Here is a 57,671-nt window from a genome sequence, read left to right as displayed (position 1 = left end):
GTCGCCGACCTCGTCACCGAGCCGGCGCCGCTGCCCGTGGAGGGTTTCGGGACGCTCGAGGCGAAGTGGAAGTCCCTCGGCGAGGAGCTCGGGTACGGCAGCCTCACGCCCGAGCAGTTCGCCACCAAATGGTTCGCCGAGGCGGAGCTGACGCTGCCGTGAGCCGTCGCCGGCCCGTCGACCCCACGGCACCCGAGCGGCGGCCGCTCCTCGGTGGCGGTGCGTTCGGGCTGTTCGGCGAGGTGCTGGTGGTGGGGCTCGGCGTGTCGGTGCTGAGCCTGCCGGTGGTGACGCTGCTGCCGGCGATGGCGGCGGGGGTGGCGCACGTGCGCCGGCATCTCGGCGACGAGCCCGATGCCGTGGCGGACCTGGGCCGGCTCTTCCTGCGGGCAGTGCGCGGCGTCTGGGCCGTCGCCCTCGGCGTGACGGTGCTGCTCGGGCTGCTGTGGGTGGACCTGCGGCTGGCCGCGTCCGGCGCGGTGCCCGGCGGCGCGGCGGTGCTCGCCGTGAGCGCGCTCGTCGCGGTCGCCCTGCTCGTCGTCCTGCTGCGCGCCGCCGGGGCGTGGCGGGACGGGGAGCGCTGGGCCGACGTGCTGCGCGCCGGGGCGCGTCGAGCCGGGGACGACCTGACGGGGTCCGCGCTCCTCGTCCTCGCGCTCGCGATGTGCGCCCTGTTCACCTGGATGCTGGCGCCGCTCGCGGTGCTGGTGCCGGGCCTGCTGGCGCTGGCCGTCGTCGCGGTCGAGCACCGACGCGCCGCCCGCAGCTGACCCGACCCGACCGATCCCGACCTGACCGATCCCGACCCGACACCACGCGCAGGACGAGGACACGTTGAGCGACCGCAGCCCCCTGGACCAGAACCCCACCGCGCCGGCGCCCGCGTCGAGCACCAGCCGCACGGCCGACGAGGGCGTGGTCCCGCAGTTCGCGCCGGTCCCGGCCGGCCGGCCGCGGCGGCGCTACGCCGTCGCCGGCACCGGCCACCGCGCCGGCATGTACGTCGGCGCGCTGACAGGCGAGCACGCCGACGTCGGCGAGATCGTCGCGTGGCTCGACCCGAACCCCGGGCGGATCGCGTTCTACGACGCCGAGGTCGGTCGCGCGCTCGGCCTGGGCGGGCCCGCCGGGCTGCCGCGGTACACCCCCGAGGGCCTCGAGGCGATGGTGGCCGAGCAGGCGGTGGACGTCGTCGTGGTCACGAGCCTGGACCGCACGCACGCCGAGCTCGTCGACCGGGCGCTGCGCGCGGGCGCCGACGTCGTCGTCGAGAAGCCGCTGACCACCGACGCCGACGGGTGCCGCCGCATCACGCGGGCCGTCGCGGACACGGGCCGGGACGTCGTCATGACGTTCAACTACCGGTACGCGCCCCGGAACTCGACGCTGCGGCAGGTCATCGGCTCGGGTGCGATCGGGCAGGTCACGGGCGTGCACTTCGAGTGGGCGCTGGACACCGTGCACGGTGCGGACTACTTCCGCCGCTGGCACCGGGACAAGGCCAACTCCGGCGGCCTGCTCGTGCACAAGTCCAGCCACCACTTCGACCTCGTCAACTGGTGGATCGACGACGTGCCCGAGCGGGTCTTCGCCTCCGGGGCCCTGCGGTTCTACGGCGACAAGAACGCCGCCGCCCGCGGCCTCGTCGACCGGCCCGAGCGCGGGACGGGCGCGGAGGGCGACCCGTTCTCGCTCGACCTGCGCACCGACCCGCGGCTGCAGGCGCTCTACCTCGACGCCGAGGCGCACGACGGGTACCGCCGCGACCAGGACCCGTTCGGTCCGGGCATCACCATCGAGGACAACCTCTCCCTCGTCGTGGACTACCGGTCCGGGGCGACGCTGACGTACTCGCTCAACGCCCACTCCCCGTGGGAGGGCTACCGCGTCACCGTCAACGGCACCGCCGGGCGCGCGGAGCTCGAGGTCGTCGAGCGCGGGTTCGTCGAGCTCGACGAGGACGGCAACGCGGTCCTCGACCCCTCGGCCACGCCGGGGGCGGCCACCACCGACCCGCTGCGGCCCGAGGGCGAGCGGCTGACGGTGCAGACGCACTGGCACCGCACCCAGGACGTGCCGATCCCGGCCGGCATCGGCGGGCACGGCGGTGGTGACGCGATCCTGCTCAAGGACGTCTTCCGCCGGGACCTGCGGCTGGGCGACGACCCCCTCGGCCGCGCGGCCGGGTACCGCGACGGGCTCAAGGCCGTGGCGGTGGGGATCGCGGGCAACCGCTCGCTCGTCACCGGCCAGGCCGTGCTCGTGGAGGACCTCGAGCTCGGGGAGGAGCTGGCGTGACGACGACGGGCACGACGAGGGCGCTGCCCCGGCTGGAGCCGCGCGGTCCGGTCCGGGTGCTGCACGAGGTGGGCGAGGCGGTGTCCTTCGTCGCCGGGGACGTGACGCTGGCCCGGTACGTGTACGTGCCCGACGACGTGCAGCTCGAGAGCCCGCGGCCCTACCTGCACCCCGTGCGCACGCGGGGCGGCGACCTCGTCACGGCCTTCCGCCCGCACGACCACGTCTGGCACAAGGGCGTCGCGTGGTCGCTGCCCGTGGTGGGGGAGCACAACTTCTGGGGCGGCCCGACGTACGTGCACGGCGAGGGCTACCGGCAGCTCGACAACGACGGGTCGATGGACCACCAGGCGCTCGTCGCGCTGGAGGCGACGGGGGACGGCGCCGCGCTGGCGCACCGGCTGGCCTGGCACACGCAGGACGGGCAGCACGTGGTCGACGAGGAGCGGGCGCTGCGCGTCGTCGTCCCCGCCGACCGTGCCGACGCCTGGGTGCTCACCTTCACCACCGCGATGACCAACGTGTCGGACGAGGACCTGACGATCGGCTCGCCGACCACCCGCGGCCGGGAGAACGCCGGGTACGGCGGGCTGTTCTGGCGCGGGCCGCGGTCGTTCACCGGCGGGACCGTGCTCGCCCCGGGTTTCGCGGGCGGCGAGGAGGTCCGCGGGACCCGCGCGCCGTGGATGGGCTTCACCGGCCGGCACGACGACGTCGGCCGCTCGTCGAGCGTCGTGATGGTGGACGGGGCGGACAACCCGTCGCACCCGCCGCAGTGGTTCGCGCGCACGGAGTGGTTCGGCTGCCTCAACCCGGCGCCGTTCTTCTCGTCGGAGGTGCCCTTCCGGCCCAGGGGCACGCTGCGGTTCTCGTACGCCGTCGTCGTCGCGGACGGGGAGGTCGACGCCGCGGGCGCGCAGGCCCTCGCCGACCTCGGCCGGTCGGTGCTGTGACGACGGGCCCGACAGGGGTCGGGCCCGCGCTGCCCGGCGGTGTCTCGCTGAGCCGGCTCGCCGTCTACGACTGGCCGGCGCCCGACGGCGTCGGGCTCGTCGGCAGTGGGTCGCCGCACCTGCACCTGGCGTCCACGGAGGCCTACGTCGTGCTGGGCGGGGCGGGGGCGGTGCACACCGTCGGCGCGGACGGGTTCCGGGAGCACGCGCTGGCCCCCGGGGCGGTCGTGTCCTTCACGCCGGGGACCGTGCACCGGGCCGTCAACGACGGGGACCTCGACGTGCTCGTGCTCATGTCGAACGCCGGTCTCCCGGAGGCCGGCGACGCCGTGCTGACGTTCCCGGCGGCAGTGCTGGCGGACCCGGCGGCGTACGCGGCGGCCGTCGCGCTGCCCGGGCCGGAGGCGCCCGACGAGGGGCGGGCCGCGGCGGCCCGTCGGCGGCGGGACCTCGCCCTTGAGGGGTACGGCGAGCTGCTCGACGCGGTGGGCCGGCACGGGGCGGCCGAGGCGCTGGCACCCTTGCACGCGGCCGCCGTCGCGCTGGTCCGCGCGCGGGTGCCGCGCTGGCGCGAGGTGTGGGAGGCCTCCGTCGGCGCCGGGGCCCGGGCGACGGACGTCGCGCTGACGGACCTCGTCGCCGGGGCGGCGCCGCACCTGGCCGCCGCCGGTGCGCGCGCCCTGGCCCCCGTACCCGGCCCGCGCCGCTACGGCATGTGCGGCCGGCTGCAGACCTGGCGCGTCGGCGGCTGAGCGTCGGCCAGCGGGCGTGCCCCCGCACCGGTCAGGCGACCAGCTGCTCCGTGCGGTCCCACACCCACGATGCCAGCGAGCGGTCCGTGACGGGTGCCCGGAACGGGTCGGAGCGCACGGCGGTGCCGTCCGCGGTGGTGCCCGGGCCGGCGAAGCGTGAGGGGTCGACGTCCGGCGACGTGGCGGCCCACAGCAGCGGCACGACGCCCTCCTCGGGCTCGCGCGCCTGCCACAGCCGGGCGAGCACCGCCCCGAGGGCCCGGTCACGGCGGCGCTCGAGACGGGTGTTCATCGGCGTCCGCACCATCCCGGGATGCGCGACGACCGACCGCACCGGAGAGCCGACGGCCTCGAGCCGCCGCCCGTGCTCGACCGCCCACACCATGTGCAGGGTCTTCGTCCGGGCGTAGGTGCCACCGCGCGAGTAGCGCCGACGCCCGTCCAGGTCCTCCGGGCCCAGCCGGACCGGCACGTGCCGGTACATGTTCGACCCCGTGGTGACGACCCGGGGGTCCGGCGAGGCGGCGAGCCCGTCGTGCAGCAGCCGCGCCAGCAGCGCCGGGCCGAGGTGGTTCGTGGCCAGCTGGGTCTCGTACCCCTGGGGCGTCGTGCTGCGGTCGATGTTCCCTACCCCGGCGTTGTTGACGAGGACGTCGATGCGGCGGCCGGCGAGCGCGGCGGCGAGACGGCGGACGCTGTCGAGGTCGGCGACGTCCAGCGGGGCCAGCTCGAGGGCGTCGCGCGGGGCCCTGCGGGCCAGACGGTCGCGCACGGCCGCCCCCTCCTCCGGGGACCGGACGGCCATGACGACGCGGGCACCGGCGGCGGCGAGGGCGCCGGCGAGCAGCTCCCGAGCCCGCTGGACGCACCGGTCACCAGGGCGCGGCCGGCGAGGGCGTGGCGCCTGGCGGCGCCACGCGTCGGTCCGACGCCGCCCGCAACCGGGCGCACCTGCTCGAGGTCGCCCGCCGGCAGGTGTGCGACGGGTCGCCGCTGCCGGCGCTGAAGGACCTGGCCCGGCTGGCCGGCGTCGGCACCGGCACCGCCTACCGCCACTTCCCGACGCAGCACGCGCTCCTGGCGGCGCTCGGGGAGGAGGGCACCCGGCGTCTGGTGGCCGACGTCCGGGCGGGTGGGGCCGACCCCGACCCGGCGGCGGGGTTCGCGCGCGTGGTGGGCGTCGTCGTGCGCGGGGTGCTGCACGACGACGCCGTCCGGGCCGCCCTGACCGGGGCCGGTCCCGGCGCCGCCCGCGACCCGGGGCCGGCCGCCGAGCTGGACGAGGCCGTCGGGCTGCTGCTGCGCCGGGCCCGTGCGGCGGGAGCCGTCCGGCCGGACGTGGACGCCGACGACATCCCGCTGCTCGTGCTCGGCCTGGCGGCCGGGCTGGCGCCGGTCGCGGACGACGACGGGAGGGTCGAGCGGCACGTGCAGGTCCTCCTCGACGGGCTCCGGCCGCCCCGCCGGGCGGAGCGCCGGCCGGTCTGAGGCCGGGCTCCCGTCCTAGCTGTACTGCCCAGGCAGGTTGGTTGAGCGGGTGTGACGACACGCGGTAGCGGTCGTGGACGACGAAGACCTCCGGTCGTGGAGTGGAGCTGCTGACGTTCCGCACCACGACCAGGAGGTCTTCGTGTCCCACGCTAACGCTGCTCTGACTCCGCGTGCGCGTCTGCGGTTGGCGCGTCTGATCGTCGAGGAGGATTGGCCGGTCGCGGTGGCCGCCCGCCGGTACGACGTGTCCTGGCCGACCGCCAAGAGGTGGGCTGACCGGTACCGGCAGGCCGGGGCCGAGGGCATGAGCGACCGCTCGAGCCGCCCGTACCGGGTCGCGAATCGGACCCCGCCGCACCAAGTCCGCCGGGTGGTGCACCTGCGGTGGAAGAAGCGACTGTCACCGATCGAGATCGGCGCCCGGGTGGGCATGGCGGCCTCGACCGTGCACGCGGTGCTGGTGCGGTGCCGGCTGAACCGGCTCTCGCACGTCGACATCCGCACCGGCGAGCCGATCCGCCGCTACGAGCACGAACGCCCCGGGGCGATGCTGCACGTGGACGTCAAGAAGCTCGGCAACATCCCCGACGGCGGCGGGTGGCGCTTCGTCGGGCGCCAGCAGGGCAAGCGGCACCGCGCTGCCACTGCGGGGAAGCCGAAGAATGCGCACCGTGACCCCAAGATGGGCACCGCGTTCGTTCACACGGTCATCGACGACCACTCCCGGGTGGCCTACGCCGAGATCCACGACGACGAGACCGCGGCCACCGCCGTGGGTGTGCTGCGCCGGGCGGTGGTCTGGTTCGCCGCCCGCGGCGTGCGCGTCGAGCGGGTGCTCTCCGACAACGGGTCGGCCTACAAGTCCCACGCATGGCGCGACGCCTGCGCCGAGCTCGCGATCACCGTGAAGAAGACGCGTCCGTACCGGCCGCAGACCAACGGCAAGATCGAACGGTTCCACCGCACCATGGCCGCCGGCTGGGCCTTCGCCCGGCACTACAAGTCCGAGACCGCCCGCCGCGCCGCCCTGCCAGGATGGCTCCACCAGTACAACCACCACCGGCCCCACTCAGCGATCGGCAAGGTCCCACCGATCACCAGGTTGACCAACCTGCCTGGGCAGTACACCTAGCGCCGCCGGCGCGCCTGCGGCCCGCGCGGCGCCCGCTCGGGATCCGGCGCCGGTGCGACCGCCGCCGTGCGGAGGTGCTCGTAGACGACGGACGTGCGCACGTCGGCGATCTCCGGGCGCTCGGTGAGGCGGTCGATGACGAACGCGTAGAGGTGCTGGTTGTCCGGGACCGCGACGTGGACGAGGAAGTCCTCGGTGCCGCTGGTGACGAAGACGCCGACGACCTCGGGCAGGGCGGCGACCCAGGTCCGGAAGCCCTCGATCCGCGCGCGGGAGGGCGGCCGGATGCGCACGGCCACGAGGGCCTGCACGGGGCGGCCGATGCTCGCGAGGTCGACGTCGAGCGTGGCGCCGCGGATCACGCCGCGGTCCCGCAGCGACCGCGTGCGCTCGAGCGCGGTGGTGGGTGCGATGCCGACCGCGGCGGCGACGTCCCGGTTGGTCCGGCGAGCATCCGCCTGCAGCTCCCGCAGGATCGCCGCATCAATCTCGTCGAGGTGGGCCATCCGGGCACTCTAGGCGTCGTTCGTTCGCCCCGACGGCGAGCGGGGCGAGGACATCGCTAGCGTCCGGACCATGGAACGCACGAACGTCACCGCAGAAGATCAGCAGGCGATCACCGGGACCCCGGTCGGCTTCGCCCCGGACGAGATCCGGACGGCGGAGCCGACCCGGTCCGCCCGCCTGAAGTGGGTCGTCGTGGTCGCCGAGGAGCTGCCGCCCGGGCGCGCCGTCAACGCGGCCGTCTGCGTCGCGGCGGCCACCTCCCGGGCCGTGACCGGGCTGCTGGGGCCGGACGCCCGCGACGCCGACGGGTCGGTGCACCCGGGGCTGCCATGGGCGGGGTGCACGGTGCTGGTGGCCCCGGCGGCGGCGCTCGTCGCCCTGCGCGCGAAGGCCGCGGCCGCGGCGGACGTCTTCGTCGCGGACATGCCCGAGGCGGCGCAGACGACCCGCGTCTACGACGAGTACCTCGCGGCGGTGGCCGGCGCGACGGGCGAGGATCTGGGTCTTCTCGCGGTCGGCGTCGTGGGGCCGCGCAACCGCGTCGACAGGATCGTCGGGCGGCTGCCGCTGCTGCCCTGAGCCGGGCGGCGGGGGTCGGGTGTTCGACTCTGTTCGGATCGGTGGGAACCGCTCGCCGGCGGTGCTTGTGTGAGCCCCGTACCGTCGACGACGACAGGGAGCACCACCGCACATGCACGTCCTACCCCCGCACGCCGCGCCCGCCGGGGCGCAGCCCGGACGACGAGGACGGGGCCGCGCCGGCCTCGTCGCCGCCGGGCTCGGGGCCGCCCTGGCCCTCACCACCGCCGCCGCGCCGCCCGCCGTGGCCGCGAGCACCTTCCCCGCGCTGACGCCGGAGGCGCTCGTCGCCGCCGACTTCACGCTCTACTTCGCCAACGCCGGCGCGACAGACACCGGGGGCGTGGCCGCCGGGGACCACCTGGGCCTGTACCAGTCGCGGACCGACCAGCGGCTCGGCGAGGATCCGGGCACCCGGACCCGCTGGGGCTACGTCGTCGACGCGACGTCCAACCCCGTGCCGCGCACCGCGGCCGGCCTCGAGAAGACCGCCACGCTGCTCTACGACGACGAGCCCGCCGGCTCCTCGCTGCCGTCGCGGCGGGTGGCCTACGCCTTCGACGTGCCCGCCGGGTCCTACGACGTGACCTTCGGGTTCGCCGTGCCCAGCGCCTGGGGCAGCCGCACGGTCACCGCCGTGACCGAGGGCGCGGTGCGCGAGCAGTTCGCCACCGGCACCACGCCGCTGGCCAAGACGTACGCCGTGGACGTCAGCGACGGCACGCTCGACGTGGCCGTCGGCAGCCCCGCGAACCGCACCGGCCGCGACGCCGACCCGCTGGTGAGCTGGGTCGTGGTGAAGGCGAAGCCGACGTGGACGCCGGAGCTGCTGGCCGCCCGGATCGCCGACGCGACGCTCACCGCCACCGAGCGCGCGGGGTACGCGGACGACTCCGTGGCGGACCTCGACGCCGCGCTGGCCGCCGCGCAGCGCCTGCTCGACGCCGGGTCGACCGACGCCGTCGCCCTGGCCGCCGCCTCCGACGCCGTCGTGCGTGCGACCGCCGCCCTGCGGCCCGTGGTCACCTACGACTCCTTCCGCCCCGGCCAGCCCTGGCTCGACGACCAGGGCCGCGTCATCAACGCCCACGGGGGCCAGGTGGTCCCCGCGACCGACGCCGCCGGCGAGCGCATCTGGTACTGGTACGGCGAGGACCGCAGCAAGGGCTACTACGACAGCCCCGGCGTGCACGTCTACTCCTCGCGCGACCTCTACAACTGGACCGACGAGGGCCTGGCGCTGCGCGCGATGAGCTCGCAGGACCAGTTCGCGTCCGACCCCTACTTCTCGGCGCTCTACGGCGGCTACACCGACGCGCAGCGCGAGGTCGTCTGGCGGGACCTGTCGACGAACCGCGTGCGCACCGACGGCTGGGCCGCGCCCGCGATCCTCGAGCGCCCGAAGGTCATCTACAACGAGGTCACCGAGAAGTGGGTCATGTGGGTCCACTCCGACGGCCCGGCGACGAAGGACCAGACGTCCACCTACGCGCGCGCCGAGGCGGGCGTGGCGGTCGCCGACTCGCCCACGGGCCCGTTCCGGTGGATCGACTCCTACCGGCTCAACCGCGTGCCCAGCGGCTCCGTGCCGTGGTGCGGTACCGGCTCGGCCTTCGACCCGGCCGGCGGCATGGCCCGCGACATGAACCTCTTCGTCGACACCGACGGCACCGGCTACATCATCTACTCGTCCGAGGAGAACCGGACGATGTACATCTCGAAGCTGAACAGCGACTACACGTACCTGTCGGCCACCCCGGAGACCGCGGTCCAGGGCGTCGACTTCGTCCGCACGCTGCCCTGCGCCCAGCGCGAGGCGCCGGCGATGATGAAGCAGGACGGCACGTACTACCTCGTGACCTCGGGCGCGACGGGCTGGGACCCGAACCCGGCGCGGTACGCGACGGCGACGAGCATCCTCGGCACGTGGACCGACCGCGGGAACCCCATCACCGGGGCCGGCGCGGAGAACACGTTCCGCTCGCAGAGCACGTCGATCATCCCGATCGACCCCGCCCGCGGGAAGTTCGTCTACATGGGCGACCGCTGGACGCCCGACGACCTGTCGAACGCGCCCTACGTGTGGCTGCCGGTGACCTTGTCGGGCGAGGCCGGTGACCTGTCGCTGACGAACCCCGCGGAGTGGGACCTCGGCGACCTGCCGACGTACGAGCCGTGGGACGTCGCGGTGACGATGCCGGACCACGTGACGCTCGGCGACACGGCCGGGCTGCCGGCGCAGGTGCAGGTGACGAGCGGCGGCACGACGACGACGCAGGCCGTCCGCTGGGACGCCGCGAGCATCGGCGCCCCCGGCGTCCGCACCGCGCGGGCCACGCTGCCCGACGGCCGGACCTTCTCCCGGTCGGTGCTCGTCGTGCCGGCGGGGCTGCGCTACGCGGTGAACGCGGGCGGGACGGCGACGGCGGACTGGACGGCGCTCGTCGGCGTCGCGCAGGCGGACCGGCCGCTGCTCAACAGCGCGCCCGAGCAGCCGCTCGGCACCGACCCCGTGACCGGCGCCCGCTGGGGCTTCACCGGCGCGAGCGGCACCGAGGGCACCGCCCTGGGCACGATCGACACGACGCTGCGGTGGGCGAGGGACAAGCAGCCGCTCGTCTACACGTTCACGGGCCTGGACGCCGGCACCTACACCGTGCGCGCCGGCTGGTACGACCCGTGGCCGCAGGCCAACCGCGCCGCCCGCGTGAGCATCAACGGCAAGGTCGTCGACGAGCAGCAGCTCTTCACCGCCACGCCCGTCGCGGACGCCTACCCGGGCGTCGTCGTGGGCGCGGACGGCACGATCACCGTGACGGTCGCCCCCACCCGCTCGCCCGACATCCAGGTGAGCTGGCTGACCGTCGAGCAGGTGCCGCAGGCGCAGACGGTGTCGCTCGAGCCGCTGGGCGACGTGCTCTTCGGCGAGACGGCGTCGGTCGAGGCGGTGGCCTCGTCGTCGTCCGGCCTGCCGGTGACGCTGACGGCGGAGGGCGCGTGCACGGTCGAGGGGACCACCGTCACCCCGACGCGGGCCGGGACGTGCACCGTCACCGCGACGCAGGCCGGCGACCACGGGTGGCTGGCCGCCGCCCCGGTCTCGCGGTCGTTCGAGGTCCGGCCGTGGACGATCGTCGGGTTCGCGGCCCCCGTCGACATGGGCGGCGTGGTGAACACCGCCCGTGCCGGCAGCACGGTGCCGGTGAGGTTCGAGGTCCTCCAGGGCGACCTCGAGCTCGTGGACCCGGCGGTCGTCGCCTCGGTGACGGTGGCCCGGGCCGCCGTGCCGGGCGGGACGCCGACGGACGAGGTCGAGGCGGTCGGCACCGGGGCCACGGGCCTGCGGTACGACGCGGCGGCCGGGCACTTCGTCCACACGTGGCGGACGCCGAGCACCCCGGGCACCTACCGGCTCACGGTGACGACGCAGGACGGCTCGACGCTGGGCGCGCTGTTCCGCCTGCGCTGACCGCCTGCGCCGACCGCCCGCGCCGACCGACTGCGCCGACCCCCGCACCGGTCCTGCGACCGGCCGCGACGCCCCTCCCCGGCACCTGGTCGAGGAGGGGCGTCGTGGCGCGTCACGGGGCCTCGTCGTAGGAGCCCACCACCGCGACGTCGAGGGCGAACTCGACGCCGACGGCGCCGAAGAGCAGCCGCCCGGCCTCGTCGGCGGCGGCCCGCACCGCGTCGGCCACGGCGTCCGCGAGCGGTGCCGGCGTGTGCACCAGCACCTCGTCGTGCAGGAAGAAGACCAGGTGCGGTGCGCGCCCGGGCCCGTCGACCGGCAGCGCGCGCAGGCGGCGGCGCAGGGACGCCAGCCAGCACAGCGCCCACTCCGCGGCGGTGCCCTGGACCACGAAGTTGCGCGTGAAGCGGCCCTGGTCGCGCGCCCGGCGGCGCGCCGCGCGCACCTCGTCGGCCGACGAGCCCTCGTCGGTCGCGGCGGCCACCTCGTCGCGCCACCGGGGCCCCGGGGGCGGGGAGGACCGGCCGAGCCAGGTGGTGACGACCTCGCCGCGCTCACCCGCGCGGGCGGCGTCCTCGACGAGCGCGACCGCCTGCGGGTAGGCGCGGGTCAGCCGCGGCATGAGTGCGCCGCCGGCCCCCGAGGTCGCCCCGTAGATCGCGCCGAGCATCGCGTACTTGGCCTCGTCGCGGGTGGCGACGGTGCCGGCGTCGACGACGCCCTGGTACAGGTCGCGGTGGCGCCCCGCGGCCGCCATCGCCCGGTCGCCGCTCATCGCGGCGAGCACGCGCGGCTCGAGCTGCGCGGCGTCGGCGACGACGAGACGCCAGCCCGGGTCGGCGCGCACGGCCCCGCGGACCTCCTTCGGCAGCTGCAGGGCGCCGCCGCCGCTCGTGGCCCACCGGCCGCTGACCACGCCCGCGACGACGTACCCGGCGCGGAACCGCCCCTCGCGGACCCAGCGGTCCATCCACGCCCAGCCGTTGGCCCCGAGCAGGCGGGACAGCTTCTTGTACGCCAGCAGCGGCTCGCGGACGGGGTGCTCGAGCCGCCGGACCTCCCACCGGCTCGTCGAGGCCACCGGGCAGCCCGCCCGCCGCAGGGCCGCGAGGAGCTCCGGCTGCGAGTCGGGGTTCAGCGCGGGCTGGGACAGTGCCTCGCGCACCTCGTCGGCCAGGGCCTCCAGCCCTGCCGGGCGCCGGCCGGTCGGTGGTCGGGGCCCCAGCAGCCCGGTGAGGAGCCGGTCGTGCTCGGCCACGTCCCACGGCAGGCCGTCGTGCTCCATCTCGGCGGCGACGAGGGCGCCGGACGACTCCGCCGCCAGGAGCAGGCGCAGCCGGCCGGGCTCCGCGTCGGTGGCGAGCGCCGCGAGCTGGTGGCGCAGGGCGGCGACGAGCGCGTCGGCGCCGGGCCCGTCGCCCGGGGCGGGGGCGACGCCGGGGCCGGGGTCCTCCGTGGCGACCGCGTCGAACAGCGTGGGGGCGGCGTCGGCCGGCGCCATCGTCGCCGGCGGCGTGGCCGCGGGCAGGATCGCCCCGTCGTGCGGCGGGGGCGTGCACCGGGTGCTGGCGCGCAGCACGGCGTCCGCGAGGGCCAGGTCGTGGCAGCGCTCGACGCGGACGCCGGCGGCGAGCAGGGGCGGGTAGCGCAGCGCCGTGCGGTCCCACACCCAGCGGGGACGGTCGCGATCCTCTCGCGCCTCCCGCGCCGCCACGGCGGCGGCCAGGCCCGACGCCGCGACGCGAGCCCTCGCGCCGGTGGTCCCCTCGTCGTCCACGTCGACCAGGTCCCAGCCGCCTCCCGGGCCGCCGGGCGCGGGGGCGAGGACGACGTAGGGCACGTGGCCCATCCTCGCGGAGGTCCGCCGGCGTCAGGTCGTCGCCGGGGCCGCCACCGAGCGGGCGTAGGCCGCAGGCGTCGTGCCGAGGTGCGCCCGGAAGTCGCGCACGAGGTGCGCCTGGTCCGCGTAGCCGAGCTCGGCGGCCAGGTCCGCCCACGCCACGACCTCTCCCCGGCCGGCCCGGTCCGCCGCCTCGACGATCCGCCAGCGCCGCACCACCCAGGCCGGGCTGACGCCCAGGTGCTCGGCGAAGAGGCGCAGCAGGGTCCGCACGCCCGTGCCGGCCGCGGCCGCGAGCGTCTCGACCCGCAGCACCTCCCGGTCGCGCTCGGCCAGGGCGGCGACGGCGGTGACGGCCCGGGCCTGCGCCAGGACCGCCGCGGGGCGGGCCGCGACGACCCGCTCGAGCAGGGTCCGCAGGGCGTCCACGCGGGCGGCCTCGTCGCCGGCGTCCGCGACGAGGCGACCGACCGCCGAGCCGTCGGGTGCGTCGGGTGCGGCGCCTGCCGTGACCGCGCGCGGGACCGGCCCCAGGACCGGCCCCAGCACCTCGTCGAGCGGCACCTCCGCGTCGCGGAGGGTGTGCGCGGGCCGGCCGGTGAGGGCCGCCAGCCCGCCGGAGGTCTTCGCGGCGACGGTCCAGCCCGTCCCGACGAGCCGCCGCTCGTCGAGCCGGCTGCGCACCCCGTACACGCGGGCGCCGGCCGGGTCGAGGACGCGTCCGGCCCGGTCGACGGTCCCGACGCTGAGGTGCGAGGCGGGGTGCGTGAGGACGCGCTGCACGTGCACCGCTTCGGGCGGCAGCTCCCAGCGGACCGCCCAGAACCAGTCGACGAGCCCCTCCAGCACCGGGCCCGGCGGGTAGCGCTCGAGGGTCGCCACGGCGCGCATGGCCGGTGGGTCGACGATGCCGCGCGTGTCGTCGCGGGACGGCACGGGTGGCAGGGGCGGGTCGGCCGGCACGGGGCCACCGTAGGGCGGGCCCGTGCGCGCCTGTCGCGTTCCTTCAATCGCCGTGTCCGCGGGCGGGCCTAGCGTCGCGGGCATGACGACCGACACGCCCCCCGCAACCCCTCCCGCCGCCTCTTCAGCCGCCCCTCCCGCCGTCGACGACGAGCTGCCGCCGCTGTTCCCCGCCGAGGCGCCCCCCGCGCTGCACGACCCGGCGACCGCCCGCGCGCTGCTGGCACCCGTGCTCGCCGCCCTGGCCGACGTCGTCGCGGCCGTCCGGCCGGAGGACCTGGCCCGGCCGACGCCGTGCCGCGACTACGACGTCGCCGCGCTGCAGGACCACGTGCTCGGGTGGCTCGACTTCTTCGGGGTGGCCTTCGCCGACCCGGCGCGGCGCGGACCGCGCCCCGACCCGGCGGCCTTCCGCGCCGCCGCCGACGGGCGGGAGCCGGTGGAGGTGGTGCGGACGGCGGCCTCCCGGCTCGACGACGCCCTGGCCGGCGGGGTCCTGGCCGGCGAGGTCGTCGTGTCGCAGTCCCGGATGGCCGGTCCCGGCGCCACCGGCATGGTGCTCGGGGAGTACGTGGTGCACGGGTGGGACCTCGCGACGGCCCTGGGGCGCCCGTGGTCACCGCCCGCGGACGCCGCGAGCACCGCGCACGCCTTCTTCGGCGGGATGATCGCGCCGGAGTACCGCGGGGGGCCCGACGGGTTCTTCGGCCCGGAGGTGCCGGTGCCCGACGGGGCATCCCCGCTGGACCGCCTGCTCGGCTTCGCCGGTCGTGACCCGGGCTGGGCGCCGGCGTCCTGATGTCTGGGCGCCGGCGTCCTGATGCCGACGCCGGCTCGGCGTCAGGACCGGTGCGTGGACAGCGCGCGCAGGTCCTCGACGCCGTCGTGCGCGAACCCGTCGCGCAGCGGGGAACCGGGCGCCAGGTCCGCGGGCGTCACCGGCCGGCCCAGCGCGGCGGAGGCGTAGATCGCCGTCACCAGCTCCAGCGACCGGTACGGCTCGGCCGCGACGGGCGGCAGCGGCCCGCCGCTGCGCAGCGCGTCGTACACCGCGCGCAGGAGCGGGACGTGGCCGCTCGGCTCGTCGTCGGCGGGCAGCGCCCAGGACGCGGGCGCCTCGGGGTGCTCGCCACCGGTCCGCCCCGGTGCGGGGGTGAGCCGCCAGGAGGAGGCGTCGTGCCCGTACAGGTGCTCGACCTCGACCGTCGCCGTCGTGGTGTCGACGCGCACGTAGCTCGTCTGCCGCGGGGCGAGGGCGGTCGTCACGACGGAGACCACGGCACCGTTCGCGAACCGGACGGTCGCCACCGAGGTGTCCTCCGTCTCCACGTCGCGGTCGAGCCGGAACGCGCGCGCGTCGACCTCCGCCCAGTCGCCGAGCAGGAAGGCCAGCAGGTCGAGCTGGTGGATCCCGAGCCCCAGCAGGGGGCCACCGCCCTCGGTGGCCCACCGCCCGCGCCACGGCACGGCGTAGTAGTCCTCCTGCTTGCGGTACCAGAGCGTGTGGCAGATCCCGACGAGCGGACGGCCGAGCTCGCCGGACGCCAGCAGCCGCTGCACGTGCCCGACGGCGGTGCCGGTGCGCTGCTGGAAGACGACGGCGTACTGCCGGTCCGCCGCCCGCGCGGCGGCGAGCACGTCGTCGAGCTCGGTGAGGGACAGGACGGGGGGCTTCTCGCAGACGACGTGCGCGCCCGCGCTCAGCGCCTGCACGGCCTGGTCGCGGTGCAGGCCGGGCGGGGTGCACAGGTGCACGACGTCGACGCCGGCCTCGCCGGCGAGCAGCGCAGCCAGGTCGGGGTAGGTCCGCGGGACGCCGAACCGCTCGGTGAAGGTCGCGCGCACCTCCGCGGCCGGGTCGGCGACGGCGACGACCTCCGCCCCCGGGTCGGCCGCGACGGCGGCCGCGTGCGCGTGCGCGATGGCGCCGGTGCCGACGAGCGCGACGCGCAGCGGGCGGGTGGGGGGCTCCTGGGTCACGGCCGCTCCTTCGCGGAGGTCCCGGCCGGTCGGTCCGGGCGGGACGGGGTGCGATCGCAAGCCTATCGGTAAGCGCTTGCCTGTCCAGGGCTGCCGGGGTGGCGCGGCGGCTTGACGGGGTGGGACGGCGTTCCTAGCGTGCGCCGGGACCGGCGGCCCGAGGGCGGGTCGCCCCAGCGACGAGGAGCACCGATGGCGCGCGTCTGCTTCATCTCCCGGGTCCGGCCGGACCGGCTCGAGGAGTACCGGGCCCGGCACGCGGCGGTGTGGCCGGAGATGCTCGAGGCGCTGCGGGACACGGGGTGGCGGGACTACTTCCTGCACCTGTCGTCCGACGGGCTGCTCGTCGGGCACCTCGAGACGGACGACTACGCGGCGGCCCAGGAGGCCATGACGCGCACGGCCGTCAACCCGCGCTGGCAGGCGGAGATGAGCGCGTTCTTCGTCGACCCCGGCAACCCGGACGAGGGGTTCCAGGTCCTCGAGGAGGTCTTCCACCTCGAGGACCAGCTCCGGGCGGCCGGGCTGCCGACGACGCCGCAGCCGCGGTGAGCGCGTCCGTCGTCCCGTTCCCCGATCCCCGCGTCGAGGTCCGGGGCGCCGCCTGGCTGGAGGACGTGCCGGGCAGCGGCGTGCTGCCGCACCGGCTGCCCGCCGCGGCACGCGCGCAGTTCCCGGACGGGTTCGTCGCGCTGTGCGACGAGCAGCCGTCGGGGGTGCGGCTGCGCTTCCGCACCGCCGCCGACCGCGTCACCCTCGACGTGTCCGTGCTGCGGACCGTGACGCACCCCCTGCCGCCGGCGGCGCCCGGGCCGTGGGACGTGCTCGTCGGCGGGGCGCTCGTCGCGCAGCCGGAGGGGTGCGGCGCGGCCGGCCCGTCCGGGACGGTGGCGCTGGACCCGCTCACGGGGGCGACGACCGCCCGGCCGGGACCGCGCACGACCGTGACGCTCGCGCTGCGGACGGGCGTGGGGCCGACCGACGGGCGGGGCGACGAGCCGGCCGACGTCGAGGTGTGGCTGCCGACGGGGGAGACCGTCGTGCTGCACGCGTTGCGGGCCGACGCGCCGGTGGAGCCGCCGGCGACCGTGGTCCCGGCCGCGCCCCGGTGGGTGCACCACGGCTCGTCGATCAGCCACGGGGCGGCCGCGGCGAGCCCGGCGACGACGTGGCCGGCCGTCGCGGCGCGCCGCGCGGGGCTGGACCTGGTCAGCCTCGGCTTCTCGGGCAACGCGGTGCTCGACCCCTTCACCGCCCGGGCGATGCGGGACGCGCCCGCCGACCTGCTGAGCGTCAAGGTCGGCATCAACGTGGTGAACAAGGACTGCTTCCGGCTGCGGGCGTTCGTCCCGGCGGTGCACGGGTTCCTCGACACCGTGCGCGAGGGGCACCTGACGACGCCGCTGGTCGTCATGTCGCCGCTGCTGTGCCCGCTCGTCGAGGACACCCCCGGCCCGACCTTCATCGACCCGGCGTCGCCGCCCGACGCGCCCGTGTTCGCCACCCGGTGCACCCCCGCGGACGCCGTCGACGGGCGGCTGACGCTGTCGGCCATCCGCGACGTGCTCGCGGACGTGGTCGCCGCGCGGCGGGCGGCCGGCGACGCGGCGCTCACCTACGTCGACGGGCGCGACCTGTACGGCCCGGAGAACGCCGAGCGCCTGCCGATGCGCGACCGGCTGCACCCCGACGGCCCGGCGCACGTGCTCATCGGGGAGCGGGCCGCGCCGCTGCTGCGGGCCGCGCTGGGCGGGGCCGTCCCGTCCCCCTGAGCACGGGACGGCCCTGCTGCTCGGTCGCTCAGCGGCGGTCCGGCAGCGCCGCCAGCGCCGCGCGCAGGGCGTCGCGCAGCCGGTCGTCGCCCGCGAGCGCCGGCGGCACCACCTGCCGCAGGCCCAGCACCCGGTCGGCCAGCCCCTCCTCGGGTCCGGTCAGCGCCTCGGCCAGGACGGGGGCCAGCGGGTCGTCGAGCGGGACGGCACGACCGGCGACGACGGCCGTGCCCGCGCTGGTCGCGCGGACCCAGCGCACCCACGCGGCCAGCACCGCCGCGCTCGCGGCCGGGACCGCGCCGGCCGCGAGCCGGTCCGCCACCGTGCCGAGCAGCCGCTGCGGCAGCTTCTGCGACCCGTCCATGCCGACCTGCACCGTGGTGTGCCCGGTCGCGGGGTTGGCGAAGCGGGCCAGGACCTCGTCGCGGTAGGCGGGCAGGTCCATGCCGTCCGGCGCGACGAGCGTCGGCAGCACGTCCTCGTCGACGAGCGCGCGGACCAGCGCGTGCAGGTCCGGGTCCGCGACGGCCTCCGCGATCGTCGCGTGGCCGCGCAGCGCGCCGGCGTAGGCGAGCGCGGAGTGCGACGCGTTGAGGACGCGCAGCTTCGCGCGCTCGTAGGGCGCGACGTCGTGCGTCAGCGTCGCACCGGCCTGCTCCCAGGCCGGCCGCGGCCCGGCGAAGTCGTCCTCGACGACCCACTGCAGGAAGGGCTCGGCGACGACGAGGCCCTCGTCCCGCAGGCCGAGCAGGGCCGCCGCCCGGTTCCGGTGGGCCGGCGTCGTGGCGGGCACGATGCGGTCGACCATCGTCGAGGGGAACCGCACGTGCGTCGCGACCCAGGCGGCGAGGGCGTCCGCCCCGGCGCGCCCGGCGACCGGCGGCGACGTCAGCGCGGCGTGCACGAGTCCGCCCAGCACGTGGCCGTTGTCGCTGAGGTTGTCGCAGGACACCACGGTGAGCGGGCCGGCGTCCGCCCGCCGGCTCCGGGCCAGCCCGCGCAGGAGCATCCCCAGCGGCGAGCGCGCCGCGGGTGCGTCGTCGAGGGGGCGGGACGCGGGTGCGTCGAGCTCGTCGACCAGCGCGGCGAGGTCCGCCGCCAGGTCGGGGTCGGTGACGTCGGGGGTCCCGTCGGGGCGGCGGCGGTAGCCCTTCTCCGTGACGGTGAGCGTGACGACGTGCGTCGTCGGGGCCGCCAGCGCCGCGAGCACGCGTGCGGTGTCGCGGCCGGGGAACGACACCTCGCGCAGCGATCCGACGACGCGCAGCGACGCCGTCTCGGCGCCCGCCCCGTCCTGGCCGAGCATGAGGACGCCGTAGAGGCCGTCCTGCGGGGCGAGCTGCTCGGCGACGCGGGCGCTGCGCTGCGTGACGCCGTGGACGCCCCAGCGGTCGTCGCCCGTCGCGGCGGCCGCGTCCTCCGTGCAGACGGCCTGGTGGGCGCGGGTGAAGGCACCGAGGCCGAGGTGCACGACGCCCGTCCGCAGGCCGCGCGGGTCGACCGCCGGGCCCCTGACGCCCGCCGGCAGCCCGGCCGCGGCGCGGTCCGCCCACGTCCGCAGGGAGAGCCGGGGGGGCGTGGCGAGCGACGGATCGGTCGACGCGTCGGCCGTCGAGCCGGCGGTGGAGCCGGTCGTCGAGCGGGTCGTGCCGTCGGTCGGCGGCGCAGCCGGCTCGGTGGTGGTGCTCACGCGGGGGCTCCTGCTCGTCGGGCCGTGCGGCCGGGCTTGACCGCCGTCTCGTCGGGCGGGCTAGGCTAGAAAGCGATTTCACCACGACGAGCACCGGGCCCACAAGGGCCGGAGGGACGGCCATGACCGCCACGACGACGTCGGGTCCGGGCGCCCGCACCGGTGCCGGTACCGGCACCGGCTGGACGCTGCACCCCGACCGGGGCCTGCCCGCCGACCCCGTGCTGCGGTCGCTGGCCCGTCAGGTGCTCGAGGCGATCCAGCACCTCCCGATCGTCTCCATGCACGGGCACGTCGACGTCGGCCTGCTCGAGCGCGACGAGGCGTTCGGGGACCCGGCCTCGCTGCTCGTCGTGCCCGACCACTACCTCGTCCGGATGCTCGTCTCCCAGGGGGTGCCGCACGACGCGCTGGGCGTGCCGCGGCGCGACGGGGGTGCGGTCGAGACCGACCCGCGGGAGATCTGGCGGACGTTCGCCTCGCACTGGCACCTCTTCCGCGGGACGCCGACCCGGTTCTGGCTCGAGCACGTGCTCGTCGAGGTGCTCGGCGTGCAGGACCGTCCGTCGGCGGCCAGCGCGGACGCGACGTACGACCAGGTCGCGACGCGGCTGGCCGAGCCCGGCTTCCGCCCCCTGGCGCTGCTGGACAGGCTCGGCATCGAGATCCTGGCGACGACGGACGCCGCCGACGCCGACCTCGGCAGCCACGCGGCGCTGGCCGCCCGCGGGTGGTCGCGGGTGGTGCCCACGTTCCGGCCGGACGCCGTGCTGCACGTCGACCGGCCGACCTGGCGGACCGACGTCGCGCGGCTCGGGGAGCGTGCCGGGATCGAGGTCACGGGGCTGCCCACCCTCCTGGCCGCGCTGGAGGAGCGCCGCCGCGCCTTCGTCGCCGCCGGCGCGCGCGCCACCGACCACGGGCACCTGTCCGCGGACACCACGCCGCTCGACCCGGCCGAGGCGGACCGCGTCGTCGTCGCGGCGCTGCGCGGCGAGGTCGAGCCGGCCGCCGCGCAGGCCCTGTCCGGGCACCTGCTGCTCGAGATGGCGCGGATGTCCACGGAGGACGGCCTCGTCATGCAGCTGCACCCGGGTGTGCTGCGCGACCACGACCCGCGGGTGCACGTGCAGCGCGGACCCGACGTCGGCTACGACATCCCCGTCGTCACGGAGTACACGCGCGCGCTGCGGCCGCTGCTCGAGCGGTACGGGCACCACCCGCGGCTGCGGCTCGTGCTGTTCACCGTCGACGAGGACGCGTTCAGCCGCGAGCTGGCGCCGCTGGCCGGCGTCTACCCGGCGGTGCGGCTGGGTGCGCCGTGGTGGTTCCTCGACACGCTCGACGGCATGCGGCGGTTCCGGGAGGCGGTCACCGACACCGCCGGCTTCTTCAACACGACCGGGTTCGTCGACGACACGCGGGCATTCCTGTCGATCCCCGCGCGGCACGACATGGCCCGGCGCGTCGACGCCGGGTACCTCGCGCGGCTCGTCGCCGAGCACCGGCTGGACCTCGACGAGGCGGTCGAGACGGCGGTCGACCTCGCGTACCGCCTGCCGCAGGCGGCCTACCCGCCGTTGCTGGGCTGATCGCCCGGCCCGGCCGGGCGTGCCGACCGAGCACGCCGGCCGGGCAGGCGGGCTGGGCACGCCGGCGGGGCACCGTCAGGTGACGGCGCCCAGCTGCCAGGGCACGAACTCGTCGGACCCGAGGTCCAGCTCCTCGGACACCGTCTGCTCACCGGAGGCCACGGCGAGGACGCGCTCGAAGAGCTCCTCGCCGATCTCCTCGACGGTGGCGGTGCCCGTGACGATGCGCCCCGCGTCGAGGTCCATGTCCTCGCGCATGCGCTCGTAGGTCTCGGTGTTGGTCGCGACCTTGATGGACGGCGACGGCTTGCACCCGAGCACGGAGCCCCGGCCGGTGGTGAAGACGACGACCGTCGCGCCGCCGGCCACGATGCCCGTGACAGACACCGGGTCGTAGCCGGGCGTGTCCATGAAGACGAGCCCGCGCTCCGTGACGGGTTCGGCGTACTCCTTGACGGCGACGAGCTCGGCCGTGCCCGCCTTGGCCACCGCGCCGAGCGACTTCTCGAGGATGGTCGTGAGGCCGCCGGCCTTGTTGCCGGGGGAGGGATTGTTGTCCATGGTGCCGCCGCCGGCCGCGGTGTAGCCCTTCCACCAGTCCAGCCGGTCGAGCAGCCGCTGGCCGACCTCCCGGCTGACGGCCCGCCGCAGCAGCAGGTGCTCGGCGCCGAAGACCTCCGGCGTCTCGGCCAGGACCGACGTGCCGCCCTGCGCGACGAGCAGGTCGCTCGCCCGGCCCAGCGCCGGGTTGGCGGTGATGCCGGAGTACCCGTCGGAGCCGCCGCAGTTGAGGCCGAGCACCAGCGCCGAGGCCGGTGCCTCCTCGCGGCGCAGGGCGTCGATCGCGGGGAGCATCTCCTCGATGGCGGCCACGCCCGCGCGCACCGTGGCGCGGATGCCGCCGGTCTCCTGGATGACCAGCCGCCGGACCGGCGTGCCCGGGGCGAGCGCGAGCCCGTCGAGCAGGCCGTCGACGGGCAGCATCTCGCACCCCAGTCCCACGACGAGCAGGCCCGCCATGTTGGGGTGGGACGCGTACCCGCGCAGCGTGCGGCGCGTGACCTGCGCACCGTCGCTCGTGGGGACCAGGCCGCAGCCGGTGTCGTGCGTGAGGGCGACGACGCCGTCGACGTGCGGGTAGGCGTCGAGCACGCGCCCGCGGAACTGGTCCGCGATGAGCCGGGCGGTGGAGGCCGAGCAGTTCACGCTCGTGACGATGCCGATGTAGTTGCGCGTGCCCCAGCGGCCGTCGGCGCGACGGTAGCCCCGGAAGGTCCGCTCGACGGCCGCCGGGGGCAGCGCGACGCGGGCCGTGCCGAACTCGTAGGCCCGGTCCGCGTCGTCCATGCCGAGGTTGTGGCTGTGCACGTGGTCGCCGGGGGCGATGTCCCGGGTGGCGCGGCCGATCGACTGGCCGTACTTGAGGACCGGCTCTCCGGCGCCGGCTGCCCGGACCGCGAGCTTGTGCCCGCGCGGGACGGTGAGCGGCAGGGTGACGACGAGGCCGCCGTCCGCGGCCGGCAGCGCCACCTGCGTGCCCCGGCGCAGCTCGCGGGTGGCGACGGCGACGTGGTCGCCGGGGCGCAGGCGGAGCGCGACGTCGGCGAGCGCGAGCGGGGTGGCGGTCGTGGTCATGCGGGCAGGTCCTCGCTCCGGTCCGTGCGCGCCCCAGCGGTGCGCCTCGCCAAGATAACGCTTTCTCAGCGCGTCACGACAGGGGTGTCCCACCGGTCGGGCGGCAGCGCCTCGACGACGGACCAGCGCTCGTCGTCCGTGCCCGCCAGGCGCACGGGGGTGCCGGCGCGCCAGCGGGACGTCCCCGCGGGCAGGACCACCGCGGGCGACCAGGGGGAGCAGCCCGTGGCGGTGACGGGTGTCAGCAGCGGGCGGCCGTACCGGTCCTGCCCGACGAGCCAGCGCGCGGCGTGGGCGTCCTCGGCGCGGCCGTCGGGCCGGCCGCTGGGCGGGCCGTCCGGCAGGCCGGCGGGCCGGCTGTCGGGCCCGCCGTCGGTGGCGAGCGTCCGGCCCGTGCGCAGCGAGGCGAGGACGACGCGGTCCCCGGGGCGGACGGTCCGACCGGGTTCGGCGGGCTGCCGCGTGAGCACCAGCGGCAGCGGCCGCGGCGCGTACCGCAGCGCGAACAGGCCGCGCCAGGTCCGGCCCGTGCTCGAGCTCCACCCGGTCCCGCCCGCGCGGGCGGTGAGCCGCGTCGTACGTCCGGGGTGGTTGGGGTCGTAGACGTCCAGCTCGGTGGTCACGCCGTCGGTCCGGTACGCGTGGGCGACGACCTGGTGGTTGTCCCCGGCGGCGGGCAGCCGGCGCGCCACGACGAGCCCGACGAGCACCGGCCGCCCGGCGTCGAGCTCCGCCAGGACCGCCGGCAGCCCGTCCCGGCGGGTCAGCGTCCCGACGCCGATGACGGGCGGACGGTCCTCGTCGGGCCGCAGCGACCAGGTGAGGAACCGCAGCACGCGCGGCTGCGCGAAGGTGCGCAGCTGCCGGCGCAGCAGGGCGTCGGCGAGCCAGTGCCCGTCGGACGGGACGCGACGCGGCGCCCAGAGGCCGGCGTCGAGCCGGGGTGCGGGGACGCCGGCGTGGTGGTGGTCCAGCGCCAGCGCCGCCATGCCGCCGCACCGGCCCGCCGTGGCCACCCGCCGGCCGCCGGGCAGCGGCAGCACGACGTTGATGAAGGCGTTGGGGAACCGGAACCCGTGCACGCGCGGGTCGAAGCCCGTCCGGGCCTCGCGCCCCGGCACCTAGACCCCGCCCGGGTGGCCGAGCACGCGCCACGCCTCGTAGGTCGCCACCGCGGCCGCGTTCGACAGGTTCATCGAGCGCCGCCCCGGCAGCATCGGGATGCGGACGCGGTCCGTCACACGCGGGTGCGCCACGACCTCGGCGGGAAGCCCCGTCGGCTCGGCCCCGAAGAGCAGGACGTCGCCGTCGCGCCAGTCCACCTCCGTGTGCCACCGCGTCGCCTGCGTCGTGAACGCCAGCACCCGCGCGTCGGGCAGCGTCGCGAGCAGTGCGTCCAGGTCGCCGTGCACCACGACGTGCGCCAGGTCGTGGTAGTCCAGGCCGGCCCGTCGCAGGCGGGCCTCCGACAGGTCGAACCCCAGCGGCTCGACGAGGTGCAGCGTGGCCCCCGTCCCGGCCGCCATGCGGATGGCGTTGCCCGTGTTGCCGGGGATGCGCGGCTCGTGGAAGACGACGTGCAGCACGGGTCAGACCCCCAGGGCCAGGCCCTCGTCGTCGGCCACGCGGGACCTGGGGTCGGTGGCACCCGCGTCGCCACCCGCGTCGTCGCCCCTGCCGTCGCCCGTGCCGTCGCCCGTGCCCGGCCCTGCGCCCAGCGCCGCGAGGACGCCCGCGCCGTACCGCTCGAGCTTCGCCGCGCCGACGCCGCTCACCCCGGCCAGCTCGGCCGTCGTCGCCGGCCGGCGCGCCGCGATGTCGCGCAGGGTCGCGTCGTGGAAGACGACGTAGGCCGGCACGCCCTGCTCCCGCGCGGTCGTCGCCCGCCAGGCGCGCAGCGCCTCGAACCGCGCCGCCGCGTCCCCGTCGAGGTCGGCCGCGGCCTTCCCGGCGGAGCCACTCCCGCCGCCGCGCCGGTCCCCGCGCGACGAGGGCCGGCGCGGTTCCTCCCTCCGCAGCGGGACGGGCGTCGCCCCCCGCAGCACCCCGGCGCTGCCCTCGGTGAGGCGCAGCGTGCCGTAGCCGTCGGTGTCCACCGCGAGCAGCTCACGGGCCAGGAGCTGGCGGACGACCCCGCGCCACTCCGCCTCGCTGGTGTCGGCGCCGATCCCGAACGTGCTCAGCGCGGTGTGCCCGAGCTGCGTCACGCGGGGGGTCGTCTTCCCCCGCAGCACGTCGACGACGTGTCCGACGCCGTAGCGCTGCCCCCGCTGGTCCAGCCGCACGACCGTGAACAGCAGCTTCTGCGCCGCGACGGTCCCGTCCCACGTCTGCGGCGGGGTGAGGCAGGTGTCGCAGTTGCCGCACGGCTCGGACGGCTGCCCGAAGTACGCGAGGAGCCCCTGGCGCCGGCACGTCACCGTCTCGCAGAGCGCGAGCATCGCGTCGAGGTGCGCGGTGAGCCGCCGCCGGTGCGCGGCGTCGCCGTCCGAGGTGTCGATGAGCCGCCGCTGCTGCACGACGTCGGCCAGTCCGTAGGCCAGCCAGGCCGTCGACGGCAACCCGTCCCGGCCCGCCCGGCCCGTCTCCTGGTAGTAGCCCTCGACGGACTTGGGCAGGTCGAGGTGCGCGACGAACCGCACGTCCGGCTTGTCGATGCCCATGCCGAACGCGATGGTCGCGACCATGACGAGGCCGTCCTCGCGCAGGAACCGGGCCTGGTTCTCCTGCCGCACCCGCCGGTCGAGACCCGCGTGGTACGGCAGCGCGGGGATGTCCTCCCCGACGAGGAACGCCGCCGTCTGCTCCACCGAGTTCCGGGACAGGCAGTAGACGATCCCGCAGTCCCCGTCGTGCTCCGTGCGGATCAGGCGGAGCAGCTGCGCGCGCGGGTTGTCCTTGGGCTCGATCCGGTAGCGGATGTTGGGCCGGTCGAAGCTGGCGACGACCTGCAACGCGTCCTCGAGCTGCAGGCGCGTAGCGATCTCGGCGCGGGTGTGCTCGGTCGCCGTGGCGGTGAGGGCGATGCGCGGCACGTCGGGCCACCGCTCCTCCAGCAGCGCGAGCTGCAGGTACTCCGGTCGGAAGTCGTGCCCCCACTGGGACACGCAGTGCGCCTCGTCGATGGCGAAGAGCGCCACCGTCCCGCGGTCGAGCAGCGCGACCGTCTCCCGCACGACCAGCCGCTCGGGGGCCAGGTAGAGCAGGTCCAGCTCCCCGGCGAGGAACGCCTCCTCCGTCGCGCGTCGGGCCCCGGCGTCCTGGCTCGAGTTGAGGAACCCGGCACGTACGCCCAGCGCCGACAGCGCGTCCACCTGGTCCTGCATGAGCGCGATGAGCGGCGACACCACGACGCCGGTCCCGGGCCGCACGAGGGCCGGCACCTGGTAGCACAGCGACTTCCCGGCGCCGGTCGGCATGAGCACCAGGGCGTCCCCGCCGTCGACGACGTGCTGCACCACCGCGGCCTGGTCGCCGCGGAACCCCTCGTACCCCCAGACCTCCCGCAGCACCTCCACGGGATCCCGCCCGGCGAACCGCGCCGCCGCCCGCACCTCCTCCGCCCGCATCTCCGTGCCCGCGGGGGACGGGGTCGACGGCCGGCCACCGCCCTCGCGGTCCCCCCGCCGTGCCGACGCCCGCTCGGACGTCGTCCGCTCCGACATCGTCCGCTCGGACGTCGTCCGCTCCGACATCGTCCGCTCGGAGCCAGTCCGCTCGGACGTCGTCCGCAACCGCGACAACTCTCCAGCGGATGCCCGGCCGGCGTGGACGGGTGAGGGAGCCCATGCGTCGGGCTCGTCGTCCCATGCCGGGGGTTCGGTCACCGGCGGGTACCAGTCCTCGTCGCCCGGCACCTGCACGCCCCGCTCCACCGTCACCCGCCCAGCCTACGAGCCCCCTCCTCGCCCCCCGCCGCCGTCCACAGCAGCGCCGCACCGGAGTACCGCACCGGAGTGCAGCACCGGAGTGCCGCACCGGAGTGCCGCACCGGAGTGCCGCACCGGAGAGCCGCGGCTGGTGACCGTCGCCGACCACGACGTCTCTCGCGCTGCTACGTCGAGATACCGCAGTCGGCACCCTGTCGACGGCGTGTCGTGGCATCCCGACCGGGCGCGGGGGCCGATGAGGGAACGTGTCGACGGTGGACGACTGCGCGATGCAGCCGCTGGGGCCCCCGGGGGTGGGTCCGCACCTTCGCGCGATCGGCGGGGTCACCTGCCTCGTCGGTCGCACGAGCGAGGCGGGCCAGGCGCCACGACGCCGGATGCACTGCAGCAGGTGGCCCGCACCGACCGCGTCGGTGCCGCACCTGCGGGCGTTCTCGTCGTCGAGGTCCGTCGACATGCCACGACACGCCGACGACGGGGGTGTTCTGCTGGTACCTCGACGTAGTGCCGCGAGGACAGCGGTGAGGGGCAGATCCTGGCGTGGCGCGACGGGCTGGCTGGCGTCGCCGAGGCTCGCCGTGGTGCGCGGGGCGCGACGGGGCTCGCCCTGGCGCGACGGGCGGGCCGGCGTCGTCGAGGCTCGCCGTATGCGCGGGCGCGACGAGGCTCGCCCTGGCGCGGCGGGCGGGCCGGCGTGGCCGAGGCTCGCCGTGGTGGGTGGGCGCGACGAGGCTCGCCGTGGTGCCCCGACGCCGAGGGCCACGCGGCTCGTCGGTGGTCCGCGTGGTCGCGCCGAGGAGGTCGGCGGGTCAGCTGCCGGGCGTCGCCCGCGTGGCGAGGGCGAGGGCGCGTCTGACGCGGTGGCGCAGGCGGAGGGCGTGGTGGTGGAGGTCCTCGGGGAGGACCGTCAGGACGACCCAGCCCTCCTCGACGAGCCGCTCGCGCCGGGTGCGCACGTGCAGGGCCGACCGGCCCTCCAGCGCGTGCTGCGGGGCGTCGCAGTCCAGCACGAGACGGTGCTCGGGGTAGCCGAGGAGGGGGCCCGCCTGTCGGCCGAACGCCGCTCGGTGCGTGAGGTCCCGGAGCCGCGGCAGCGTGCCGAGGTGCAGGGCGCGGTGCGTGGCCGCCTGGAGGGGGCAGCACGTCCCGGGCAGGACGCTGCGCGCCACCGCGGCCGCTGTCCTGCGGCCGCGGCTGCCGGTCGGCATGGACGCCACGGCGCCGCCGAGCTCGTCACGGGTCGTGACGGCGACGCGGTGCGCGGTGAGCGCGTCGGCGAGCTCGAGGAGGTCGCGCTCGCCGAGCACGGGCGCGAGCTGGGCCCAGGCGTGCGCGGCGGTGACGACCGGCAGGCCGAGGTGAGTGGCGGCGGCGTCGGGTTCCAGGAGTGCGCTGGACGTGTGTGCTGCGACTCCCCGGCGGCGCGGGATGCGGGTGCCGGGCGGGACGGCGACGTGGAGGGCGCAGTCGTCGCTCCACCGCTCGGGAAGGGCCGCCCCTCGGAGGCGGAGGGCGGTCCACCGGGAGAACGCGGCATCTAGTGGGAGGTGGGGTAGGAGCAGCGCGCAGGAGGTGGCCAGTGGTGGCAGTGGGACGTCCGGGAGCACGGGCACAGGACAACGGTCCTGAGGGCGGCGGGACCGCGCGCGGACTCCGGCGGTGGACGGTCGCGGCGGACGGCGGGTCTGGGGACGTGCCGACGGCCCCGGCAGAGGTGCCGGGGCCGTCGGGTGTCGGCGGATCCTGCGATCGGCGGGCCGTGGTGCTCGACGGGCGGCCGAGCACCACGGTCACCGGGTCACGACGTCACTGGACGTCGTCGTCGACCCAGTCGAGGGTCTTCTGGACGGCCTTCTTCCACAGGCGGTACTGGCGGTCGCGCTCGGAGGACTCCAGGTCGGGGGTCCAGCGCTTGTCCTCGGCCCAGTTGTCGATGACGTCCTGCTCGCCCTTCCAGAAGCCGACGGCGATGCCCGCGGCGTAGGCGGCGCCGAGGGCGGTCGTCTCGGCGACCTTCGGGCGGACGACGGGCACGTCGAGGATGTCGGCCTGGAACTGCATGAGCAGGTCGTTCTTCGTCATGCCGCCGTCGACCTTGAGCTCCGTCAGCGCGACGCCGGAGTCCGCGTTCATGGCGTCGAGGACCTCGCGCGTCTGGAAGGCGGTGGCCTCCAGCGCCGCGCGGGCCAGGTGGTTGCGGTTGACGTAGCGCGTGAGGCCGACGATCGCGCCGCGGGCGTCCGAGCGCCAGTACGGGGCGAACAGGCCCGAGAACGCCGGGACGATGTAGGCGCCGCCGTTGTCCTCCACCTTCGAGGCCAGGTACTCCACGTCCTGGGCCTCCATGAAGAAGCCGAGGTTGTCGCGCAGCCACTGCACGAGCGACCCGGTGACGGCGATGGAGCCCTCGAGGGCGTACACCTGCGGGGCGTCGCCGATCTTGTAGGCGACCGTGGTCAGCAGGCCGTTCTTCGACGGTACCGGCTCCGTGCCGGTGTTGAGCAGCATGAAGTTGCCCGTGCCGTACGTGTTCTTGGCGGTGCCGACCTCGAAGCAGGCCTGGCCGAACGTCGCGGCCTGCTGGTCGCCGAGGATGCCGGCGATCGGCACGCCCGGGACCATACCGCCCTGGCGGCCGTGGCCGTAGACCTCGGACGACGAGCGGATCTCGGGCAGCATCGACAGCGGGACGCCCATCTCCGCCGCGATCTCCTCGTTCCAGGTGAGCGAGTCGACGTTCATGAGCATCGTGCGCGAGGCGTTGGTGACGTCGGTGACGTGGATGCCGCCCTCGACCCCGCCGGTCATGTTCCACAGCACCCAGGAGTCGGTGTTGCCGAACGCCAGCTGGCCCTTCTCGGCCTTCTCCCGGGCGCCCTCGACGTTGTCGAGGATCCAGCGGATCTTCGGGCCGGAGAAGTAGGTGGCCAGCGGCAGGCCGACGCGGTCCTTGTACCGGTCGTTGCCGCCGCCGAGGGCGGCCAGCTCGTCGGCGATCTTCTGGGTCCGGGTGTCCTGCCAGACGATGGCGTTGTAGACGGGCTTGCCGGTGGTGCGGTCCCACACGACGGCCGTCTCGCGCTGGTTGGTGATGCCGACGGCCGCGATGTCGTGGTGGGTCTTGTTGGCGCGGGTGAGCGCCAGCGCGACGACCTCGCGGACGTTGTTCCAGATCTCCTCGGGGTCGTGCTCGACCCAGCCGGCGCGCGGGAAGATCTGCGCGTGCTCCTTCTGGCCGACGGAGACGATGCTGCCGCCGTGGTCGAAGAGGATCGCGCGGCTGCTGGTGGTGCCCTGGTCGATCGCGATGACGTACTGCTCGGCCATGTGCTGTCTTCCTTCGTCGTCGGTCCGGGCGTCGGTGCCCGGGCGTGCAGCGGGGAGGGGTGGGACGGTGGCGGGCGTCAGCCCAGGTACCAGCGGGCGACGAGGCCGGCGAGGATGCCGCCGACCGCGGGACCGGCGACCGGCACCCAGGAGTAGGCCCAGTCGGACGAGCCCTTGCCGCGGATGGGCAGCAGCGCGTGGACGAGGCGCGGGCCGAAGTCACGGGCCGGGTTGATGGCGTAGCCCGTCGGGCCGCCGAGGCTGGCGCCGATGCCGACGACGAGCAGCGCGACGGCGAGCGGGCCGATCTCCGCAGGGGTGTTGCCGAACAGCAGCACGACGAACACGAGGACGAAGGTGCCGATGACCTCGGTGAGGAAGTTCCAGGAGTACGCGCGCAGCTCCGGGCCGGTGGAGAACACGCCCAGCTTCACGCCCGGGTCGGCCTGCTCGTCGAAGTGCTTCTTGTACGCGAGGTAGGCCAGGACCGCGCCGAGCATGGCGCCGCCGACCTGGGCGACCACGTAGAGGAAGCCGTTGACGACCGAGACCGGCACGCCCGGGGCGAACTCCTCCGCGCCGGACGACCACAGGCCGAGCGTGACGGCCGGGTTGAGGTGCGCGCCGGACTTGAAGGACACGTACACGCCGGCGAAGACCGCGAGGCCCCAGCCGAAGTTGATGAGGAGCCAGCCGCCGCCGAAGCCCTTGGTCTTCGGCAGGATGACGTTGGCCACCACACCGGCACCGAGCAGGATGAGCATCGCGGTGCCCAGGAATTCGGAGCCGAACGCTTCTCCGATGCTGATGGAGTCCACGGAAGACCCTTTCTCTTGACGTCGTCGTCACTCCGTACCGGGGGCAGGTCCCGGTGCGGTCCAGCAGGCGGCGGCACCCGCGGGGTGGGTGCCGCCGGTCGAGCTCAGGTGCCGTAGGGGGCCGCGGTCCCCATGCCGGCGGGGGAGCCGGGCTTGAGCCCCGCCCCCGGGTTCCCACCCTTGTGCCCCGTGCCGTCGAGGGGCAGGAGCGACACGACGTCCTCGGCGGCGAGGCGGGCCGCCTCGGCCGACCGGTCGTCGGGCTGCTGGGCGGCGCGGTCCTCCGCCTCGGCCCGGGCGACGTACGCCGCGATCTCGCGACGACGGGTCTCGTCGTCCCAGCCGAGGACGGGGGCCAGGAGGTCGGCGATCTGTTCGAGGGCGCCGACGCCCTTGTCCGCCTGCTCGTAGTTGAGCCGGGTGCGGTGCATGAGGACGTCGTCCAGGTGCAGCGCGCCCTCGTGGCTGGCGGCGTAGACGATCTCCGCGCCGATGTACGCCGGCGCGTGCTCCAGCGGCAGGGCCAGGCCGGGGTCCGCCTCGCACAGCTCGACGAGCTCGGACAGCAGCGAGCCGTACCGGTGCAGCAGGTGGTCCATCCGGAAGCGGTCCCAGCCCCAGCGGTCGCCGATGCTCTTGGCCTGGCGCTGGAAGACCGACAGGCCCTCGGCGCCGGCCAGCGGCAGGTCGTGCGTGAGCGAGGGCAGCGTCGTCGCGCGGGAGCCGATCGCGAAGTCGACGGCGTCCTTGGCCATGACGCGGTACGTCGTCAGCTTGCCGCCGGCGATGACCGTGAGGCCCGGGACCGGCGAGGCGACGGTGTGCTCGCGCGACACCTTGGCCGACGAGGTCCCCTCCTTCGTGCCCGGCTGCAGCAGCGGGCGCAGGCCGGCCCAGGTGCCGATGACGTCCTCGCGCGTGATCGGCCGTGCCAGGACCGTGTTCGCGTGGTCGATGACGTAGTCGATGTCCTCGCTCGTCGCGACCGGGTGCGTCAGCTCCTGCTCCCACGGGGTGTCCGTGGTGCCGATGACCCAGTACCGCGACCACGGGATGATGAAGAGGACCGACTTCTCGGTCTGCAGGATCAGCCCGGTGTCGCCGGCGATGCGCGAGCGCGGCACGACGATGTGGATGCCCTTGGAGGCCAGCACCCGCAGGCCGCCGTCGGAGCCGGCCAGCGACTCGGTCTGCTCGGTCCACACGCCCGTGGCGTTGATGACCGAGCGGGCGCGCACGTCCAGGTGCTCGCCGGTCCCCAGGTCGACGAGCTCGGCGCCCGTGACCGCCCCGGCCTGCGTCGTGTGCAGGTCGACGACCTGCGTGCGGCTGGCGGCGTGGGCGCCGTAGGACACGGCCGTGCGCACCAGCGTCTCGACGAGCCGCGCGTCGTCGACGGACGCGTCCCAGTAGCGCACCGCGCCGATGGCGGCGTCGTGGCGCAGGTCCGGGAACAGGCGCTCCATGCCCTTGCGCGTCAGGTGCCGGTGGATCGGCATCGCGCGGCGGCTGCCGGAGACGGAGGCCAGCGTGTCGTACAGCGCGACGCCCGCCCCCACGTAGGCCCGCTCCCAGACGCGGTTCTCCAGCGGGTAGAGGAACGACACCGGCTTGACCAGGTGCGGCGCCAGCCGCGTGATGAGCAGGTCGCGCTCCGTGAGGGCCTCGCGGACGAGGTGGAAGTCGAGCATCTGCAGGTAGCGGAGGCCGCCGTGGACGAGCTTCGAGGAGCGCGACGACGTCCCCGACGCCCAGTCCTGCCCCTCGACGATCGCCGTCGACAGCCCGCGACTCACGGCGTCGAGCGCGATGCCGGCACCGGTGACGCCACCGCCGACGACGAGGACGTCGAGCTCGGCGTCCCTCTCGGTGCTGCGGCGCATCCGGTCGAGCGCGTCGCGGCGGGCCGCCGCGGTCAGCGGAGCGGTTCTCATGGGCCAGGTCCTCTCGTCGTGCCTCGTCGCACCGGTGGTCCGTCGTGCGGCCCGGCAGGGCCGGGCGCGTCCCCGCGGCCCACCGGGCCTCCTGCCCCGACATCGTTCCCAGGGGACGAACGTTCGCGCAACACCGCTGAACGGATGTGCACAATGGCCTCCCCGTCCCCCGGAGGGGTGGTCTCGAGGGCGGACGGACGTGCACGCAGGCCCCTGGCGCGGCCGCGAGTCGGCGGGCCACGATGCCCCTGGGCGACGAGGAGGTCGGCATGGAGGTGGCGGAACGGGAGCAGGACGTCCTGCGTGCGGCGTCGATGTACTACCTGCAGGACCTCAAGATGGAGGTGATCGCGCGGCACCTGGGCACCTCGCGGTCCACGGTGTCGCGGCTGATCAAACGTGCGCGCGAGACGGGCCTGGTCGAGATCACGCTGCGGCCGGCCAGCACGCGGGCCCCGGGCCTCGGGCGGACGGTCGCGGCGGCCTACGGGCTCGACGCGTACGTCGTGCCCGTCCCCGACTCCGCCGGCCAGGTCGAGCGGCTGGACCAGGTCGCCATGACGGCGGCGCGGCTGCTGTCGTCGTGGTTCGACTCGGACATGGTGCTCGGGGTGGCCTGGGGGACGACGCTGGCGACCGTCTCGCGCTTCCTGGCCCCCAAGCCGACCCGCGGGTCCGCCGTGGTGCAGCTCAACGGCGCGGCCAACATGCGCACGTCGGGCATCGAGTACGCCTCCGACCTCATCTCGAGCTTCGGCACCGCCTTCGGGGCCGCCGTGCACCACTTCTCGGTGCCCGCGTTCTTCGACTTCCCGGAGACGAAGGCGGCGATGTGGCGCGAGCGGTCGGTGCTGCGCGTGCTCGACATGCAGCGGCGCGCGGACATCGCGCTGTTCAGCGTCGGCGCCGTGGCGGGTGCGGTGCCCAGCCACGTCTACGCCGCGGGCTACCTCGACGACGAGGACGTGGCGACCCTGCACGCCGAGGGCGTCGTCGGGGACGTGTGCACGGTGTTCCTGCGCGCCGACGGCTCCTGGCGCGACGTGGGCCTCAACGCCCGCGCGACGGGGCCGACGCCGGAGGAGCTCGTGCGCGTCCCGCGGCGCGTGTGCGTCGTGGCGGGGGACAACAAGATCGCCCCCCTGCTGGCGGCGCTGCGTGCGGGGGTGGTCACGGACCTGGTCATCGACGAGCTGACGGCCACGCGCCTGCTCGAGCACGCCGGCGGCGGGCCGGCGCGACGGGGGCGCGGACGGCGTGCGGGCTAGCCTGCGCCCGTGACCTCGTTCCACGTGCGGCCCGCGCTCCCGGCCGACGTCCACGCGATCCACGACCTCGTCGAGCCCTACGCCGCGGAGCGCATCCTGCTGGCCAAGGAGTGGGTGGGCTACTACGAGTCGGTGCAGGAGTTCCTCGTCGCCGAGAGCACGGGACCGTCCAGCACGACGGGCGGCACGACGGGCGGCGGGCGGCCCGAGGTCCTGGGCTGCGGGGCGCTGCACGTCATGTGGTCGGACCTGGCGGAGATCCGCACGCTGGCGGTCTCGCCGCGCGCGCGGCACCAGGGCGTGGGGCACGCGCTCGTCGACGGGCTGGTGGCGCGGGCGCGGTCGATCGGGCTGCAGCGGGTGTTCTGCCTGACCTTCGAGGTCGCGTTCTTCCGGTCCCACGGCTTCCGCGAGATCGAGGGCACGCCGGTCACGCCCGCGGTGTACGCCGAGCTGCTGCGCTCCCACGACGACGGCGTCGCCGAGTTCCTCGACCTCGCACGCGTGAAGCCCAACACCCTGGGCAACACGCGGATGCTGCTGGAGCTGTAGCGCCCTACCAGCCGGCGCCGTACGCCTGCACGGGCGTGCGGGCACCGGTGCTCGCGGTGGCGTCGGCGAGCGCCTCCGCGGGCGAGCGCCCGGCGGCCAGTCCCGCGTGCACGGCCGGCAGCAGGACGCAGGCCTCGTCGTCGGCCACGGCGGCGGGGGACGCGAGCACGCAGCGTGCACCGGCGTGCAACCAGGCGCGTGCCATGCCGAGCGACTCGTCGCCCCACGGGCCCGACGCCTGGCCGAGCTCGCACGCGGACAGCACCACCGTCGTCGGCACCGCCGCCAGCCGGCCGACGTCGTAGCCCCACCAGGGCCCGTCGGCGAGTCGGACCGCGGAGAACCACGGGTTCTCGGGCGCGTGCCGCCCGTGCCCGACGAGGTGCAGGAGGTCGGCACGGGCCGCGGGACCGGCGACGGCGGCGGTCGTGGCGTCCGGCCCGACGAGCAGCGTGCTCGCCAGCCCGGTCGCCGCCCGGACGGCCGCCACCGCGCGCACCTCCTCCTCCGCCCGGGGCACGTCCGGGCCGGCGACGAGGAGCGCCGACGCGGGGCCCGGCGGGTGCGCCGCCGGCCGTGGCCCTCCCACCTGCCGGACCCAGCGCGTGAGCGACGGGGCGACGGTCACCGCGCGGTCGTCGAGCCCGGGGACGAGCGTCCACGGGACGCCCGCCAGCATGCCCGGCACGGACAGGACCACCCGCGACGTCGGCACGGCGGCGAGCGCCGGCGCGACGACCCGAGCCGCGAGGAGGGCCAGCCGCTCGTCGAGCGCCGCCCGCGCGGGGGCGCGCAGCGCGGCGGGCAGCCGGGCCGCGACGACGTCGAGGTCGGCCCGGAGACCGGCGAAGAGGTCCGGCCCGAGACCCGTCGCGTCGAGCGCGACCAGCCGCGCGGACGCCGGCCCGACGACGAGCGCGTGCAGGCCGTCCGCCGTCCGGACCCAGACGAGCGCGGTCGTCGCGGTGGCCGCCAGCGCCGCCTGCAGCGCCGCGAGGCGTACCGGCGGCACGGGGCCGTCACGGTCGCCGCCGCCTTCATCGTCACCGTCACCGCCGCCGCCGTCGCCGCGCGACTCCTCGGGGCCGGCGGCGGCCACCCAGCGCCGCTCCCGTAGCCGGCGCTGCAGGGCCTCCGCGCGCGCCCGGTCCGGACCCGTCGCGTCCGCGCCGAGCGCGCGCAGCTCGGTCAGCTCCGCCTCGGCGGCGGGGTCGGGCGCGGGGTGGCGGGCGGGGTCGGTCACGGGGGCGCCGAGGGTGTCGCCGGCGGCGGCGAGGGGCGTCGGCGGGTCGGTCCCGGGCGCCCGGGGGCCCACCGCGACCGACGCCAGCCCGCGCGCGCGCTCGGACCACGCCAGCACGGTCTCGGCCCGGCCCCCCGCCAGCGCGGCCGCGGTCCCCACCAGGGCGAGCCCGCGCCCGTGACCGGCGACCCCGCCCTGCAGGTCCGGCGACCCGAGCCGCGCCTCCCACCGGCGCAGCAGGTCCGTGCCGCGTCGCGCGGCGGCGAGCGCCTCGGCCCGCCGTCCGGCGGCCAGCGCGACGGTCGCCCGCACCTCCAGCGCGGCGACGAGCGTCGTCGTGGACACGGTCGCCCCCGCGCGGGCCGGGAGCCGACCCCGCCTCAGCCGCGCACACGCCGCGGCCGCGCCCTCGCGGGCCAGGACGGCGCGCGCCGCGAGGTGCGCGACGAGGGTCGCCTCGTCGGGCAGGCCGGCGGCGCGGGCGCGGGCCTCCAGGTCGTCGAGGTCCGCCGCCGCCGGAGGACGGCCGGCCGCGGTCGCGGCCGCCGCCGCGACGACCTCCGCCCGCAGCGCCGGCACGGGGGCGCCGTGGGCGCGCAGCCGCCGCGCGGCACGCCGGGCCACGACGGCCGACCGCGCGGGGTCGGAGGTCAGCAGCGTCCGGGCCAGGAGCACCTCGGCCTCGGCCTGGGGCCGGCGCAGGCCGTGGGCCCCGTGCACGGCGGCCGCGCGGGCGAGCAGCGGGGCTGCCTCCGCGGGCATCCCGGCGGCCAGGAGGACCTCGGCGCGGTCGGCGTCCGACACCGCCGTCGCGACGGGCGACCCCGCGACCGCGTCGTCGCGCGCGCCGGCCATGAGGTCGAGGGCGAGCGCCAGGTCCCCCGCGCGGCCGGCGGCGTACCCCTGGTTGTGCCGGGCGAGCGCCGCGTCGGTGCGCCGGCCGGCGGCGAGGTAGGCGTCGTGCGCGGCGGCGTAGTCGCGCTCGGCGGCGGCGCCGTGGCCGAGCTCGAGGTGCGCGTTCCCGCGGTTGAGCAGGACGCGGGCGCGCAGGGCGGGCTCGTGCAGGCCCGGCAGGGCCCGGTCGAGGTGGGTCAGCGCGCGCCGCGCGTCCCCGCGCCGCAGCTCGACGAGGCCCAGCTGCCCCGCGATCGTCGCCCGCACCTGCCCGTCCACGCCCGGCACGGCCAGCGCCCGCTCGCACAGCGCCACGGCCGCCGGCGCGTCCCCCGTCTCGGCCTCGACGTACGCGCGCGTGCCGAGCACCCGCGCCAGCAGGTCGCCGTCTCCGGCGGTGGTCGCCGCGGTCGCGGCTCGGTCCAGCAGGGGGCGGGCGGCTGCCGGGCGCCCGCGGTTGACCAGCGCGAGGGCGCGGGCGTGCAGCGCGGCGGCGTCGGCCGGGGCTGTGCGGGTGGCCGTGCGGGTGGTCGTACCGGTGCGCGTGGCCCTCACCCGCCGGGCGCGCGGGCGGCGAGGAGCACCCGCCGCGCGGCCTCGCCGCGGGCCAGGACCCGCTCGACGGCGGCACGGGCGCGCTGCACGCGGGCGGCCGAGTCCGGTGCGGGGCCCTCCGCGCGCAGCCTCTCGTCGAGCACGGCCGCGATGCGCCCGGCGACGACGGGGGCGGCGAAGGACGTGCCGCTCCAGACGGCGAACCCGCCGCCGAACGCGTCGGGGTCGACCGTGGAGCGCCGCCGGCCGCCGGCGGTCGTCGCCGCGAGCGCGCCCCAGCCGCCGTCGAACCCCGTCGGCAGCGTCGAGACCAGGGCCGCGCCAGGCGCCCACGTGCCGACCCAGGGGCCCGCGTTGGAGAAGAGCGCGTCGGTGCCGTCCGGGTTGAGCGCCCCCACGGCGAGGAGCGGCGCGGCCTGCGGGTCCACGACCACCGGCGGCGCCCCGGTGCTCCACGGCCCGAACGCCGCCGGGAACAGCGGCCGGGCCGTCGCGTCGTTGCCCGCCGAGCACACGACGACCGTCCCCGTCCGGCCGATGGCCGCCAGGTACTCGTACAGCGTGGGGTCGAGGAGGGCGTCGACGGGGGTCTCGTGGTAGTAGCCCAGGGACAGGTTGAGCACGTCCAGGGCACGACCCGTCCCGGGGGCGTCGGCCTCGCGCGTGACGAGCTCGGCCAGGGAGTCCAGGGCCGCGACGAGGTCGCTCTCCGCGATGGCGCCGTCCGAGCCGACGACCCGCCACGCGAGCACCTGGGCGTCGGGGGCGGCCGCGTGCACGAGGCCGGCGATGAAGGTGCCGTGCCCGGATAGGGGGTCGCGCACCCCGTCGAGGGGCCCGGTCTGGTCGGGGTGCACCTCCGGGTCGGCGAGGGGGTCGTCGAGCCCGACCGGCCGGCCGTCGACGGTGACCGCGCGCTCCACGACGGGCACCGGCGCCTCGTCGAACCAGGGGTGCGGGCCGCAGCCGGTGTCCAGCACGCCGACCGCCGTGCGGGGGCGGTCGGGGGAGGGGTCGCGCGACGGCCGGACGCCCGCCCACGCGACGGGCTGCAGCCCGCCGGAGCCGGGCAGGGCGTAAGCCGACGTCGCCGTGCCCTCGCCGAGGAAGGGGTTGCTCTGGTGGAACGGGTTGGACTGGTGGAAGGGGTTGCTCTGGTGGAACGGGTTCGACTGGTGGAACGGGTTGCTCTGGTGGAAGGGGCTCGACGAGAGCCGGCCCGTGAGCAGCACCGCGTGGTCCAGCCCGACGCCGACGAGGTCCAGCGGTGAGCGCGCGCGCCGCCGGGCCCGCTGCAGCAGGGCCCACGCGTCGGGCGGGAGCAGGGCCTGCGGACCGGCCCGCACGACGAGGACGACGAGGCCCAGGGGTCCCGTGGCCCAGGGGAGCCGCTCGGCGCGCTCGCGGGTGCGGCGCTCGTCCTCGGTGAAGGAGGTGCGGGCGCCGTCCGGGTCGCGCTCGACGACCCACCCGAGGTCGTCCGCGGCCTCCTGCAGCAGCGCGACGGCGGCCTCGGGGTCGCGCAGCGTGGAGACGAGCAGCCGGTCCGGCGCGCGGACGGTCGGGTGGACGGGGACGGCCGTGCGCTCGTCGAGGACGACGCGGTCGGCGGCGGCCGGCAGCGCCGCCCACCGCGTGCTGGGGACCTCCGGGGACCAGCGCGGCCCCGCGGCCGCCCTCGGGTCCGCGGGACGCCGGCGTCGCTGCGGTGTCACGGTGCACTCCTCTGCTCGGGTTGCGGGTGGGTGCGGCTCAGACCTCGAAGGCCGGGGTGCGCCAGCCGAGGGGACGGGCGGCGTCCGCGTCCTCCGGTGCCGGCGTGTCGGCCGGCTCGAACCAGAGGCTGGCCGGCCCGGCCGGGACGCGGGCGAGGGCGAAGCGGCCGTGGCGGTCCACCTCCGCGCGCAGCTCGTCGTCCCCGCGACGCAGCACGACCTGCCCCGGCCGGGCCGGCGCGACCCAGCCGTCGACCCGCCGCGGGGCGGGGGCGGGTCCCGCGACGCCCACGGCACCCACGGCACCGGTCGCGCCCGGGGCCAGGGCGGCGACGCGCAGGAGCACGTCGTGGACGCCGTCGGAGAACTGCAGGGTGCGCACGTCGTCGTCCCCGCGGGCGCCGACGAGCCCGCCCGGCAGGCCGACCGCGTCGAGCAGGGCCCACTCCGCCTCGAGCCCGGCGGCCTCGACGGCGGCGAGCGCCTCGTCGGCCAGGTCGGCGGGGACGGGGTCGGCCTCCTCCCACAGCGCGCGCAGCCGGCGCAGCAGCGCGGCGTCGTCGGTGGCGCTCACGTCCCCGCCCCCGTCCCGGGCAGGGCGTCGCCCTCCGCCGGCGGACCGGCCTCGGTCCCCGCCAGCAGCGCCCGCAGCCGGACGAGGCACCGGCCGCGGGTCGGGCCGATGCTGCCGACGGGCATGCCGAGGTCCTCGGCGATGCGCCGGTAGTCGGGCCGCTCGTCGAACGCGACGACGCGCAGGAGGCGGCGGCACCGCTCGGGCAGCGCGGCCACCGCCTGCCACAGGACCCGGTCCCGCACCCGGGTGCCGACGAGCTCGTCGGCGCCGGGGACGGGCGGCGCGGCCCGCTCGAGCAGCTCGTCGGGGGCGGCGTGCGCCCGGGTCTCGCGGCCGGCCGCGCGCCAGGCCTCCCGGCGGGCCGTCGTCATGAGCCACGCGGTCACGGCGCGGGGGTCCTGCACGGTGGCGGCGTGCGTGACGAGCCGGCCCCACACCACCTGCAGGACGTCGCGGGCCGTCTCCTCGTCGAGCCGGTAGGCCCGCACCACGTGCCACAGGGTGGGCGTCAGCGCGCGGACGAGGGTGCCGACGGCGGCCGCGTCGCCGTCACGCCAGGCCGTGAAGGCCTCGGCCGCGACCTCCCAGACCGGCGCCTCGGCCGCGGGCGCCACGACGGACGCGCCGTGCGCCCGCGTGCGGTCGTCCACGGCGACATGCTGGCCCCGCGGCGGTGTCGCCCACAAGGGTGGTGCGGTCGGCATCGTCGGCCCCCTCCTGTCGGGGGTCAGGAGCCGGGCCGCCGCGTCCTGATACCCGGCGGCGGGTGTTCTGCGGCGGGAGTCCTGCGGCGGGGTCTCAGCGCGGCAGGGCGTAGGCGACCTCGTCGTCCTCGCCGGCGCCCGCCTGCTCGACGACGAGGCCGTCCGCGACGAGCGCCGCCAGGCACCGCTCGCGCTGGACGCGGTCGGGCCACGTGCCCGCCACGACGTGCGCCGGCACGGGGCCCGGGGCCTCGCGCAGGAGGGCCATGACACGTCCGCGGACCTGGCGGTCGGTCCCCGTCCAGGCCTGCGTGCGCCGGCGGTGCGCGTGCGCGTCGGGCGGGCTGCCGGCGCGACGCCACCGACAGGCGTCCTCGACCGGGCAGGCCGCGCAGCGCGGCGACCGGGCGGTGCACACGAGCGCGCCGAGCTCCATCGAGGCGGCGGCCCAGCGGGCGGCACCGAGGTCGTCGTCGGGCAGCCAGGCCTCCGCCAGCCGCGTCTCGACCGCCGTGACGGCCGGCCCGGGCAGCGCCTCGCCGACCGCGAGCCGCGCCAGCACCCGCCGGACGTTCGTGTCGAGCACCACGGCCCGCCGGCCGTACGCGAAGGACAGCACGGCCCCCGCGGTGTAGGAGCCGACGCCGGGCAGCGCCAGCAGCTCGTCGGCCGTCGCCGGCACGGTGCCGCCGTGCCGCTCGACGACCGCCCGCGCGCACTCCTGCAGCCGCAGCGCCCGACGCGGGTAGCCCAGCCGGTCCCAGGCCCGCAGCACCTCGTCGGTGCCCGCCGCCGCGAGGTCGGCCGGGGTCGGCCAGCGCGCCATCCACGCCCGCCACGCCGGCTCGACGCGGACGACGGGCGTCTGCTGCAGCATCACCTCGCTGACCAGCACGCCCCACGCGGTGCGGTCGGGCGCGCGCCAGGGCAGGTCGCGGCGGTGCTCGTCGAACCAGGCGACGACGCGCTCGCGGACGTCCGCGGGCGAGGCGTCGGCCCGCGCGTCGGCCGGCGCGTCGACGGGCACGTCGGCGGGCACGTCGGCGGGGCCGCCCAGCCGTATGTTCGCCGGCACGGCCGGGGGGACGTCGGACGGCGCGGCGGGGGGCACCGCGGCATCCTGCCCCACCGCGTCGTCACCCCGGTGCCGGTGCCGGGCTGGTCCTCAGGGCGGTGGCGGCCGGCCTACGCGGGCCCGACGCCGACGCGGAATCGGGCCGAGAAGCCCGTGCCGGCGACGTCGAACGTGCGCTCGTCGGGGTGGCCGGGCACCTCGCGGGAGGACTGGACCTCGGCCGCGGCCCCCGGGCGCGCGACCGCCCGGATGCCGTCCTGGTCGTTCGCCCGGTCGTGGGCGGGGTCGTCGACGAGGTACCGCTCGCCGGTGTGGACGTACAGCTCCCACGGCGAGCCGGGGAAGACCTGCACGTAGTACTGCTTGTGGAAGACCACGTTGTCGGAGAAGCCGAGGCCCGTGCTGTCGCGCTCGCCGAGGTAGACGTCGAGGCGCAGCACCAGCCCCTGGGCGCCCTCCGGCACCGCCCCCGCGTCGACCCACCCCTCCCACAGCAGGCGGTCCGGCCCCGCCCAGCCCGTCGTGCGGTCGCCGCGCTCGGCGAGCGGTCGGGACAGCTCCTCCTGCAGGTCGGGGAGGGGGTCGGTCAGGTCAGGACGGTGGAACGGGCCGTAGCAGTTCTGCGCCTCGGCGCTGTGGTGCACCAGCTCGAAGTCGACGAACCGCGGCTTCACCGACACCCCGAGGTAGAACTCGCTGCGCCCGAAGAGGTCCCCGCCCCGGCTGACGTCGGCCTCGTCGAGCCGGAGCGTCACGCGATGCGTGCCGTGGAAGAACCGCATGGCGATCTCGTACGTCTCCCGCGAGGTGACGAGCGAGTCCGGACCGCCGTGGCACTTGTGCACGAAGGTCCGCGGCGCCCCCGGCAGCTGGGCGGAGGAGTGCAGGACGAGCCCGTCGCTGCGGTGGTGCGCGAGGGTGCCCTCGTCGAGCAGCGTGGCCAGGCGGTTGGCCGCCGACGCGACCGCGACGCCGTAGGCGCGGTGGTTCGTGCCCACGACGGTGAGGACCCGTCGGACGTCGAAGCACTCGGCCCACTCGGTGAACCGCGTGCTCGTCGGGTCGAACGACGACAGCTCCCGCTCGGCCCGTTCGACCAGCGGCAGCATGCGCAGCAGCCACCCGGGCGCCCGCTGGAAGGCGATGCCCCGGTGCGGGGTGCCGAGCGTGACGACGCGGTGCACGAGCCGCAGGGCCGCGCCGGCCTCCTCGCGGTGCATGCTCGCCAGGCCCTCGCGCACGACGAGGCCGCCCATGCTGTGGGCGACGACGTCGACGCCGTCGAAGTCCTCGCCGTGGCGGGCCGCGGACCGCTCGATCAGCCGCACGAGCCGGTGCAGCCCCTCGCCGTAGCGCTCGAGGGCGCGTGGCCGCAGGTCGTAGTAGCGGTAGACCCAGATCGTCCCGGCCACACCCGTCCGCAGCACGCGCGCCTCGGTCGTCGGGTCGAGCACGACGCTGCCGCGCACGGAGTCCTCGTCGAGGTGCCGCGGGTCGTGCGGGGGGTCGACGTCCCGGGCGTAGAACCCGACGACGTTCGTCGCGTCGCGGTACGGGTAGCGCTCGGACTTCAGCGCGCGCAGCACGAAGCCCTCGTAGATGTAGTTCTCGCCGCGCCGGGTGGGGTAGACCGAGCCGTCGTTGAAGCCCTGGTAGGGGCTGGCGGTCTCGTCGCCGACGTCCACGCCGCCGAAGCCGCGGACGAGCACCAGTGGTCGAGCTGCCGTCGTCATGCGGCCCCCTCGGTCCGCGCCACTTGGGCCGGGCACCCCTGCCCCGCTCGGGATGCTACGCGCGGGCGCGGGCGCGCCGGAAGGCCCTCGCCGGCGTACCGCACGCCCCGACGCCGCTCCGACGCCGCCCCGACGACGCGCCGCCGGGCCTCCCCGGGCCGCCGGCGGTCGTGCCTAGGGTGACGACGACCGGGTGCCGCGCCCGGCGCCCGACCGACCCGTCGCACCCGTCCCCGTGCGGACCCGTCCCGAGGAGAGCCGCGTGCCCGCGTCCACCCGTGCCCCGTCGGGGCGGCCCTCGCCCGGCGGCGCGCGCCCGGGGACCGGGGCCGCCCGGCCCCTGCCCGCGCACGTCTACCGCCGGCGTCGCGCTGTCGCGCTGGTCGTGCTGCTGGCGCTGGTCGCGGCGGTGGTCGTCGCCGTCGTGGCGGTGGTGAGGCTCCTGTCGCCCGACGAGGGGGCGGCCGCGACGGACGGCCCGGCGGCCGGGGCGCTCGTCGCCGGGGTGGCCGGCGGGCAGGCCTCGGCGCAGGGGGCGACGGGCGACGCCTCCGGTGCGGAGGGGGCGCCGGCGGCGGCACCGAGCCCCAGCCCCAGCGAGATCTCCGGCGTGCCGCTGTGCACGGCCGACGCGCTGCGCGTGGCGGCCGTGCCGACGACGACGGCCTTCCCCGCGGGCACCGACCCGACGTTCACCCTGCGCATCGAGAACACCGGGGACGACCCGTGCCTCGTCGACGCGGGGGACGCGCACCGGGAGGTCGTGCTCACCTCGGGCGACGACCGCGTGTGGTCGCCGCGGGACTGCGTGCCGGAGGGGGAGGGCTCCCGCCTGCTGCTGCTCGCGGGCGGCTCGGGCGACGAGCAGAGCCTGGCGTGGGACCGGGTCCGGTCGGCACCGGGCTGCCCCGGCGGGCAGGCGACCGCGGGGTCGGGGACCTACGCCCTGACGTTCTCGGTCGCGGGTGCGACGGCCCAGCCGGCGGTCTTCACCCTCGGCTGAGGCCGACCGGGGGCCTGGATCGGCAGGCGGGACGGTCAGACGGACCGCTCGAGGATGCTGGAACCGGTCAGACGTAGCGCTCGAGGATGCTGGACTCGGCCAGCCGGGACAGGCCCTCGCGGACGGCCCGCGCCCGCTGCTCCCCGACGCCGTCGACGGCCATGAGGTCGTCGATGCCGGCCGCCAGGAGCTTCTGCAGGCCGCCGAAGTGGGTGACCAGCCGCTCGACGATCGCCCCCGGGAGCCGGGGCACCTTCGACAGCAGGCGGTACCCGCGGGGGCCGACCGCCGCGTCCGGGGTGTCCCCGCCGCCCGGCAGCCCGAGCACGCGCGCGATGAGGGCGATGTCGAGCAGCTCGGTCGAGGTGAGCGAGGCCAGCGCGTCGAGCGCGGCGCCGGCGTCCGTGGCGTCGGCGCGCTGCGGGTCGAGGTAGTCGCGGGCGACGAGCTCCCGGTCGGCGCCCAGGCCGCCGACGAGCTCGTCGAGCTGCAGCGTGAGCAGGCGACCGTCCGTCCCGAGCTCGACGACGTAGCCCTCGATCTCCTCCGAGATGCGGCGGACCATCTCGAGGCGCTGCAGCACGGCGGACACGTCGCGGACCGTCACGAGGTCCTCGATCTCGAGCGCCGAGAGCGTGCCGCTGACCTCGTCGAGGCGGGACTTGTAGCGCTCCAGGGTGGCCAGCGCCTGGTTCGCGCGGGACAGGACCGTCGTCGTGTCCTCGAGCGGGTAGCGCTGACCGTGCACGTAGAGGGCGACGATCCGCATGGACGCGGACACGGACACCACGGGGAAGCCGCTCTGCTTCGACACGCGCTCCGCGGTGCGGTGCCGGGTGCCGGACTCGGACGTCTCGATGGAGGAGTCGGGCACGAGCTGGACGTTGGCGCGCACGATGCGGCTGATGTCCTTGTCGACGACGACGGCGCCGTCCATCTTGCACAGCTCGCGCAGGCGGGTGGCCGAGAACTCGACGTCGAGGACGAAGCCGCCGGAGCACATCGCCTCGACCGTCCGGTCCATGCCCAGGACGATGAGGGCACCCGTGCGGCCGCGCAGGATCCGCTCGAGGCCGTCCCGCAGCTCGGACCCGGGCGCGACGGCGGCCAGCGTCGAGCGCAGGAGGTCGTCGGTGCCGGGGGCTGCCACGGGGAGCATGGTACGGGCGGCACCCCGCGGCACGGCAGCGCCGCCCCGCGACGGGGGCGTGCTGTCCGCAAGCGGACGGGCCGCGGTCGGCGGCGGGCGGTCGCCGACCGCCGTGCCGAGCGGTGCCGGCGGCGCCGCGCTCCTCACCGGCCGCCGCCGGCGAGCCCGAGCGCGCCCACGGCGCCGGCCAGGTCCGCGACCGCGTGCACCTGCAGCGTGTCCGGCGCGGTGAGCCCCTCGACGCCGTGCGCCGGGACCACCGCACGGGTGAAGCCCAGCCGCGCCGCCTCCGCCAGCCGCCGCCCGAGCCCCGACACCGTCCGCACCTCGCCCGCCAGCCCCACCTCCCCGACGGCGACGAGCCCGCGCGGCAGCGCGAGGTCCTCGCGGCTGGACAGGGCCGCCAGCGCCAGCGCGAGGTCCGCCGCCGGCTCCACCGCACGGGCACCGCCGACCGTCGACAGGTACACGTCCTGGTCCGCCAGCCGCGTCCCGAGCCGGCGCTGCAGGACGGCCAGCACCATGGCCAGCCGGCTGCCGTCCACCCCGCTCGTCGTGCGGCGGGGGTTGGGGGCCAGGCCCGGCGCGACGAGCGCCTGCACCTCCGTGGCCAACGGGCGGCGTCCCTCGAGGCTGACCGTCAGGCACGTGCCGGGCACGTGGTGCAGCGCCTGGCTGACGAACAGGCCGCTCGGGTCCGACAGCCCGACGATGCCCTGCTCCGACAGGTCGAAGCAGCCGACCTCGTCCGTCGGCCCGTACCGGTTCTTCGTCGCCCGCAGCAGCCGCAGCCGCGAGTGCCGGTCCCCCTCGAACTGGCAGACCACGTCGACGAGGTGCTCGAGCGTCCGCGGCCCCGCCACGGACCCGTCCTTCGTCACGTGCCCGACGAGCACCACGGGCATGTCCCGCTGCTTGGCCGCGCCGATGAGGGCGGCCGCCACCTCCCGCACCTGCGCGACGCCGCCCGGCGCGCCCTCCACCCGGTCGGAGGCCACGGTCTGCACGGAGTCCACGACGAGCAGGTCCGGCGCGACCTGCTCGACGTGGCCGAGCACCGTGGCCAGGTCGGTCTCGTCGGCGAGGAGCAGCGACGGGTCCAGCGCCCGGATCCGACCGGCGCGCAGGCGCACCTGGCCCGACGACTCCTCGCCCGTGACGTAGAGGACGCGACGTCCGCCGCGCGCGGCCCGGGCCGCGACGTCGAGCAGGAGGGTCGACTTGCCCACCCCCGGCTCGCCCGCGAGCAGCACGACCGCCCCGGGCACGAGGCCGCCGCCGAGCACGCGGTCCAGCTCGTCCACGCCCGTGGGGCGCGCCCGGGCGGTCTCCACGTCGATCTGGTCGATCGGCCGGGCCGGGGAGCGCGTGGGCGCCGCCGCCACCGTCCGCGGGGCGCCGCCGCCCGGCCCGGCATCCTCCTGCACGGTGCCCCACGCCTGGCACTCGCCGCAGCGCCCGACCCACTTGGACGCGCCCCAGCCGCACTCCGTGCACCGGAAGGCGGGGCGGCCGGTCCGGTCGCCGCGGCGGACGCTCGTCGATGTCATGGCGGCGACCGTAGACGGACCCTCCGACACGGCCGGGCGCGACCCTCCCGCCGGCCCGGCGGACGGTGCCGCCGTCGGTAGGCTGCGGGCCGCCGAGCGGCACCGGCCGGGCGGCGCGGCCGGATCAGCGGTGCCAGGACGAGCGGGGGACGCGATGAGCACGGGGACGGCTGACGGCACGGGCGCGACGGCCGGCACGTCGACCGGCACGTCGACCGGCACGGCGACCGGCACGGGACGGCGCCGGCGGCTGCCGTGGGTCGTGGGCGGCCTGCTCGCGCTCGTGGCCGCGGGGCTCGCCGCGTGGCTGCTGCTCGGCCCGGGGCGGGAGGTCGTCGGCGCGGCCCCGGCACCGACGGTGACGGTGACCGCTCCCGTGCCGACGTCCACCGGGGTGCCCGCGGAGCGCCCGGCCGCGACCGCGCTCACCGCCGTGCTGCCCGGCACGCTGCGTGCGCACGCCCTCGTCGGGTCGGTCGCCGACACGACCTGGCCGGGCCAGGGCGCCGTGGAGGCGTGGGCGGACACCTACGACGGCGGGGTGGCCGTGCGGGTGGGGCAGTGGGCCACCCCCGAGGAGGCCGCCGCCGTCGGCGACCCGCTCGTCGGCGCCCTCGTCGGCGCCGGAGGTGACGGCGCCCGTTCCGGCGACGTCCCCGTCGCGGACGCGGCCGCCGGGCGCTGGGCGGTCGCGGACGGCGTGGCCGTGGACGCGGCGGGCACCCCGGTGCCGACGGAGGGCGTGTCCAGCGCGGCGTGGTGGAACGGCACGGTCGTCGTCGTCCTCGTCGCCCCCACGGCCGAGGTCGACGCGCTCTGGGCGGCCTACCCGCTCTGACCGGCCGCGACCGGGGCGGGCCGCGGCACCCCGTGCGCCGGGAGCGTGACCGTGAAGGTCGTGCCGTGCCGGCCGTCGGGCCGCTCGCCCGCCACCGCGCTCTCGACGGCGATGGCGCCGCCGTGCGCGCCGACGACCGCGTCGACGATGGCCAGCCCGAGCCCCGTGGTGCCCGACGCGCGGTTGCGCGAGGCGTCGCCGCGCGTGAAGCGCTGGAACAGCCGGTCGCGCAGGGCGGGGTCGATGCCCGGCCCGTCGTCGGCCACCACGAGGCGCACGCGCGCGCCGTCCGCGCGGGCGCCCACGGTGACGACCGTGCCCGGCGGCGTGTGCAGGCGCGCGTTGGACAGGAGGTTCGCGAGCACCTGCCGCAGGCGGTCCTCGTCGCCCCGCGCCAGCACGTCGGGCGGCTCCTCGTCGTCGCCGGTCCCGAGGTCGAGCCGCCAGACGTGGTCGCGGCCGGCCGCGTGCGCGTCGGCGACGGCGTCCACCGCGAGCGCGACGAGGTCCACGCTCCCCTCCGCGAGCGGCCGGCCCGCGTCGAGGCGCGCCAGCAGCAGGAGGTCCTCGACCAGCGCGGTCATGCGCCGGGACTCGGACTCCACGCGCGCCAGGGCCTGGCGGGCGTCGGCGGGCAGGGTCTCGGGTGAGCGGCGCACGAGCTCCGCGTACCCGCGGATCGAGGCCAGCGGGGTGCGCAGCTCGTGCGAGGCGTCGGCGACGAACTGCCGCACCTGCGTCTCGGAGGCCTGCCGGTCGGCCAGCGCCCGCTCCACGTGGTGCAGCAGGCCGTTGAGCGCCGCCCCGACCTGGCCCACCTCCGTCGCGGGGTCGGTGTCGGCCGCGGCGACGCGCTCGGGGATCGCCACCTCCCCGCGCGAGAGCGGCAGCGCGGCCACGCGCCGGGCGGTGGCCGCGACGCGGTCGAGCGGCCGCAGCTCCCGCCGCACGAGCAGCAGCCCCACGACGACGCCGACGCCGAGGACGACGAGCGCGACGAGGACCTGGACGAGCACGTAGCCCTCGACGGTCGTGCCGACGTCCGACAGGGACAGGCCCGTGACGACGAGCCGGCCGTCGTCCGTCGACGTCGCCAGGACGCGGTAGCCGCCCAGCCCGGCCACGTCCACGGTGACCGGCCCGCCCCCGGCCGGCACCGCGAGGAGCCGGTCCGCCTGGGCGTCCGTGAGGGCGACGAACGTGCCGCTCTCGGCGGAGTAGTAGCCGGCCTGCTCCACGACGCCGTCGTCCGCGTACAGCGCCAGCGTGCCGACGTCCTGGGGCGGTGGGCCGCCGGGGCCGACGACGCCGTCCCCGACGACGCCGTCCCCGACGACGCCGTCCCCGACGACGCCGTCCCCGACCGGGCCGCGCTCACCACCCGGCCCGAACCGGCCCGCCCGGTCGCTCGCCTGCACGAGCCGCTCGTCGAGCTGGTCGACGAGCGAGCCCCGCAGCGCGATCGTCGAGACGACGCCCGTCGTCGCCGCGCTGGCGACGAGGAGCAGCACGAGCACGGCGACGAGCCGGCGTCGCAGCGTCCAGCGCCCCGGCACGCGGGCGGGCCGCGACGCCACGACGCTCAGGCGCCCGGCTTGAGCACGTAGCCGACGCCGCGCAGCGTGTGCAGCATCGGGGTGCGCCCCTTGTCGATCTTGCGCCGCAGGTAGGACACGTACAGCTCGACGATGTTGGCCTGGCCGCCGAAGTCGTACTGCCACACGCGGTCGAGGATCTGCGCCTTGGACAGCACCCGGCGCGGGTTGCGCATGAAGTAGCGCAGCAGCTCGAACTCCGTGGCCGTCAGGTGGATGTCGTCGCCGCCGCGGGACACCTCGTGGGAGTCCTCGTCGAGCCGCAGGTCGCCGACGACGAGGACCGAGTCCTCCTCGACGGCCGTCGCGCCCGCACGGCGCAGCAGCGCGCGGAGGCGCGCCACGACCTCCTCGAGGCTGAACGGCTTCGTGACGTAGTCGTCGCCCCCGGCCGTCAGGCCGGCGATCCGGTCCTCCACCGCGTCCTTGGCGGTGAGGAACAGCACCGGGACGTTCGGCTGCGTCGCGCGGATGCGGCGCAGCACGTCCAGCCCCGACAGGTCGGGGAGCATGACGTCGAGCAGGATGACGTCCGGCTCGAGCGTCTTCGCGTGCCGGATCGCGGACTGGCCGTTGAGCGCGTGCTCGACCTGCCAGCCCTCGTAGCGCAGGGCCGTGGCCAGCAGCTCGGCCAGCGTGGGCTCGTCGTCGACGACGAGGGCGCGCACGGGCGAGCCGTCGGGGCGGGTCAGGACATCGGGGCGCCGGGCGGTCATCGTCGTCATGCCTCTCACTCTGGGCGCACGACCTGTAGCGCTGCTGGTCGGACCCTGTGAGGTTGCTGGGGAAGACCGGGGCCGCCGACGAGGGGCCCGCGCCCGCACGGCCCTCCGCGACGACCCATCGGCACCCTCCGCGGACCGGTGAGTCCTCACCAGGGGCTTCACCGGTCCGCCACGTCCGGCCCACGGACCCTGCACGCACGCCTCACGGCCACCGCACGCCGCGCCCCACCCGCCCGGCGCAGCCCGCCGTACGCTCGTCGGGTGACGGCCCCCACCAGCGTGATCGCCCCCGGCGACCGCCCGGCAGGCCCGGCCCGCGGGACGCGGCCCGGGCTGGCGGCGCTGTGCCTGCTCGTCGCCGCCGCGGCCGCCGCGGGCGTGCTGGCGCTGCACCGGCTGCTCGTCGGGACCGCCACCGGTCAGGGCGTCGACCAGCTCGCGTGGGAGGGCGCCCTGCACGGGCAGAGCCGGCTGTGGGGACCGGCGACCGCCGTGCTGGAGGTGGTGTCCGTCGGGTTCATCGCCGCCGTGCTGCTGGCCGCGGCGACGATCGCGGTGGCGCGCCGGCGGCCGTGGCTCGCCGTGCAGGTCGCGCTGCTCATGGGCGGGGCGAACGTCACGACGCGGGTGCTCAAGCACCACCTGCTCGAGCGCCCCGACCTCGGCATCGGCTCCTACGACGAGAACACCCTGCCGAGCGGGCACACCACCGCGGCGGCGTCCGTGTCGGCGGCGCTGCTGCTCGTCGTGCCGCCGCGGGTGCGGCCCGTCGTGGCGGTGCTCGGCGCGGGCTACACGGCGGCGACCGGCGTGTCGACGCTCGTCGGGCAGTGGCACCGGCCCTCGGACGTCGTCGCGGCGCTGCTGGTGGTGCTGGCGTGGGGTGCGGTGGTGTGCGCGCTCGTCGCGCTGCGGCCGACGGTCCGGCCGACGGTCGGGCCGACTGTCCGGCCGGTGGTGGGACGAACGCGCACGGGGCGTGCGCCGCGGCGGACGGCGGCCGGCGTGACCGGCGCGACGCTGCTGGTCGGCGCGCTGGCGGCGGGGGTCGCCGGCGCGCTGGCGCTGGGCTGGACGGCCGCGCAGGTGCGGGCGGGGGAGGTCGTCGAGGACCGCACGGGGCTGCTCACGGCCTACGCCGGGGGCGCCGCGGCCTCGGTGGCCGCGACCGCGCTGGTCTTCGGCCTGCTGCTCCTGCTGCGCGAGGCGGCGGGCCGCCCGTCGTGGCGAGCCGCCCGCGGGCCGTCCCCAGCCCCGGGGACGGGCGCCGGGGTCGTCGGGACGGGTGGTCCGGCGGCGCGGGCCCGCGGGGCGGCGGCGTAAGGTCGGCGCGTCGCGGCCCCAGGGGGCGGGCGGCGGCAGGGGGACGAGGGGTCGGCGCGCCGCGCGCCGGCGGACAGGACTGGGAGACATGGCCGCAGGACGCAAGCTCGTCATCGTCGAGTCACCGGCGAAGGCGCGCACGATCGCCGGCTACCTCGGGGACGACTTCGAGGTGGAGGCGAGCGTGGGGCACATCCGTGACCTGCCGCAGCCGTCCGAGCTGCCCGCCGACATGAAGAAGGGCCCCTTCGGCAAGTTCGCCGTCGACGTCGAGCACGGCTTCGAGCCGTACTACGTCGTCGACGCGGACAAGAAGAAGAAGGTCGCCGAGCTCAAGCGGGCGCTCAAGGAGTCCGACGAGCTCTACCTCGCCACGGACGAGGACCGCGAGGGCGAGGCCATCGCGTGGCACCTGCTGCAGGAGCTCAAGCCCAAGGTGCCCGTGCACCGGATGGTCTTCCACGAGATCACGCGCGAGGCCATCCAGCGCGCGCTGGGCGCCACGCGCTCGCTGGACGAGCGGCTCGTGGACGCGCAGGAGACGCGACGCATCCTCGACCGCCTCTACGGGTACGAGGTGAGCCCGGTCCTCTGGCGCAAGGTCGGCAAGGGCCTGTCCGCCGGCCGCGTGCAGTCCGTCGCCACCCGGATGGTCGTGGAGCGCGAGCGCGAGCGGATGGCGTTCGTCGCCGCGGACTACTGGGACGTCACCGGCACGTTCGCCGTGGCGGACGAGGCGGAGCCGACCTTCTCCGCCCGTCTCACACAGGTGGGCGGCCGCCGCGTCGCGTCCGGCCGGGACTTCGACGACCGGGGCCGGCTGCGCTCCGCGGAGGCCGTGGCGCTCGACGAGGGTGCCGCGCGTGCCGTCGTCACCGGCCTGGCCGACGCCGACGTCCGGGTCCAGAGCCTCGAGACCAAGCCGTACACGCGCCGCCCGGCCGCACCCTTCACCACGTCCTCCCTCCAGCAGGAGGCGGGCCGCAAGCTGCGCATGAGCGCCCGGCAGACCATGCGCACGGCGCAGGGCCTGTACGAGAACGGCTACATCACCTACATGCGGACCGACTCGCCCGTGCTGTCCTCGCAGGCGATCGACGCCGCGCGGCGCCAGGCGGCGGAGCTGTACGGGCCGGAGTACGTGCCCGACGCGGCCCGCGTCTACGCGAGCAAGGCCAAGGGCGCCCAGGAGGCGCACGAGGCCATCCGCCCCGCCGGTGACTCCTTCCGCACGCCGGCGCAGGTCGCGCGGGAGCTGTCGGGGGACCAGTTCCGCCTGTACGAGCTCATCTGGAAGCGGACCGTCGCCTCGCAGATGGCCGACGCCCGGGGGCAGACGGCCTCCGTGCGCCTCGCCGCCGACGCCGCGCTGCCGGACGGCGCCACCCCCGTCGTGTTCTCCGCCTCCGGGACGGTCATCACCTTCCGCGGCTTCCTCGCCGCGTACGAGGAGAGCCGCGACGTCGACCGCTACGACGTGGCCGCCGCCGAGGGCGACGCGGCGCGGGCCGAGGGCAAGGGCGACGCGCGCCTGCCGCAGATGGCGCAGGGCGACGCCCTGACGGCCGCGGACCTCACCGCCGACGGCCACCGGACCTCCCCGCCGCCGCGCTACACGGAGGCGAGCCTGGTCAAGGCGCTCGAGGAGCGCGGCATCGGCCGGCCCTCGACGTACGCCGCGACCATCTCCGTCATCCAGGACCGTGGCTACGTCACCTCCCGCGGGCAGGCGCTCGTGCCGTCGTGGCTGGCGTTCGCGGTCGTGCGGCTGCTCGAGGAGAACTTCGACCGCCTCGTCGACTACGACTTCACGGCGACGATGGAGCAGGACCTCGACGAGATCGCGGCGGGCGGCCGCGACCGGCGCGACTGGCTCACGAGCTTCTACTTCGGGGACCGGTCGGGGACGGTGGAGGCCGGCGGCCTGCGCGGCCTCGTCGAGAACCTGGGCGACATCGACGCCCGCGAGGTGAACTCCATCGAGATCGGCGACGGGGTCGTGCTGCGGGTGGGCCGCTACGGCCCCTACCTCGAGGACACCGCCGGCGTCACCGGCACGGCGGAGGACGGGTCGCCCCGGCGCGCGTCGGTGCCGGAGGAGCTGGCCCCCGACGAGCTGACCCTCGAGAAGGCGCTGGACCTGCTGCGCACGGAGCCCGAGGGCGACCTCGTGCTCGGCCAGGACCCGACGACGGGCACGACGATCGTCGCCAAGAACGGCCGCTACGGCCCGTACGTCACCGAGCTGCTGCCCGAGCCCGAGCTGGACCCGGGCCTGTCGGCGGCCGCGCGCAAGCGGGCGCTGGCCGCGGCTCCCAAGCCGCGCACGGCCTCGCTGTTCAAGTCGATGAACCTGCAGACCGTGACGCTCGAGGACGCGCTGCGTCTGCTCTCGCTGCCGCGCGTCGTCGGCACGGACCCGGAGACGGGCGCGGAGATCACCGCGCAGAACGGCCGCTACGGGCCCTACCTCAAGCGCGGCACGGACTCGCGCACGCTGACGTCGGAGGAGCAGCTGCTCGACATCACGCTCGAGGAGGCGCTCGCGGTCTACGCCCAGCCCAAGCGCGGGCGGGGCGCCACAGCCGCGCCGCCGCTGAAGGAGCTGGGGGAGGACCCGACGAGCGGCAAGCCCATCGTCGTCAAGGACGGCCGGTTCGGCCCCTACGTGACGGACGGCGTCACGAACCGCACGCTGCCGCGCGACGCGAGCCCCGAGTCGCTGACGCGGGAGCAGGCGATCGAGCTCCTGGCGGAGAAGAGGGCGTCGGCCCCGGCGAAGAAGAAGCCCGCGGCCAGGAGGTCCACCGGCACCCGGACGAAGGCGACGAGTCGGTCCTGACCGCTAGGTTGACGCGCATGGCACGCACCGAGGACCCGCGCACCGCCCCGTCCGTCCGCTGGGGCATCATCGGCACCGGAGGGATCGCGGCGGCCTTCGCCGGCGCGGTCCGGGAGCACACCCGCAGCCAGCTCGTGGCCGTCGGGTCGCGACACCGCGACCGGGCGACGCGGTTCGCCACGGCGCACGGCATCCCGACCACCCACACCAGCTACCGGGCACTCGTCGAGGACCCGCAGGTCGACGTCGTCTACGTGGCCACCCCGCACTCCGAGCACCGGGAGCACGCGCTGCTGGCCATCCGGGCCGGCAAGCACGTCCTGGTGGAGAAGGCGTTCACGCGCAACGCGGCGGAGGCGCGCGAGGTGCTCGACGCGGCGCGCGAGGCCGGCGTCTTCGTCATGGAGGCCATGTGGACGCGGTTCCTGCCGCACGTGGCCGCGCTGCACCAGGTCATCGAGGCGGGGGAGATCGGCGAGGTCGTCCACGTCCAGGCCGACCACGGCCAGTGGTTCGCGTACGACCCGCAGCACCGGCTGTACGACCCGGCGCTGGCCGGCGGCGCCCTGCTCGACCTGGGCGTCTACCCGGTGTCGTTCGCGCACATGATGCTCGGCAAGCCCGACGCGATCACGGCCGTCGGGGCGCTGACCGACACGGGCGTCGACGGCCAGGTCTCGATGGTGCTGTCCTACGGCGAGCGGGTGCAGGCGACGCTGGCCACCACGTTGTGGGCCCGCACGCCCACCACCGCCTTCGTCTCCGGGACCGAGGGCCACGTGGCCGTCCGCGGCCCGTTCTACGCGCCCACCTCCTTCGAGGTCCGACGCCGCGACGGGCGCGTGTGGACCTTCGACCAGCCGTCGGCCCGCGGCCTGCAGTACGAGGCGGCCGAGGTCGCACGGCAGGTGGCGGCCGGCGCGACCGAGAGCCCGCTCAACACGTGGCAGGACACGCTCGAGGTCATGGAGGTGCTCGACGAGGTGCGCCGGCAGGTCGGGGTCGTCTACCCCGGCGAGCCGACCGGCGGGGAGTGAGCGCGCCCGCAGGCGTCTTCGTCTCCTTCGAGGGCGGGGACGGGGCCGGCAAGTCGACGCAGGTCCGGCTCCTCGGCGAGTGGTGCGCGGCGCTCGGCCGCGAGGTGGTGCTCACGCGCGAGCCGGGCGGCACGACGCTCGGCCTCACGCTGCGCGAGGCGGTGCTGCACGGCGACCACGTCGACGCGCGCACCGAGGCCCTGCTCTACGCGACCGACCGGGCGCACCACGTCGCCAGCCTCGTGCGGCCCGCGCTCGAGCGGGGCGCGGTCGTCATCACCGACCGGTACCTCGACTCGTCGGTCGCCTACCAGGGGTCCGGCCGCGACCTGGGTGCGGAGGAGGTGGAGCGTCTGTCGCTGTGGGCCGTCGACGGGCTGCTCCCGCACGTCACCGTGCTGCTCGACGTCGACCCGGAGGTCGGCCGCGGCCGGCTCACCGACGCGCCGGACCGGCTGGAGAGCGCCGGGGAGGAGTTCCACCGCCGCACGCGGGCGGCGTTCCTCGAGCGCGCGGCGGCCGAGCCGGGGCGCTGGCTCGTCGTCGACGCGTCCGCGGCCGTCGAGGAGGTGGCGGACCGCGTCCGCGCCGGCGTCGTCGAGCGGACCGGGCTGGGGGCGGACGCGGCCGAGGGCACGGGCACGGGCGTCGGCACGGGCGTCGGCACGGGTGTCGGCACGGGCGTGGGCACGCCGTCGGAGCCGGTGTGAGCGTCTGGGACGAGCTCGTCGGGCAGGAGCCGGCCGTCGCGGTGCTGTCGGAGGCCGCGGCGGACCCCGCCCGGATGACGCACGGGTGGCTGCTGACCGGGCCGCCGGGGTCGGGACGGTCGAACGCCGCGCGGGCGTTCGCGGCGGCGCTGCAGTGCCCCCGCGGCGGCTGCGGCGTCTGCCACGACTGCACGACGACGCTGTCCGGCGCGCACCCCGACCTGGAGGTCGTGTCCACCGAGGGCGTCGTCATCCGGGTCGACACGGTGCGGCCGCTCGTCGCCCTGGCGCAGCGCGCGCCGGCGCAGGGGCGGTGGCGCGTGATCGTCGTCGAGGACGCGGACCGGCTCAACGACTCCAGCGGCAACGTGCTGCTCAAGGCGATCGAGGAGCCGCCCCCGCGGACGGTGTGGGTGCTCTGCGCGCCGAGCCCGCAGGACGTGCTCGTCACGCTCCGGTCGCGCACGCGGCACGTGGCGCTGCGGGTACCGCCGGTCGACGCCGTGGCCGGGTTGCTCGTGCAGCGGGACGGCGTCGACCCGGACCTGGCCGTCACGGCGGCCCGCGCCGCGCAGAGCCACGTCGGCGTCGCCCGACGGCTCGCCCGGGACGCCGAGGCCCGCGCGCGCCGCGCCGCCGTCCTCGGCGTGGCCGCGCGCATCCGCGGCGTGGGGGACGCCGTCCTCCTGGCGGGGGAGCTCGTCGAGACGGCGCAGGCCGACGCCACCGCGGCGACGGGTGAGCGTGACGCCGCCGAGCGCGCCGAGCTGCTGCGCGTGCTGGGCGTGGACCCCGGCGCGCCGACGCTGCCGCCGGCCGTCCGCGCCCAGGTGCGCGCGCTGGAGGAGGAGCAGAAGCGCCGCGCCACCCGCGCGCTGCGGGACGTGCTGGACCGCGCGATGGTCGACCTGCTCTCGCTCTACCGCGACGTCCTCGTGGTCCAGCTCGACGCCGGGGTGGACCTCGTCAACCTCGACCACGACGAGGACGTGCGCGCCCTCGGGGCGGCGAGCACGCCGGAGCAGACGCTGCGCCGGATGGACGCGGTCGGCCAGGCGCGCACCCGCCTGGCCGGCAACGTGGCCCCGCTGCTCGCGGTCGAGGCGATGGCCGTCGCGCTGCGCCCGCAGGGCTGAGAGCACGGCGTCCGCAGGGCTGAGAGCCGGGTGCTCGTCGCCGGGACGGCGGCCGGACGCGTCGGCAGGGCCGGTTACCGTGGGGCGCATGCGCCCCCGCCCCGCCCGCCGACCTGCCGGGCCCGCGGCCCTCGTCGCCCTCCTGGCGGGTCTGCTCGCCGTCGCGGGGTGCACGCCCGCCGTCCAGCAGGAGACGGTGACGCCGGGCCCGAGCACCGCCGCGGCGGCCCCCGCCGACGGTGACGTGGCGGCGCAGGAGCTGGTGTGGACGGACTGCGCAGACCTCGAGTGCGCGACGGCGCGCGTGCCGCTCGACTGGGCGGAGCCCGAGGGCGAGACGATCGGCGTCGCGCTCACCCGGCACGCCGCGACCGGTGAGCGCCTCGGGACGCTGTTCATCAACCCGGGCGGGCCCGGTGCCTCCGGCGTCGACTACGTCCCGGCGGCCCTGGCGGAGTTCTCCGACACGCTGCTGGCCTCCTACGACGTCGTCGGGTTCGACCCGCGGGGCGTCGGCCTGAGCACGCCCGTCGACTGCGTCGACGACGCCGAGCTCGACGTGCTGACGGCCACCGACCTCGACACCTCCGACGCCGGTCTCACCGAGGCCGCGGCGACGTGGGGTGCGGTGGGTGCGCAGTGCCTGGAGCGGACCGGCCCCCTGCTGGAGCACGTGGACACGGTCTCCGCGGCGCGCGACCTCGACCTGCTGCGCACGCTCGTCGGCGACGAGACCCTCACCTACCTGGGGTTCTCCTACGGCACGCAGCTCGGAGCGACCTACGCCGCGCTCTTCCCCGAGCGCGTCGGCCGTCTCGTGCTCG

Annotated in this window: 47 protein-coding genes (2 of these 47 running past the window's edge); 23 read left to right on the top strand and 24 right to left on the bottom strand. The window is 76.7% G+C overall.

The features are described 5' to 3' along the window. From BM048_RS05045 to BM048_RS05025, 5 genes are all read left to right on the top strand, one after another. Positions 1 to 162, top strand: the 3' end of a protein-coding gene (locus BM048_RS05045; RefSeq protein ID WP_239078614.1) for an ABC transporter substrate-binding protein. Its footprint begins 1,158 nt before the window's first position; the window shows 162 of its 1,320 coding nt (coding positions 1,159–1,320); the start codon falls outside the window, past its left edge; the stop codon is at positions 160 to 162. Further along, a complete protein-coding gene (locus BM048_RS05040) occupies positions 159 to 770 on the top strand; it encodes a hypothetical protein (RefSeq protein ID WP_090031181.1) in 612 nt (203 codons plus the stop codon). Before BM048_RS05045 ends, BM048_RS05040 begins: the two co-directional genes overlap by 4 nt. Before the next feature lie 64 nt (positions 771 to 834). After that, complete coding sequence (locus BM048_RS05035; RefSeq protein WP_373308383.1) at positions 835 to 2,298, top strand: Gfo/Idh/MocA family protein; 1,464 nt, start codon at positions 835 to 837, stop codon at positions 2,296 to 2,298. Beyond that, the gene (locus BM048_RS05030; RefSeq protein ID WP_239078613.1) at positions 2,295 to 3,251 is read left to right on the top strand and encodes a DUF6807 domain-containing protein; all 957 of its coding nucleotides are present in this window, start codon (positions 2,295 to 2,297) and stop codon (positions 3,249 to 3,251) included. Before BM048_RS05035 ends, BM048_RS05030 begins: the two co-directional genes overlap by 4 nt. Continuing rightward, on the top strand, positions 3,248 to 4,003 hold the full coding sequence (locus tag BM048_RS05025; RefSeq protein ID WP_239078612.1) for a cupin domain-containing protein: 756 nt from the start codon (positions 3,248 to 3,250) through the stop codon (positions 4,001 to 4,003). Before BM048_RS05030 ends, BM048_RS05025 begins: the two co-directional genes overlap by 4 nt. A 31-nt stretch (positions 4,004 to 4,034) precedes the next feature. On the opposite strand, the gene BM048_RS05020 is transcribed toward BM048_RS05025, so the two are convergent. Then, positions 4,035 to 4,850 carry an SDR family NAD(P)-dependent oxidoreductase gene (locus BM048_RS05020; RefSeq protein WP_275407321.1) on the bottom strand — a complete coding sequence of 272 codons (816 nt, stop codon included), beginning with the start codon at positions 4,848 to 4,850 and terminating at the stop codon, positions 4,035 to 4,037. A 50-nt stretch (positions 4,851 to 4,900) separates the two neighbouring features. Here BM048_RS05020 and BM048_RS05015 point away from each other — a divergent pair, with 50 nt between their 5' ends. Both BM048_RS05015 and BM048_RS05010 read left to right on the top strand, forming a co-directional pair. Further along, on the top strand, positions 4,901 to 5,491 hold the full coding sequence (locus BM048_RS05015; RefSeq protein ID WP_090031177.1) for a TetR/AcrR family transcriptional regulator: 591 nt from the start codon (positions 4,901 to 4,903) through the stop codon (positions 5,489 to 5,491). A gap of 142 nt (positions 5,492 to 5,633) precedes the next feature. Then, positions 5,634 to 6,626, top strand: a complete 993-nt coding sequence (locus tag BM048_RS05010; protein WP_090031321.1) for an IS481 family transposase — start codon at positions 5,634 to 5,636, stop codon at positions 6,624 to 6,626. On the opposite strand, the gene BM048_RS05005 is transcribed toward BM048_RS05010, so the two are convergent. Then, positions 6,623 to 7,132 carry an Lrp/AsnC family transcriptional regulator gene (locus BM048_RS05005; protein ID WP_090031175.1) on the bottom strand — a complete coding sequence of 170 codons (510 nt, stop codon included), beginning with the start codon at positions 7,130 to 7,132 and terminating at the stop codon, positions 6,623 to 6,625. The two genes, BM048_RS05010 and BM048_RS05005, sit on opposite strands and share 4 nt — an antisense overlap. Positions 7,133 to 7,202: 70 nt before the next feature. On the opposite strand from BM048_RS05005, the gene BM048_RS05000 reads away from it, so the two are divergent. Both BM048_RS05000 and BM048_RS04995 read left to right on the top strand, forming a co-directional pair. Continuing rightward, positions 7,203 to 7,712: a DUF2000 domain-containing protein gene (locus BM048_RS05000; protein WP_090031174.1), complete on the top strand. Its 510-nt coding sequence runs from the start codon at positions 7,203 to 7,205 to the stop codon at positions 7,710 to 7,712. Between the two features lie 112 nt (positions 7,713 to 7,824). Next, positions 7,825 to 11,181 (top strand): PxKF domain-containing protein, encoded by a 3,357-nt coding sequence (locus BM048_RS04995; protein ID WP_090031172.1) that lies wholly within the window; start codon positions 7,825 to 7,827, stop codon positions 11,179 to 11,181. A 112-nt stretch (positions 11,182 to 11,293) separates the two neighbouring features. Here BM048_RS04995 and BM048_RS04990 read toward each other — a convergent pair whose 3' ends face one another. After that, complete coding sequence (locus BM048_RS04990; protein WP_090031171.1) at positions 11,294 to 13,030, bottom strand: bifunctional 3'-5' exonuclease/DNA polymerase; 1,737 nt, start codon at positions 13,028 to 13,030, stop codon at positions 11,294 to 11,296. 21 nt (positions 13,031 to 13,051) lie between these two features. Continuing rightward, complete coding sequence (locus BM048_RS18400; protein ID WP_139224300.1) at positions 13,052 to 13,984, bottom strand: helix-turn-helix domain-containing protein; 933 nt, start codon at positions 13,982 to 13,984, stop codon at positions 13,052 to 13,054. 82 nt (positions 13,985 to 14,066) lie between these two features. On the opposite strand from BM048_RS18400, the gene BM048_RS04980 reads away from it, so the two are divergent. Beyond that, the gene (locus BM048_RS04980) at positions 14,067 to 14,783 is read left to right on the top strand and encodes a TIGR03086 family metal-binding protein (protein ID WP_090031167.1); all 717 of its coding nucleotides are present in this window, start codon (positions 14,067 to 14,069) and stop codon (positions 14,781 to 14,783) included. A gap of 41 nt (positions 14,784 to 14,824) precedes the next feature. Here BM048_RS04980 and BM048_RS04975 read toward each other — a convergent pair whose 3' ends face one another. After that, entirely contained in the window at positions 14,825 to 15,964 is a 1,140-nt protein-coding gene (locus BM048_RS04975; protein WP_090031165.1) for a Gfo/Idh/MocA family protein, read from the bottom strand. A 192-nt stretch (positions 15,965 to 16,156) separates the two neighbouring features. Here BM048_RS04975 and BM048_RS04970 point away from each other — a divergent pair, with 192 nt between their 5' ends. Then, positions 16,157 to 16,516, top strand: a complete 360-nt coding sequence (locus tag BM048_RS04970; RefSeq protein WP_090031164.1) for an L-rhamnose mutarotase — start codon at positions 16,157 to 16,159, stop codon at positions 16,514 to 16,516. After that, entirely contained in the window at positions 16,513 to 17,736 is a 1,224-nt protein-coding gene (locus BM048_RS04965; protein ID WP_090031162.1) for an SGNH/GDSL hydrolase family protein, read from the top strand. Before BM048_RS04970 ends, BM048_RS04965 begins: the two co-directional genes overlap by 4 nt. 28 nt (positions 17,737 to 17,764) lie before the next feature. On the opposite strand, the gene BM048_RS04960 is transcribed toward BM048_RS04965, so the two are convergent. Further along, entirely contained in the window at positions 17,765 to 19,426 is a 1,662-nt protein-coding gene (locus BM048_RS04960) for a mannitol dehydrogenase family protein (RefSeq protein ID WP_239078610.1), read from the bottom strand. 122 nt (positions 19,427 to 19,548) lie between these two features. On the opposite strand from BM048_RS04960, the gene uxaC reads away from it, so the two are divergent. Then, a complete protein-coding gene (uxaC, locus tag BM048_RS04955) occupies positions 19,549 to 21,018 on the top strand; it encodes a glucuronate isomerase (RefSeq protein WP_090031160.1) in 1,470 nt (489 codons plus the stop codon). Positions 21,019 to 21,093: 75 nt separating this feature from the next. On the opposite strand, the gene BM048_RS04950 is transcribed toward uxaC, so the two are convergent. The 8 genes from BM048_RS04950 to BM048_RS04915 all read right to left on the bottom strand — a co-directional run bounded on the left by BM048_RS04950 (position 21,094) and on the right by BM048_RS04915 (position 32,622). Continuing rightward, positions 21,094 to 22,653, bottom strand: coding sequence for a UxaA family hydrolase (locus BM048_RS04950; RefSeq protein WP_090031159.1), 1,560 nt, complete (start codon positions 22,651 to 22,653; stop codon positions 21,094 to 21,096). 65 nt (positions 22,654 to 22,718) lie between these two features. Further along, the gene (locus tag BM048_RS04945; RefSeq protein ID WP_090031158.1) at positions 22,719 to 23,774 is read right to left on the bottom strand and encodes a hypothetical protein; all 1,056 of its coding nucleotides are present in this window, start codon (positions 23,772 to 23,774) and stop codon (positions 22,719 to 22,721) included. Next, positions 23,775 to 24,239 (bottom strand): tRNA (cytidine(34)-2'-O)-methyltransferase, encoded by a 465-nt coding sequence (locus BM048_RS04940; RefSeq protein WP_090031157.1) that lies wholly within the window; start codon positions 24,237 to 24,239, stop codon positions 23,775 to 23,777. A gap of 3 nt (positions 24,240 to 24,242) precedes the next feature. After that, on the bottom strand, positions 24,243 to 26,222 hold the full coding sequence (recQ, locus tag BM048_RS04935) for a DNA helicase RecQ (protein ID WP_090031318.1): 1,980 nt from the start codon (positions 26,220 to 26,222) through the stop codon (positions 24,243 to 24,245). A gap of 1,130 nt (positions 26,223 to 27,352) precedes the next feature. After that, positions 27,353 to 28,156, bottom strand: a complete 804-nt coding sequence (locus tag BM048_RS17690; RefSeq protein ID WP_139224299.1) for a hypothetical protein — start codon at positions 28,154 to 28,156, stop codon at positions 27,353 to 27,355. Positions 28,157 to 28,349: 193 nt separating this feature from the next. Next, positions 28,350 to 29,870 carry a glycerol kinase GlpK gene (gene glpK, locus BM048_RS04925; protein ID WP_090031154.1) on the bottom strand — a complete coding sequence of 507 codons (1,521 nt, stop codon included), beginning with the start codon at positions 29,868 to 29,870 and terminating at the stop codon, positions 28,350 to 28,352. A gap of 77 nt (positions 29,871 to 29,947) precedes the next feature. After that, positions 29,948 to 30,634, bottom strand: coding sequence for an MIP/aquaporin family protein (locus tag BM048_RS04920; RefSeq protein ID WP_239078629.1), 687 nt, complete (start codon positions 30,632 to 30,634; stop codon positions 29,948 to 29,950). Between the two features lie 158 nt (positions 30,635 to 30,792). Then, complete coding sequence (locus BM048_RS04915; protein WP_090031152.1) at positions 30,793 to 32,622, bottom strand: glycerol-3-phosphate dehydrogenase/oxidase; 1,830 nt, start codon at positions 32,620 to 32,622, stop codon at positions 30,793 to 30,795. 242 nt (positions 32,623 to 32,864) lie between these two features. Here BM048_RS04915 and BM048_RS04910 point away from each other — a divergent pair, with 242 nt between their 5' ends. Next, positions 32,865 to 33,890, top strand: a complete 1,026-nt coding sequence (locus BM048_RS04910; protein WP_244890634.1) for a sugar-binding transcriptional regulator — start codon at positions 32,865 to 32,867, stop codon at positions 33,888 to 33,890. 9 nt (positions 33,891 to 33,899) lie between these two features. Further along, positions 33,900 to 34,442 (top strand): amino-acid N-acetyltransferase, encoded by a 543-nt coding sequence (locus tag BM048_RS04905; protein WP_090031151.1) that lies wholly within the window; start codon positions 33,900 to 33,902, stop codon positions 34,440 to 34,442. A 4-nt stretch (positions 34,443 to 34,446) separates the two neighbouring features. On the opposite strand, the gene BM048_RS04900 is transcribed toward BM048_RS04905, so the two are convergent. The 6 genes from BM048_RS04900 to BM048_RS04875 form a co-directional block, all read right to left on the bottom strand. After that, on the bottom strand, positions 34,447 to 37,134 hold the full coding sequence (locus BM048_RS04900; RefSeq protein WP_090031149.1) for a CHAT domain-containing protein: 2,688 nt from the start codon (positions 37,132 to 37,134) through the stop codon (positions 34,447 to 34,449). After that, positions 37,131 to 38,849: a S8 family peptidase gene (locus BM048_RS04895; protein ID WP_090031148.1), complete on the bottom strand. Its 1,719-nt coding sequence runs from the start codon at positions 38,847 to 38,849 to the stop codon at positions 37,131 to 37,133. Before BM048_RS04895 ends, BM048_RS04900 begins: the two co-directional genes overlap by 4 nt. A gap of 37 nt (positions 38,850 to 38,886) precedes the next feature. After that, complete coding sequence (locus tag BM048_RS04890; RefSeq protein WP_090031146.1) at positions 38,887 to 39,423, bottom strand: hypothetical protein; 537 nt, start codon at positions 39,421 to 39,423, stop codon at positions 38,887 to 38,889. Further along, on the bottom strand, positions 39,420 to 40,076 hold the full coding sequence (locus BM048_RS04885) for an RNA polymerase sigma factor (protein ID WP_239078609.1): 657 nt from the start codon (positions 40,074 to 40,076) through the stop codon (positions 39,420 to 39,422). The genes BM048_RS04890 and BM048_RS04885 overlap by 4 nt, the downstream gene beginning before the upstream one ends. A gap of 148 nt (positions 40,077 to 40,224) precedes the next feature. Then, positions 40,225 to 41,157, bottom strand: a complete 933-nt coding sequence (locus BM048_RS04880; RefSeq protein ID WP_373308385.1) for an HhH-GPD family protein — start codon at positions 41,155 to 41,157, stop codon at positions 40,225 to 40,227. A 158-nt stretch (positions 41,158 to 41,315) separates the two neighbouring features. Beyond that, positions 41,316 to 42,938 (bottom strand): esterase/lipase family protein, encoded by a 1,623-nt coding sequence (locus tag BM048_RS04875; RefSeq protein ID WP_139224298.1) that lies wholly within the window; start codon positions 42,936 to 42,938, stop codon positions 41,316 to 41,318. A gap of 262 nt (positions 42,939 to 43,200) precedes the next feature. Here BM048_RS04875 and BM048_RS04870 point away from each other — a divergent pair, with 262 nt between their 5' ends. Next, the gene (locus tag BM048_RS04870) at positions 43,201 to 43,941 is read left to right on the top strand and encodes a hypothetical protein (RefSeq protein ID WP_239078608.1); all 741 of its coding nucleotides are present in this window, start codon (positions 43,201 to 43,203) and stop codon (positions 43,939 to 43,941) included. A gap of 67 nt (positions 43,942 to 44,008) precedes the next feature. On the opposite strand, the gene disA is transcribed toward BM048_RS04870, so the two are convergent. Together disA and radA are read right to left on the bottom strand one after the other, a co-directional pair. Continuing rightward, positions 44,009 to 45,100, bottom strand: coding sequence for a DNA integrity scanning diadenylate cyclase DisA (disA, locus tag BM048_RS04865; protein WP_090031311.1), 1,092 nt, complete (start codon positions 45,098 to 45,100; stop codon positions 44,009 to 44,011). 134 nt (positions 45,101 to 45,234) lie between these two features. After that, a complete protein-coding gene (gene radA / locus BM048_RS04860; RefSeq protein ID WP_090031141.1) occupies positions 45,235 to 46,641 on the bottom strand; it encodes a DNA repair protein RadA in 1,407 nt (468 codons plus the stop codon). Between the two features lie 154 nt (positions 46,642 to 46,795). Between radA and BM048_RS18055 the strand changes: the two genes are divergently transcribed. Next, positions 46,796 to 47,479, top strand: coding sequence for a hypothetical protein (locus BM048_RS18055; RefSeq protein ID WP_175499281.1), 684 nt, complete (start codon positions 46,796 to 46,798; stop codon positions 47,477 to 47,479). Here BM048_RS18055 and BM048_RS04845 read toward each other — a convergent pair. Both BM048_RS04845 and BM048_RS04840 read right to left on the bottom strand, forming a co-directional pair. Further along, a complete protein-coding gene (locus BM048_RS04845; RefSeq protein ID WP_090031136.1) occupies positions 47,467 to 49,056 on the bottom strand; it encodes a sensor histidine kinase in 1,590 nt (529 codons plus the stop codon). The genes BM048_RS18055 and BM048_RS04845 overlap by 13 nt on opposite strands. Positions 49,057 to 49,061: 5 nt before the next feature. Beyond that, complete coding sequence (locus tag BM048_RS04840) at positions 49,062 to 49,799, bottom strand: response regulator transcription factor (protein ID WP_090031135.1); 738 nt, start codon at positions 49,797 to 49,799, stop codon at positions 49,062 to 49,064. Between the two features lie 261 nt (positions 49,800 to 50,060). On the opposite strand from BM048_RS04840, the gene BM048_RS04835 reads away from it, so the two are divergent. The 6 genes from BM048_RS04835 to BM048_RS04810 form a co-directional block, all read left to right on the top strand. Then, the gene (locus tag BM048_RS04835) at positions 50,061 to 51,122 is read left to right on the top strand and encodes a phosphatase PAP2 family protein (protein WP_090031133.1); all 1,062 of its coding nucleotides are present in this window, start codon (positions 50,061 to 50,063) and stop codon (positions 51,120 to 51,122) included. Positions 51,123 to 51,210: 88 nt separating this feature from the next. Continuing rightward, positions 51,211 to 53,964 (top strand): type I DNA topoisomerase, encoded by a 2,754-nt coding sequence (topA, locus tag BM048_RS04830; RefSeq protein WP_090031131.1) that lies wholly within the window; start codon positions 51,211 to 51,213, stop codon positions 53,962 to 53,964. A 17-nt stretch (positions 53,965 to 53,981) separates the two neighbouring features. Next, positions 53,982 to 55,001, top strand: coding sequence for a Gfo/Idh/MocA family protein (locus tag BM048_RS04825; protein WP_090031129.1), 1,020 nt, complete (start codon positions 53,982 to 53,984; stop codon positions 54,999 to 55,001). After that, a complete protein-coding gene (gene tmk / locus BM048_RS04820) occupies positions 54,998 to 55,711 on the top strand; it encodes a dTMP kinase (RefSeq protein ID WP_090031127.1) in 714 nt (237 codons plus the stop codon). Before BM048_RS04825 ends, tmk begins: the two co-directional genes overlap by 4 nt. Beyond that, complete coding sequence (locus tag BM048_RS04815) at positions 55,708 to 56,847, top strand: DNA polymerase III subunit delta' (protein ID WP_090031126.1); 1,140 nt, start codon at positions 55,708 to 55,710, stop codon at positions 56,845 to 56,847. The genes tmk and BM048_RS04815 overlap by 4 nt, the downstream gene beginning before the upstream one ends. An 88-nt stretch (positions 56,848 to 56,935) precedes the next feature. Beyond that, positions 56,936 to 57,671: the start of an alpha/beta hydrolase gene (locus BM048_RS04810; protein WP_090031309.1), read on the top strand. Its footprint extends 791 nt past the window's final position; 736 of the gene's 1,527 nt are visible here — the first part of the coding sequence; its start codon is at positions 56,936 to 56,938; its stop codon lies beyond the right edge, outside the window.

The sequence above is a fragment of the Cellulomonas marina genome (genome assembly GCF_900111925.1).
Classification (GTDB): domain Bacteria; phylum Actinomycetota; class Actinomycetes; order Actinomycetales; family Cellulomonadaceae; genus Cellulomonas; species Cellulomonas marina.
Note: the sequence above shows the minus strand (reverse complement) of the source record. Positions and strands in the feature narration are given on the sequence as shown.

Coding starts and splice junctions, on each gene's coding strand:
- BM048_RS04950 (WP_090031159.1), bottom strand. CDS start 22,653: ATGACCACGACCGCCACCCCGCTCGCGCTCGCCGACGTCGCGCTCCGC.
- BM048_RS05005 (WP_090031175.1), bottom strand. CDS start 7,132: ATGGCCCACCTCGACGAGATTGATGCGGCGATCCTGCGGGAGCTGCAG.
- BM048_RS05000 (WP_090031174.1), top strand. CDS start 7,203: ATGGAACGCACGAACGTCACCGCAGAAGATCAGCAGGCGATCACCGGG.
- BM048_RS04995 (WP_090031172.1), top strand. CDS start 7,825: ATGCACGTCCTACCCCCGCACGCCGCGCCCGCCGGGGCGCAGCCCGGA.
- BM048_RS04970 (WP_090031164.1), top strand. CDS start 16,157: ATGGCGCGCGTCTGCTTCATCTCCCGGGTCCGGCCGGACCGGCTCGAG.
- glpK (WP_090031154.1), bottom strand. CDS start 29,870: ATGGCCGAGCAGTACGTCATCGCGATCGACCAGGGCACCACCAGCAGC.
- topA (WP_090031131.1), top strand. CDS start 51,211: ATGGCCGCAGGACGCAAGCTCGTCATCGTCGAGTCACCGGCGAAGGCG.
- BM048_RS04840 (WP_090031135.1), bottom strand. CDS start 49,799: ATGACGACGATGACCGCCCGGCGCCCCGATGTCCTGACCCGCCCCGAC.
- BM048_RS04875 (WP_139224298.1), bottom strand. CDS start 42,938: ATGACGACGGCAGCTCGACCACTGGTGCTCGTCCGCGGCTTCGGCGGC.
- BM048_RS04980 (WP_090031167.1), top strand. CDS start 14,067: ATGACGACCGACACGCCCCCCGCAACCCCTCCCGCCGCCTCTTCAGCC.
- BM048_RS04990 (WP_090031171.1), bottom strand. CDS start 13,030: ATGGGCCACGTGCCCTACGTCGTCCTCGCCCCCGCGCCCGGCGGCCCG.
- BM048_RS04920 (WP_239078629.1), bottom strand. CDS start 30,634: ATGCTCATCCTGCTCGGTGCCGGTGTGGTGGCCAACGTCATCCTGCCG.
- disA (WP_090031311.1), bottom strand. CDS start 45,100: ATGCTCCCCGTGGCAGCCCCCGGCACCGACGACCTCCTGCGCTCGACG.
- recQ (WP_090031318.1), bottom strand. CDS start 26,222: ATGCGGGCGGAGGAGGTGCGGGCGGCGGCGCGGTTCGCCGGGCGGGAT.
- BM048_RS04910 (WP_244890634.1), top strand. CDS start 32,865: ATGCCCCTGGGCGACGAGGAGGTCGGCATGGAGGTGGCGGAACGGGAG.
- radA (WP_090031141.1), bottom strand. CDS start 46,641: ATGACATCGACGAGCGTCCGCCGCGGCGACCGGACCGGCCGCCCCGCC.
- BM048_RS18055 (WP_175499281.1), top strand. CDS start 46,796: ATGAGCACGGGGACGGCTGACGGCACGGGCGCGACGGCCGGCACGTCG.
- uxaC (WP_090031160.1), top strand. CDS start 19,549: ATGACCGCCACGACGACGTCGGGTCCGGGCGCCCGCACCGGTGCCGGT.
- BM048_RS04825 (WP_090031129.1), top strand. CDS start 53,982: ATGGCACGCACCGAGGACCCGCGCACCGCCCCGTCCGTCCGCTGGGGC.
- BM048_RS04915 (WP_090031152.1), bottom strand. CDS start 32,622: ATGAGAACCGCTCCGCTGACCGCGGCGGCCCGCCGCGACGCGCTCGAC.